The organism is Streptomyces sp. NPDC019937, from assembly GCF_040631655.1.
Classification (GTDB): domain Bacteria; phylum Actinomycetota; class Actinomycetes; order Streptomycetales; family Streptomycetaceae; genus Streptomyces.
Genome location: NZ_JBEYAL010000009.1, coordinates 92,991 through 148,302, shown reverse-complemented (window position 1 = coordinate 148,302; position 55,312 = coordinate 92,991). Strand labels below are relative to the sequence as shown.

Below are 55,312 nucleotides of genomic sequence, written 5' to 3'. Positions count from 1 at the left end.
GCCGTGCCCGCTGGTGGCCTTGTGCAGCGCGTCGGCCAGGCCCGCCTTGGTCATGGCGTACCGGGCGAGGCGGTCCATCCACTCCCGCAGCGCCCGGTCCGGTGGGCGGCTCCGCAACAGCTGGGCCGCGGCGTCGGCGACCTGCTGCACCTCGTAGCGGTAGACCTCCAGGACGAGCGCCTCGCGGCTGGGGAAGTTGCGGTAGAACGTCCCCTGCCCGACGCCCGCCTTCCGCGCGATCGTGCTCAGCGGCGCGCACGCCGAACGCGTCAGCTCCGCCAGGGCCACTTCCAGGATGCGTTCGCGATTCCGTTGCGCGTCCGAGCGCAGTGGGGCGTGGGGGGTGTCCTTCCGCTCCCGCACTCGTCCTCCTCTCCGGCATCGCGTTCCGGGAATAGCCGCCGGGCCGCCCTTGCTGACCGGACAACTGTCCACTAAGTTCAAACCTGCCGGACAGTTGTCCGCTTAGGGCTACGATAGCGGCAGAAGCTGCCGGTGCGAACGGCCGGCGCCGCTCGCCACCCTTCTGCCCCCTTCCGGGCCCCCGTACCGTCTGCCCGGATGAGCTCGCTCGACGCGCACCAGCTACGCGAAAGAAGGCTGACCATGGCCCCAGCCCCCTCCCCGACGTCCAGCGCCATCACGCTGAATATCAACGGCGAGAAGCACACGCTGCCCGTCGACCACCGCACCACCCTGCTCGACGCCCTGCGCGAGCGTCTCGACCTGACCGGCACGAAGAAGGGCTGCGACCAAGGCCAGTGCGGTGCCTGCACCGTGCTGATCGACGGACGCCGAGCCGTCTCCTGTCTGCAGTTGGCGGTGGCCGCCGAGGGGCGTGACATCACCACCATCGAAGGCGTGGCCGACGGCGAGGACCTGCACCCGGTGCAGCAGGCGTTCCTCGACCTCGACGGCTACCAGTGCGGCTACTGCACGCCCGGGCAGATCTGCTCGGCCATCGCCGTGATCGAGGAACACGCGGCGGGCTGGCCGAGCGCCGCGACCCAGGACGTGCGGCCCGAAGCGGGGGCGCAGCCGCTCACCGCGGAGGAGATCCGGGAGCGGATGAGCGGCAACCTGTGCCGCTGTGGCGCGTACGTGTCGATCGTCGAGGCGGTCGCGCGGGCGGCGGAGGCCGCGCAGCCGCCATCCGGCGGCTCGGGTGACGGCATGGGTACGACGGAAGCGGAGGCAGCGGTATGAGGGAATTCGGATACGAGCGCGTGCACGACGTCTCCGGGGCGGTGGCCCTGCTCGGCGCCGACCCCGACGCGCGCTACCTCGGCGGCGGCACCAACCTCGTCGACCTGATGAAGACCGGGGTGGAGCGGCCCGCGCGCCTCATCGACGTGCGCGAGCTGCCCCTGGACCGGATCGAGGCCACGCCGGACGGGGCCTTGCACATCGGCGCGACCGTCACCAACAGCGATCTCGCCGCCCACCCCGATGTGCGCTCCCGCTTCCCGGCACTGGCCCAGGCCGTGCTGGCCGGCGCCTCCGGACAGCTGCGCAACATGGCCACGGTCGGCGGAAACCTGCTGCAGCGCACCCGCTGCGGCTACTTCACCGACACGTCCAAGCCGTGCAACAAGCGCGTCCCGGGCAGCGGTTGTCCCGCCATCGAGGGCGAGCACCACAACCACGCCATCCTCGGCGCCTCCGAGCACTGTGTGGCCATCCACCCCTCGGACATGGGCGTGGCGCTGACCGCCTTCGACGCCGTGGTCCACTACGAAACGGCGGACGGGCCGGGCGAGTTGCCCATGTCCGCGTTCTATCTGCCGGTGGGGGACACCCCGCACCTGGAGACCGCCCTGCCGCCCGGCGCGCTGATCACCGGCGTCAGCCTGCCGCCCGCTCCGGTCGCCACCGTCTCGCGCTACCGGAAGGTGCGCGAGCGCGCCTCGTACGCGTTCGCGATCGGCTCGATCGCCGCCGCCCTCGACGTCCGGGACGGTGTCGTCCACGAAGTGCGCCTGGCCTTCGGCGCGGTGGCGTCCCGGCCGTGGCGCGCCCGCGAGGCCGAGCGGGTGCTGACCGGGGGACCGGTGAGCGGTGAGGCGTTCGCCGCCGCCGCGGACGCCGAACTGGCGGCCGCCGAGACGCTGCCCCACAACGGATACAAGGTGACGCTGATGCGCAACCTCGTCGTGGCCATGTTGACCGAACTCTCCGAGGAGGCCGTCCGATGACCACGACGACCGGAACCGCCGCCGTCACCCCGTCCGTCGGCGCCGCGCACACCCGCGTGGAGGGCCGCGAGAAGGTCACCGGAGCCGCCCGCTACGCCGGTGAGATCCCCTTCGCCGACCTGGCCCACGGCTGGCTGGTGGTGTCCACCATCGCCCGCGGCCGCATCCTCGCGGTGGAGACCGAACCCGTCGAGGCGATGCCCGGCGTCCTGACCGTCCTGCACCACGGGAACGCCCCGCAGGTCGACGGCAGTTACGTCGGCCTGCTGGGCAAGCCCGACCCGACCATCACCCTCTTCCAGACCGACCGGGTGCCCTTCGTGGGCTGGCCGGTGGCGCTGGTCGTCGCGGAGACGCCCGAGCAGGCCCGGGAGGCCGCCGAGGCCCTGGTCGTCCGGTACGACGAGGAGCCGCACGACATCGCGTTCTCCGCCGGGCGCCCCGGGACGTACGTCCCGGAGGGCTCGCAGGCGGAGACCGCGAAGGGCGACATCGAGGCCGGGCTCGCTGCGGCGGCCGTCGTCGTGGACTCGGAGTACACCACCCCGGAAGAGCACCACGCCATGATGGAGCCGCACGCGGCCACCGCCCGCTGGGAAGGCGGCCGGCTGGAGATCGTCGACTCCAACCAGGGCAGCATGTGGGTGGCCGACGAGCTGGCCAAGATGTTCTCCCTCGACCTCGGCTCGGTGCGGGTGCGCTCCGAGCACGTCGGCGGCGGCTTCGGCTCCAAGGGGGTCCGTCCGCACCAGGTGGCGGCCGTGATGGCCACGACCGTCCTGCACCGCCCGGTCCGGGTGGTCCTGACGCGCCGCCAGATGTTCTCCATCACCGGCTACCGCAGCCCCACGGTGCAGCACGTCAGGCTCGGCGCCGACGCGGACGGGCGGCTGCGCGCGTTCGACCACCAGGCCCAGAGCCTCACCTCGACCGTGCACGAATTCATCGAGCGCAGCGCCGACTACGGGCGCGCGATGTACGACGCCGACGCACACCACACCGTCAACCGCGTGGTGGCGCTCGACGTGCCGACGCCGACCTTCGTGCGCGCGCCGGGCGAGGCACCGGGCTCGTTCGCGCTGGAGTCCGCGCTCGACGAACTCGCCGAGAAGTGCGGCCTGGACCCGATCGCGCTGCGCGCGCGCAACGAACCCGAGGCGGGCCCGGTGTCCGGGCTGCCCTACAGCACCCGCCGGGTGATCGACTGTTTCGAGGAGGGCGCCCGCAGGTTCGGCTGGGCGGACCGCGACCCGCGCCCCGGGCTGCGCCGGGAGGGCCGCTGGCTGCTCGGGACGGGCACGGCGGCGGCCACGTTCCCCTCGAACGCCATGCCGTCCACGGCGGCCGTGACCGCCGAGCCGGACGGCACCTTCACGGTACGGATCACCGCGGCCGACATCGGGACCGGCGCCAGGACCGCGCTGACCCAGATCGCGGCGGACGCGCTGGAGGTGGAGCCGAGCCGTATCCACATGCGCATCGCGGACAGCGACTTCGGCCAAGCCATGATCGCGGGCGGCTCCATGGGCACCCGCTCCTGGGCCTGGGCGGTCACCTCCGCGGCCAAGGAGCTGCGCGAGCAGCTGGCCCTCGGCGGCGGCATCCCGGAGGAGGGCCTCACCGCGCGGTCGAACACCGCCGAGGCCATCGGCGCCCTCGCGCAAAAGGAACGCCACTCCTTCGGGGCGCAGTTCGCCGAGGTCGCGGTGGACGCCGCCACCGGCGAGGTCCGGGTGCGGCGCATGCTGGGCATCTTCGCGGCGGGCCGGATCGTCAACCCGCTGACCGCGCAGAGCCAGCTCCGCGGCGGCATGGTCTGGGGCCTGTCCATGGCGCTGCACGAGGAGGCGGTCAGGGACGGGGCCTTCGGCGGCCACGTCGGCCCCGACCTCGCGGGCTACCACGTCGCCGCGCACGCCGACGTGCCGCCCATCGAGGTGGGCTGGGTGGACGACCCGGACCCGGAGGACCCGGTCGGCATCAAGGGCATCGGCGAGGTCGGGATCGTCGGAGCGGCGGCGGCGGTCGCCAACGCCGTCTGGCACGCGACCGGCGTGCGCCACCGGCACCTGCCGATCCGCCCCGACCGCGTTCTGCTGGCGGGCACCGCGCCGGGTGGGGACGGGGATGCTTGACATAGCCGCCGAGTTGGACCGGTGGGTCGAGGAGGGCCGGGACTTCGCCGTCGCCACCGTCGTGGCCGTCGGTGGCAGCGCGCCACGGGGTCCCGGCGCCGCCCTCGCCGTCGACTCCGAGGGCACCGCCATCGGCTCGGTCTCCGGCGGCTGCGTGGAGGCGTCGGTGTACGACCGCTGCCTCCAGGCGCTGGAGGACGGCGAGACGGTGCTGGAGCGGTTCGGCTACAGCGACGAGGACGCCTTCGCGGTGGGGCTGACCTGCGGCGGTGTGCTGGAGGTCATGGTCACGCCGGTGCGGGCGGACGCGCCGGCCCGGGCGGTGTTCGCGGCGGCCCTGTCGGCCGCCGCCCGCGGGGAGACGGCCGCGGTCGCCCGGGTGTCCCGGGGCCCGGCCGAACTCCTCGGCCGGGGGCTGTTCGTCCGCCCCGACGGCTCGTACGAGGGCGGCCTGGGCGGCGATCCGGAGCTGGACCGTGCGGCGGCGGACGAGGCGGGCGCCCTGCTGGCGGCGGGCCGCACCGGCGCGTTCACCCTGCCTGGGCACCGAGAGGCCCCGTCCGGCCTGACGGTGTTCGTCGAGTCGAGCGTGCCGCCGCCCCGGATGATCGTCTTCGGTGCGGTGGACTTCGCCGCGGCACTGGCCCGCACGGGCAAGTTCCTCGGCTACCACGTGACGGTGTGCGACGCCCGTCCCGTCTTCGCCACCCGGGTCCGCTTCCCCGAGGCCGACGAGATCGTGGTCGACTGGCCGCACCGCTATCTGCGGCGGACGGCGACCGACGGCCGAACGGTGCTGTGCGTGCTCACCCATGACGCCAAGTTCGACGTCCCGCTGCTGGAGGAGGCCCTGCGGCTGCCGGTCGCGTTCGTCGGCGCCATGGGGTCGCGCCGCACCCACGAGGACCGCACCCGCAAGCTCCGTGAGGCGGGTCTCACCGACCGTGAACTGGCCCGGCTGCGCTCGCCGATCGGCCTCGACCTCGGCGCCCGTACGCCCGAGGAGACCGCCCTGTCCATCGCGGCGGAGATCGTCGCGGCGCGGCGGGGCGGCACGGGCGTGCCGCTGACCGGCTCGGGGACACCCATCCACCGCGACGGGGAGGCGGGGCCACACGTGGCCGCGTGACCCCAGGGCACCGGACGAAGATCATCTGTGGTGGACAGCGATCCGGCGTGACGGAAAGGCTCGTCACGTCGTGCGTCGCCCGCAATCCAAGGAGTGATCCTTCCCGGATGCCTTCGTACTACGTGGCTTCCGATATCGGTGGCACCTTCACCGACACCGTCGTGATCGATGACACGGGACGGGTGGGCCGGTACAAGTCCTCCACGGTTCCCGCCAACAGCTTCGACGTCGGGCTGGTGCTGGACGAGCGCCCGGTCATGTCGAACCCCACCCTCATCGGCCGCGACCGGCTCGCCCTGCCGTCCGTGGCGGTGCGCGCCATCGGCGCCGGGGCCGGTTCCATCGCCTCCGTAAGGGGCGGGTGCTCGTCGTCGGCCCCGGGAGCGCGGGCGCCCACCCGGGCCCTGCCTGTTACGGGCGCGGCGGCGAGCGCCCCACGGTCGCCGACGCGGACCTGGTGCTCGGCTACCTCAACCCCGACAACTTCCTCGGCGGGCGGCTCGCCCTCGACGTCGAGCGTGCCCGCGCCGCCATCGAGGAGCACATCGCCCGGCCGACCGGGCTGACCGTCGAGCAGGCCGCCGAGGGCATCAAGACCATCGTGGACGCCCGGATGGCCGACCTGGTGCGCCAGGTGACCGTGGAACACGGCTACGACCCGGCCGACTTCGCGGTCTTCTCCTACGGCGGCGCGGGCCCGCTGCACGCCTTCTCCTACGGCGCCGAGCTGGGCTGCCCGCGCATCGTCGTCCCGCTCACCGCCTCCGTCCACTCGGCGTTCGGCATCGGCAGCTCCGATCTGACCATGATCGAGGAGCGGTCCAAGCTCCTGCCTACGTCTGCCCGCACTGTGTGACGTCCCTGTGGGTCGACACCGAGCCGGCCGCGGGCAAGCCCTGGCGGGACTTCGCCCCGCGCCCCTGAGCGGCGCCCCTGAGAACGCCACGCGGCGTACGGCACGCCCGGTGCCCCGGCCGGGGCACCGGGCGTGCCGTCGGATACCTCAGTCCTGCGGGGCGCCCGCGGGAAGCTTGCGCCAGGTCACCGTGGTGCGGGTGTGGTACGCCCAGTCGAGCATCTTCTTCGCGTCCGGATACCGGTTGCTGTCGCCGAGGAGCACCCCGACGACCGTACGGCCGCTCCGCAGAGCGGCGAACACGATGCACTTGCCCGCCGCGGTGCCCGTACCGGTCTTGATCCCGATGGCGCCGTTGTACGAGCCCAGCAGCTTGTTGCTGTTGCTCCAGTAGTAGTACCTGGTCCGGCCGTTGGCCGCCGGGGCCTTCTGCTCGGTGTCGACGGTCTTGACCACCGTGCGCAGGGTGGCGTTGCCGAGCGCGTGCCGCGCCAGCTTCGCCAGGTCGCGGGCGGTCGTGTAGTTGGCGCCGTGCGTGGAGATGCCGTCGAAGGAGTCGTACCGGGTCCTGGTCATCCCCAGCGCGGCCGCCTTCTTGTTCATCTTGGCGACGAACGACTTCGTGCGCTTGGCGGTGGTGCTCCCGCTGCCGAAGGTGTCGGCGAGGGCCATGGCGGCGTCACAGCCGGACGGCAGCAGCATGCCGTACAGCAACTGCCTGACCGTGAGCTTGTCGCCCTTCTTCAGGTCCGCCGCGCTGCCGCCACTGGTCCTGATGTAGTCCAGGTACGCCTGCTTGACGGTGACCTTCTTGTTGAGGTTCACCCCGCGGGTGTCGAGCACCACGACCGCCGTCATCAGCTTGGTGATGCTCGCCATCTGGCGCTTGGTGTCCGGGCCCTTGCTCCACAGCTTCTTGTTCGCGCTGTTGTCGAGCAGATACGCGCCCTTGGCCCGGACGCCGGACGGACCGGCGGCGGTCTGTGCCGCCGGGGCGGCCGGTGCCGCCTGCGCGCTCGCGACCGGCGCGGCGACCGCCAGCGCCACCGTGGCCGCGATGACGGCCGCTCCCCGGCGGCGGCCCGCGTTACCCCGATGTAATCCCATACGCCCTCGCTCTCCTCCGTTGATGGGTGGGCGCCGGTATCGTCTCACCGGGGGGAAAATGACGATGTGTCGGGGTGTCAACCACCGGCCGTCACCCAGTCGTAGGCCACCCGCGCGTCGAACTCCCCCTGCCCGCCGCGGAAGATCAGCCCGGCGTGGTCGTACGCCGAGCCGTCCCCGGCGGCGCCCCCGGGATACGGCACGGCGATGCAGCGCATCCCGGCCCGCCGCGCCGCCTCCACCCCGGGCCCGGCGTCCTCGACCACCACACAGTCCGCCGGATCGGTGGCCAGCAGCCGCGCGGCGGCCAGGAAGACATCCGGTTCGGGCTTGCCGCGCCCGATGTCCTCCGCGGAGACGTACAGCGGCAGCAGCGCGTCCAGACCGGTGGCGGTCAGCGCGGCCTCGATCGCGGGCCGGGAGGAACCGGACGCCACGGCGATCGGATGCCCGGCGGCGTGCAGCCGCTCGGCGAACGCCCGCATCTCGCCGAACACGGTGGTGGAGGCACGGACCAGCTCCAGGTAATGGCCGTTCTTCACGGCCAGCAGCTCCTCCACCGGCGCGTCGATCGCGTACCGCGCGCGCAGGGTCTCCAGCGTCTCGCGGGTGCCGATCCCGATGAACCGGGTGTGCTCCTCCCACGTGAAGCCGGTGATGCCGTACCGGGCGAGGGTGCGCCGGCCCGCCTCGTAGTAGTTGGGCTCGCTGTCCACGAGCGTGCCGTCGAGGTCGAAGATCACAGAAGGGGTCCGCCGGATGCTCATACGGACAGCATGCCAAGGCCGTGATCAGGGCCGACGGCGGGCTCCCGCGGTCTGCCCCACGGCGTCGACCAGCGGCAGCATCCGATGCCGCACCCGCTCCCTGAGCACCATCTCGGTGCGGGTGCGGACCACCCCCGGCAGCCGGATCAGCCGCTGCACCACGTCCTCCAGATGCTCGTTGTCCCGCGCCACGACCCGCGTCAGCAGATCACCCGCGCCCGTGGTCGAGAACACCTCGATGATCTCCGGGACGGTGGCCAGCGCGTCGCCCACGTCGTCCAGATGGCCCTGGGTGACCTCGATGTGCACGAAGGCCAGCACCGGATGGCCGAGCGCGGCGGGGGAGAGCGACGGCCCGTAGCCGGTGATCACGCCCGCCCGCTCCAGCCGGTCCAGCCGCGCCTGCACGGTGCCGCGGGCGACGCCCAGGAGCCGGGCGTATTCGCGCACGCTGGTGCGCGGCTGCTCCAGCAGCAGCCGCAGGATCTTCGCGTCGAGCGCGTCCACCGCGTCCCCCGGTGCGGGCATGGGCCATCGGCTCCCTCGTGGTCGGAATCTTGGCCGGGTGACTGTACCAATGGCCCAGCCGAATAGTGATCGCTTGAGCCGATGGTGGTGGGGTGCTTCCCTTATGGGCAGATGGCGTTGCGCTGGGCTGCGCCGGACGGCAAGGAAGCCGCATCCGGGTCCCCGCAGCGCCTTTGTCGTACCCGGAGGGAAAGGAACAGGTCACAGCGGTGCTGCGGGATTTTCGGACGTGGGTGGGGATCGGCGCGACGATGTTCGCGGCTCCCGATCCGGGGCTGCGGCGGCTGCGGGTCTCGGCGCGGGCCGTGCTCGGCGTCGGCTCGGCGGTCGCCGCGGTCGCCTGGGCCGGGCTGCCCCTGCCGGCCGCGGTCGTGGCCGGGCTCGCGGCGCTCCTCACGCTCTTCACGGTGGCCGACCCGACCGTACGACGGCAGGCCCTCACCACCGCGCTGCTCCCGGCCGTCGGCCTGCCGGTGCTGGCGCTGGCCGCCGTACTGCACCGGGTGCCGCCCGGGCGCGACGCGGCCTTCCTCGTGGTGGTCTTCTGCGGCGTCGCCGCCCGGCGGTGGGGGCCGCGCGGCAACGCCCTCGGCATCTTCGCGTTCATGATGTTCTTCGCGGCCCAGTTCCTGGGCGCCGGGCCGGGTGAACTGCCCGTGCTGGCCGTGGCGGTGCCGATGGGCGTGGCGGTCGCCGCCCTCGTGCGGTTCGGCGTGTGGTGCCTCGAGCGGCACACCCCCGGGGCGCCCGCCGCCGCGCCCCCGCCGCCCGCCACCCGGCAGGCGTTCCAGGCGGCCGCCGCCTGCGGCTTCGCGCTCGCCGTCGGCCAGGCGCTCTCCGGGGAGCGGTGGTACTGGGCCGTCGGCACCGCCTGGTGGATCTTCGTCAATACCGCCTCACGCGGCGAGACGCTGGTACGCGGCTTCCGCCGGGTCATCGGCACCGCCGGCGGCATCGCGGCCGGGCTCGCCGTCGCCGTACCGCTGCACGGCGCGCCCGCGCCCACCGCCGTCCTCGTCGCCGCCTGCGTCTTCGGGATCTTCTACACCGCGCCGCTGTCGTACAGCTGGATGGTGTTCTTCGTGACGCTGATGGCCGGGCTGCTCTACGGCCTGCTCGGCGTGCTCCACCCCGGGCTGCTCGCGCTGCGCCTGGAGCAGACCGCAGTCGGCGCGGCCGGGGCGGGCCTGGCCGTGGCGCTGGTGCTCCCGGTGACCACCCACGCCGCGACGGACGCGTGGATCCGGCGCGCCCTGGAGTCCGTACGGCGTTGCGCCGCCGACGCCGCGCGGCGGCTCGCGGGCGACCCGGCGGCGGACCCCGCGCCGCACGTCGCCGAGCTGGAGTCGGCGCTGCGGGGTCTGCGGGGGTCGATCGCCCCGCTGCTGCACCCGCTCAGCCCGCTGCGCGCCCGCCGCGCCCGGGCGCGTCAGGTCATGCTGGCGCTCGACGACTGCGCCCGCCAGGCCCGCGGCCTCGCCGCGCTGGCCGCCGACCCGGTCGCGTCCCACGACGCCCGCCTGACCGCGGCGTGCGCCCGCGTCGAGGCGGCGGTGGGCCGCCTGACCGCCCCCGTCGGCCCGTCCCGCGCCGCCCCCGCCCCCGCCGGGCCACCGCCCCACCCGGCCACCGACCGGGCCCTGGCCCATCTGCACGACCTGGAGGCCGCCCTGACCGGCCTCGCCGACCCGCTGCGCGCACCGCTGCGGGCCTGAGAGGACCCGGGCCGGGGCTTCCGCCAACCGGAGTCCGCTGACGGCGCGTCAAGCACGGAATCGTCCATTCCAGAGTCCTGGTCCGGGCCGGGCTGTTAGCGTCGGCCGCAAGCGGAACCGCTGGAGAGGCAGCACGGTGAGCACGGAGCAACGGGCGTACAGGGCGTACATCGGGTCGTTCACCGAGGCGGGCGGAGCAGGGATCACCGTCGCGGACGTCGACCTCGCCACGGGGGAGCTGACGCCGCGCCACGCCACGGACGAGGTCGCCAACCCCTCGTATCTCGCGCTCTCACCCGGCGGGGACGTCCTCTACGCGGTGAGCGAGACCGGCGACGGCGCGGCCGCCGCCTTCCGGACCGGCGGCGACCCCGCCCGCCCGCTCACCCTCCTCGGCGACCCCGTCCCCGTCCACGGCGCGGCACCCACCCATCTCGCGCTCGCCGCCGGGCATCTGCTCACCGCCAACTACGGCTCCGGCAGCGTCAGCGCGCTGCCGGTCGGCGAGGACGGCGGGCTCGGCGAGCCGACGGCGGTGCTGCGGCACGAGGGCGGCGGCCCCGACCGCGAGCGGCAGAGCGGGCCGCACGCCCACCAGGTGCTGCCGGACCCGTCCGGCGGCTGGCTGCTGAGCGTCGACCTCGGCGCCGACGCCGTCTGGGTGTACGAGCCCGCCGGGCCGCGGGCGCACCGGACGGTCGGGCTGCGGGCCGGGAGCGGGCCGCGTCATGTGGCGTTCCATCCGCGCGGCGACCGCGCCTACGTCGTCAACGAGCTGGATCCGACGGTCACGGTGTGCCGTTGGGACGCGGCGTCCGGCACCCTCGAACCGCTCGCCGAGACCCGTGTCGTCCCGCCCGGCACGGAAACCGAAACCTTCCCCTCCGAGGCTGCGGTCTCCCCGGACGGCCGCTTCGTCTGGGTCGCCGCGCGCGGCCACGACAGCGTCACGACGCTCGCCCTCGACACCCCGGGCGACCGCATGGAGCTGGTCACCACCACGCCCTGCGGCGGCCACTGGCCGCGTGACCTGACCCTCGACCCCTCGGGCGGCCGTCTCTACGTCGCGAACGAGCGCTCGGGAGACGTCACCTGGTTCGGCCTCGACCCCACCACCGGGGTGCCGAGCCGCGGCGGTTCCCTCGAGGCGCCGGCCGCGTCCTGCGTGATCTTCGGCTGAACCGCGCGGACCCGGTGGGCCGCGGGGGCTCGTACGGGTCAGGGGGCGTACGGGGCGTCATGGGGCGGGCCGGGCGCGGGGCGTGATGCCCCGCGCCTCGCAGGCCCCTCGGTTGGGGGCTCGGTTCGCCTCCGGGACGCCTTGAGCCCCGGTCGACGGTCGACGGTGCTCGGCCCTTCGTTCCTCAGGGCCTGCGCGCGCTCTCCCTTTCGACCGCGGCGCGCCCCTTCGGCTCACTCGCCGTGCCGAGACGATTCAGCGCAGCCCGGCGGAGGCCGGGAGCGTGATGCCCAGCGCGGCCGCGTACTTCGACAGCACCAGCTTGCCCACGGCCGGGTAGGCGCCCAGCGCCTCGGCCGCGGCGCAGCCCGCCTCCTCGGCGGCCGCCTTGGTCAGCTCGGCGGACACCTCCGGGCCGATGAGGTACGGCGCGAGCGCGAGCCGGGCCGAACCGGCGGAGCGCAGCTGCTCGGCGACGCGGACCACGGCCCCGTCCTCGTCCAGCGCGGCGGCCATCACCGGCACGGCGAGGCGCGCGGAGAGCAGCATGCCGGTGATCCCGCCGGCGTCGGCGGCCTCGCCGCCGCCCACGGTGGCCAGGATGATGCCGTCAGCGGCGGTCGCCACCGTGAAGAGGCGGGCCCGGTCGGCGCGGGCGAGGCCCGCTTCCGACAGCCGGACGTGCAGGCCCTCCGCGAGCAGCGGGTGCGGGCCGAGGACATCGGTGAGTTCGGCGGCGGAGCCGCTGCTCATGACGGCCTGGCGTATCCGGCGCAGCAGCGCGTTGTCCGGGCCCGCGAGCAGCGGGACCACCACGGCCGACGGGCCGTCGGTCGGGACGGAGGGCGGCGGAGGCATCTCCGGGATCTCCTCGCCCGCGGCCTCGGCGGCGGCGATCGCCTCCGCGGTGGCCGCGGCGGTGGCCTTGGCGGCCTCCCGCGCCTGGCGCAGCCGCTCGGTGCGGTCCTGGGCGGCGCGCGCGAGCACGGACTCCAGCTGCGGGAATTCCGCGTTCTCGCCTTCCACGTCCACATAGCCGACCTGGGCGTCGAGGCCGGGCAGCTCGGAGCGGGCGATGCTCACGATCTCCTCGGCCAGGCTCCGGGTGGCGGCTTCCGGGGCCCCCGGAACGGCCAGCACCAGCGGCGGTGCGCCCACGGGTGCGGCCGCGGGCTCCGGGCGGCGGTGCCGTCCGGGCTGGCGGGGACGCGGCATTCGTACTGGCAGGCCGGACGCGGGCCCTGTGGGGGAGCTCATGGCGCCGCATGTTAGTCGCTCTATAGGGTTGGCTGTTCGGGAGGGGGGCGACTGGGCGTTTTCTGTCCCCTTTTGCCGAGCCTCGCTGTTCGATGCTGTGCGGGGGGCGAACAGAGCTGCTCGGACACCGGATAGGGTGTCCGTAATGCGGAACCCCCGTCCCGGTCAACGGCCGTTGTCGTCGTGCGTCACGTGGTGATGACGCTCAGTAGTCCCGCGTCCGGCGGCAGCCGCAGCTCCCCGGCGGCGAGCGCCGCCGCGAGGTACAGGGCGCCGTCCAGCGGGTCCCCGGCCGCCTCGGTGACCGGTACCCCCGGCAGCCGTGCGGCCAACTCGGCGCGCAGGGGCGTCAGCAGGGGCGCGCCCATGCGGAAGAGCCCGCCGGTCAGCGCGATGTCACCGGTCGTGATGTCACCGGTGGCGATGTCACCGGCCTCCGGCCGGGGACAGACCGCCGCGGCGGCCTCGGCGATGTGGCGGGCGGCGTCCCGCAGGACCGCCTCCGCGACCGGATCGCCCCCGGCGGCGCACCGGCCGACCTCCGGCGCGAAGGAGGCCAGTACGGCGGGCCGGTCGGGACGCGGGTACAGCTTCCCCGGCAGCTCACCGGCCGGGCCGAAGACCGCTTCCAGCCGGGCCAGCAGCGGCTCCGAGCCGCCCTCGCGCCCGTCGTACGCGCGCATCGCGGCCTCCAGACCGGCCCGCCCGATCCACGCCCCGCCGCCGCAGTCGCCCAGCAGATGCCCCCACCCGTCGGCCCGCCGCCACCCGGGCACGCGGCCGCCGGCCGAGGGGCCCGCGGTCGTACGGTTATTCGCCGCGCACCCGGCCAAGGGGTCCGGCAGCGGCACCGCGCCCAGCGCGATCAGGCCCGTGCCCGCGGCGACCACCGCGCCGGGCCGCTGGCCGAGCGCCCCGGCATAGCCGGTCACCGCGTCCGCCGCGAGCGCGAGGCGGCGCACCCCGAACTCCTCCGCGAGCGCGCCCGGCAGCGTCGCCCGCAGATCGTCGCCGAGCGAGGCCATCCCCGCGGCGCCCACGCAGACGGCGGCCGGTCGCCGCGCCCCGGCCCGGCGCAGCAGCTCCTGGGCGGCGGGCAGCACCCGCCCCAGCAGCCCGGCCGCGTCGATGCCCCGGTCGCCGACGTCGGCGGGGGTGGCTGAGGCCCAGGTCAGCGGCGTCTCCGCGGAGCCGCTGAGCAGGGCCTCGGCGTGCGCCACGGCCACCCGTACGCCCGATCCGCCCGAGTCGATCCCGAGCACATGCGTCGCGTCGCCCACCGGCTCAGCCGAACCCGCGCGCGTCCTGCTTGAGCGCGGTGTCCACGGTCAGCGCGGTGGCCACCACGAGGCTCAGCAGGGGATCGGGAAGCTGGCGGTGGATCTGCAGGACATAGTTGTCCGCGGTGGTGAACATGGTCTTCGCCAGACCTTCCCAGGTCTTGGTGATCCGGGCGATCTCGGTGTCGGTGTGGTCGACGATGGCGAAGTTCCAGGCGCGCCAGTTCTCCGCCTTGATGGCGCCGATCTGCTGGCCGTTGACCTGTATCCCGAAGTTGATCTTGCCGATGGCGTTCTGCTGGACGATCTCGCCGACCGGCTGCCCGTCCGGGCGCTCCACCAGCACCTTGGACTTGATGAACTTGGCGGGGCGGGTGAGCACCAGATGCGGCTGCCCGGATGCGTCCCGGATCTCCAGCTTGTGCGTCATGAACTGGTCGAGGCTCGACACGAACCGCGCGACCTTCTTCAGCGTGCTCTGACCGACCTGGACCACCGACCCGATGGTGCGGCCGTGCTGGTCGAAGACGCTGTACTCGTTGGTCAGCTCGATCAGCTTGGCCTTCTGGTTCACCACCAGCACCGGCTCGGTGAACAGCGTGCCGCCGCCACCCGCGGCCGGGGCGACGTGCGCCTGCTGCTGCACCTGGTGCTGGACCTTGGCCGGATTGGGGTGCGGCTGGGCGGCCTGCCCCGCGTACCCCGGCTGCCCGGCCTGCTGCGGCGCGAACTGGCCCGGCTGCTGAACCGGCTGCTGGCCGGGGTGGGTGTGCTCGGTCCACTGGGCGCCGTCCCACCAGCGCAGCTGGTTGGGGGTGCCCTGCGGGTCGGCGTACCAGCCCGCAGGGGTGTTCGGAGGTGTCGTCATGGCGGGCAGACTACCCCTCGCCCACCTGGAAAGAAGCGCTCAGGGAAGGCGCCAGTCGACGGGTTGCGCCCCCTGCCGCACCAGCAGCTCATTGGCCCGGCTGAACGGGCGCGAACCGAAGAAGCCCCGGTCGGCCGACATGGGGGAGGGGTGCGCGGACTCCACCGAGGGAAGCTGCCCCAGCAGCGGCCGTACGTTGCGCGCGTCGCGGCCCCAGAGGATGGACACCATCGGACGGCCGCGCGCGGCGAGCGCGCGGATGGCCTGCTCGGTGACCTCCTCCCAGCCCTTGCCCCGGTGCGCCGCGGGGCGGCGCGGCGCCGTGGTGAGCGCCTTGTTGAGCAGCAGCACGCCCTGCCGGGTCCAGGGCGTCAGATCGCCGTTGGACGGGCGCGGCAGACCGAGGTCGGTGTGCAGCTCGCGGTAGATGTTCTCCAGGCTGCCGGGCAGCGGCCGCACCTCGGGCGCCACCGAGAAGCTCAGCCCCACCGCGTGACCGGGCGTCGGATACGGGTCCTGGCCCACGATGAGGACCTTCACCTCGTCGAAGGGCTGCTGGAAGGCGCGCAGCACGTTCGCTCCGGCGGGCAGATAGGTGCGGCCCGCCGCGATCTCGGCCCGCAGGAAGTCACCCATCGCCGCGATGCGCTCTTCCACGGGCTCAAGTGCCTTGGCCCAGCCCGGTTCCACAATGTCTTTCAACGGTCGTGCAGCCACACCGCGTCACTCTAGTGGCTCAGCCCGTGGCCGCGTGCCGTCCCACCCGGTCACGGCTTCATCGGTCTCATCCGGTCACCGCCGCTCGCACACAGAGCACATCGGGAAGATACCGGGCGATCTGCCGCCAGCTCTCGCCCTCGTCCGCGCTCGCGTACACCTCGCCGTTGCGATTGCCGAAGTACACCCCGACCGGGTCCGCGTCGTCCGTGCGGAGCGCGTCGCGCAGCACCACCCCGTAGTGCGGCTCGCCCGGCAGCCCGGCGGACCGCTCCTCCCAGGACGCGCCCGCGTCCTGGGTGCGGAAGACCCGGCAGCGGTAGTCCGGCGGATAGCGGTCCGAGCCGTCGGACACCGGGAAGAGATAGGCGACTCCGCCGCGCCGCGGATGGGCGGCGATCGCGAACCCGAAATCGGCGGGCAGCCCCTTGCCGATCTCCGACCAGTGCGCCCCGCGGTCGTCACTGCGGTACACCCCGCCGTGGTTCTGCAGATACAGCCGGTCCGGATCGACGGCGTCCGGCGCGATCTTGTGCACGCACTGCCCGAACTCGGGATACGGATCGGGCATGAACTCCGCCTTGAGCCCGCTGTTCGACGGCGCCCAGCTCGCCCCGCCGTCCGCCGACCGGTACACCCCGCCCGACGAGACGGCCACCGTGACCGCGTCGGCGTCCCGCGGATCGGTGACCACCGTGTGCACCGCCTGGCCGCCGAACCCCGCGCCCCACTCGGGCCGCTGCGGGTGGTCCCACAGGCTCCGCACGAAGGTGAACGTCTCCCCGCCGTCCTCGGAGCGGAACAGCGCGCCCGGCTGGGTGCCCGCGTAGACCACCCCGGGCGCGGCGGGCCCGGCCGGGTGCAGCTGCCACACCCGCTCCAGCGAGGTGTCGGTCCCCTCCGGGAACCGCACCGCGGGCCGGGCGGGCTCGTGCCAGCTCTTCCCCAGGTCGTCGGAGCGGAAGACCGACGGGCCCCAGTGGGAGCTGTCCGCACCGGCCAGCAGCCGCGGCGCGCCGGAGCGGCGGGTGTCGATGCCGACGGAGTACACCGCCTGCATGGGGAAGTGCGGACCGGTGAAGTTCCAGTCCGGGCCGGTGCGGCGGCGGCCGAGGAAGAGACCCTTGCGGGTGCCGACGGCGAGCAGAACATCGTCCATGACGGACTCACTCCTAGGGACGTAGCGGGAGGGGGAGGGTGAAGAGGGCGATGAAGGATGTGTCCGACATCACCAGAGTCTGCACCCTGCCGCCGACAACGGCCCGGGGGAGCGTCTTCCCGCGGCTCGGCGCGGGTGTCTCAGGCCCGGGAGTACGGGGGCGGGACCGGCGCGTCCGAGCCCAGCTCGCGCGCCGCGCGCCGCGCCCAGTACGGGTCGCGCAGCAGCTCGCGGCCGAGCAGCACCGCGTCCGCCTCATCGTTCGCCACGATCTTCTCGGCCTGCTCCGGCTCGGTGATCAGCCCGACCGCGGCGACCGGCAGCCCGGTCTCGGCCCGGACGCGCGCCGCGAACGGCACCTGGTAGCCCGGGCCCGACGGGATCGGGACCCGCGGCGCGTTGCCGCCGCTGGAGACGTCCAGCAGGTCCACGCCCCGGGCCCGCAGCTCCGCGGCGAGCCGTACGGTCTCGTCGACCGTCCAGCCGTCCCGCTCGTCGGCGTCCGCGTTCCGGTCCCGGCGGGTCTCGGTGAGCCAGTCGGTGGCGGAGACGCGGAAGAACAGCGGCAGCTCGTCCGGCCACACCGCGCGCACCGCTTCCACGACCTGTAGCGCGAAGCGGGTCCGGTTCTCGAAGGATCCGCCGTACTCGTCGGTGCGGTGGTTGCTGTACGGAGAGAGGAACTCGCCGATCAGATAGCCGTGGGCGCCGTGGATCTCCGCGACCTCGAAGCCCGCCGCCAGCGCGCGCCGCGCCGCGTCGGCGAACTGTCCGACGATCTCCTCGATCTGCGCGGTGGTCAGCTCCTCCGGCACCGGGTGCCCGGCGTCGAACGGCACCGGGCTGGGCCCGAGCACCGGTCGCCAGCCCTGCTCGCCGACCCCGAGCGGCGCGCCGCCCCGCCACGGCCGGTCGGTCGAGGCCTTCCGGCCGGCATGGGCGAGCTGGATGCCGGGCGTCGTGCCGTGCTCCTTGAGGAACGCGGTGATCCGGCGGAACGCCCCGGCCTGGGTGTCGTTCCAGAGCCCCAGGTCGGCCGGGCTGATCCGGCCCTCCGGGCTCACCGCGGTGGCCTCGACGAGGATCAGCCCGGTGCCGCCGGCGGCGCGCGAGGTGTAGTGCGAGAAGTGCCAGTCGCCGGGCACGCCGGCGGCCGGTCCGGAGACCTCGGCGGAGTACTGGCACATCGGTGCCATCCAGATCCGGTTCGGGACGGTCAGCGACCGCAGGGAAAGGGGCGTGAAAAGGGCGCTCACGGCAGGCTCCGTCTCGTGTCTCCACCAGGAACGCTTAATACGATATGCATCGTAGTACGGTGGGTGTCAAACTACGAGAAGCTTCGTACAATGGGGGTTCCGGAACGACGCGACGAGGAGCGGAGGAGCGGCAGTCGTGCAGACGCGCAGCGCACCTGAGACGCAGCCGACGGGCCGTTCGCTGGAGCATCCGCGGCGCGCGGACATCCGCCTGGAGGACGTGCTGCACGCGCTGTCCGACCCCATGCGGCTGCGGGTGGTGCGGACCCTGGCCGAGGAGGACTGCGACCTGTCCTGTTCGGTGTTCGACCTGCCCGTCAGCAAGTCGACCACCACCCACCACTTCCGGGTGCTGCGCGAATGCGGCGTGATCCACCAGATCTACCGGGGCACCGCCAAGATGAACGCCCTGCGCCGCGCGGACCTGGACGCGCTGTTCCCCGGGCTGCTCGACAGCGTCCTGACCGCCATCACCCTCCAGGACGACCGGGCGGGCGACCACGGCTGAGGAGCGTCAGTCCTCCGCGCGGGCCGCGCCCATCAGCTCCGCCCAGTCCGGGATCTTCACTTTCGTACGCCCCAGCGCCTCCCCGAGCGTCGCCTCCGCCGCCTCGATCCGCAGCCAGCCGGTCCACTCCACCGGCTCCACGCCCGCCGCGCGCAGCGCGGCGAGGGGGTCCTCCGCCACCGGCCGCGCCGCCAGGACGTCCGCGTCGGCGAGCAGCGAGGCGACCGTCTCCTTGGCGCACGGACGGTTGGTGCCGATCACCCCGGTCGGCCCGCGCTTGATCCACCCCGCCACGTACTCGCCGGGCGCGGGCACACCGCCGCGCAGCACCCGCCCCGCCGCGTTCGGCACGGTGCCCCGCCCCTCGTCGAACGGCAGCCCCGGCAGCGGAACGCCCCGGTAGCCCACCGACCGCAGCACCAGCTGCGCGTCGATGTCCTCGAAGACGCCCGTGCCCGCCACCCCGCCCCGCCCGTCCGGCGCGGTCCGCTCGAACCGTACGGCGCGCACCGCGCGCTCGCCGAGCAGCGCCGCGGGCCGCAGGAAGAAGCGCAGCTGGATGCGGCGCGGACGGCCCATGGGCTCGCGCCGCGCCCAGTCGCGCAACACCTCGACGTTGCGCCGGCCGGCCGCGGGCAGCCCCGAGGGGTCGCGGTACGCCGGGTCCAGCGCCAGCTCATCGGCGCGCACCAGCACATCGGCACCGGTCAGCGAGCCCAGCTCGCGCAGCTCCTTGGTGGTGAACTTCGCCTGGGACGGGCCGCGACGGCCGACCATGTGCACATCGGTGACCCGGCTGTCGGCGAGCGCGCCGAGGGCGAGATGGGGGACGTCGGTGGGCCGCAGCTCCTCCGCCCCGCGCGCCAGGATGCGGGCCACGTCCACCGCGACATTGCCGACCCCGATGACGACGGCGGAGTGCGCGCCGAGCGCGAAGGCGTCGCCGGGGGCGTCCGGATGGGCGCTGTACCAGGAGACGAACTCGGTGGCGGAGTAGCTGCCCGGCAGCTCCTCGCCGGGCACGCCGAGCCGCCGGTCGGTCGCCGCGCCCACGCAGTAGACCACCGCGTGGTAGAGCCCGAGCAGCCGCTGCGGCACCAGCGGCGGTGGACCCACGTGCACGTTGCCGAGGAAGCTGACCCGGGGGTGCTCCAGGACCGCGCGCAGGGTGTTCTGCAGCGACTTGATCTTCTCGTGGTCGGGCGCGACGCCGTAGCGCACCAGCCCGTACGGGCAGGGCAGCCGGTCCAGCACATGCACCGACACCTCGGGTACGGCCTGCTGCTGGACGAGCGCCTGGGCGGCGTAGACGCCGCTCGGCCCGGATCCCACGACGGCGACGCGAAGCACGGAGGAGCTCCTTCCGCAGGCTGTCTCCAGCATCGCACCCGGCGGGCGACGGCGTCCGGCACCACGCGCCGCGCGACGGGGGCAAGTGGGGGAAGGGGCTCCCGGGGCACCTGAGCCGCCCGCGCGAGCCGCTTACGAGGCCCGCTCAGGCGCGCCCTCGCCTCAGGCCCTGTCCGGCGGACCTTCGCGGGCCCGCGACGCCTGGCGCGGCACCTCGCCGCGTTGCCGGGATCGCCCGAGTGCGACCCGGTACGAGGGTGATCCTCCGCCTTGCGATGCTCCCCCAGCTACCGCTGGGAGGTGCCCCCTGCACCAGACGCCGCGGGCTGACCCACGAAGATCCGCCGGACAGGACCTTGAGCCGCTCACCCCGGCCGCGTCACTCCAGCTTCCGCATCCGGTGGATCTCGCTGCTCTGCTGTGCGATCACATCGGTGGCCATCTCCTCCACCCGCACGTTGTTGCCGTGGCTGAGGACGTCCGTGGCCATGGAGACCGCGCCCCGGTGGTGGGCGATCATCAGCTTGAGGAAGAGCGCGTCGAAGTCGGCGCCCTTCGCGGCGCGCAGCGCGTCCAGCTGCTTCGGCGTGGCCATGCCGGGCATGGCGTCCGACCCGCCGTGGTGGTGCTCTACGTCCGCCGGGCCGCCGCTGGTCCGCTGCCACCCCCGCATCGCGTCGATCTCCGGCCCCTGCGCCGCCGCGATGCGCTCGGCGATCCGTCTGACCTTGGCCGATCTCGCGCGCTCGGGGGCGAGGCCGGTCATGACCAGGGCCTGCCGGTGGTGCTCGATCATCATGGTGACGTAACCGCGGTCGGCGGCGTTGGGGGAGTCGTCGTCGCCCGCCTTCGCCGCCTCATCGGCCGACAGGGTCTTCGCCGCCTCGCCCGGCCGCCCCGGGGCGATCACCGAGGGCTTCCCGCCCTGCGGACCCTTCCCGGTGTCCTGCCGGCCGCCCTCCGCCTCACATCCGGTGAGGGCGAGCGCCGCGGCGACGGCCGTCGCCGCGAACGCGAGGGATGCGGCGTGAAGCCTCGTACGCCGGTGCAACACCGTTTCCTCCAAGGAGAGTCGGTAATTTCCGCCATGACCATGATGCCGTCTGTTGTGGTGTACATGAGAGGCGCGATACTGCCCGAGTCCGTGCGCCGTTCAACTCCGAGCGGGCACAAGGGACGTAAGGGAGGACACAGTGAAGCCGTGGGAAAGATCCTCGCAGCGGCGCGGATACCTCGGTGCGGCCGTCGCAGCCTTCGGCCTGGTGGCCTCGTTGCTGGCGGCGGGCCCCGCGGCCGCGACACCGGACCCCGGTGACGCGCCGCACAGCAAGCGGGTGACGAAGGATCAGGCATCCGGCACCAGGGCCGCCATCGAGAACGGCGAGATACCCGGGGTGGACGAGATCGTTCACAGCGACAACGTCAGTCACCTCACCAACATCCCCAAGCAGGACCTCAAGGGAACCAATTCGGACCTCGCGTTCCAGGGCAGGTACGCCTTCGCGGGCAACTACGACGGCTTCGTCATCTACGACATCAGCCGGCCGGAACGCCCGAAGATCGTCAGTCAGGTGCTCTGCCCCGGTTCGCAGAACGACGTCTCGGTCTCGGGGAATCTGCTCTTCCTCTCCACCGACTCCTCGCGCAGCGACAACTCCTGCAACAGCACCACGCAGCCCGCGACCGAGAAGTCCTCCTGGGAGGGCATGAAGGTCTTCGACATCAGCGACAAGGCAAACCCGCGGTACGTCGCCGCCGTCGAGACCTCGTGCGGTTCGCACACCCACACCCTGGTGCCCGAGCGCCGGAACGTCTACATCTACGTGTCCTCGTACGCGCCCAGCGAGACCTTCCCGGACTGCCAGCCCCCGCACGACGGCATCTCCGTCATCAAGGTGCCCCGCCAGGCGCCCGAGAAGGCCGCGGTCATCGACTTCCCCGTCCTCTTCCCGGACGGCGGCAACCCCGGCGCCCCGGCCAACCCGGGCGTCAGCAAGACCACCGGCTGCCATGACCTCACCACGTTCCCCAAGCTGAAGCTGGCGGCGGGCGCGTGCATGGGCGACGGCATCCTCCTCGACATCGCCGACCCCGCGAAGCCACGGGTCATCGACCGGGTCGAGGACAACGTCAACTTCGCCTTCTGGCACTCGGCGACCTTCAACGAGCGCGGGAACAAGGTCGTGTTCACCGATGAGCTGGGCGGCGGTGGCGCCGCGACCTGCAACGACGCGACCGGCCCGAACCGTGGCGCCGACGGTATCTACGACATCGTCGGCAAGGGCAACAAGCGGAAGCTGGTGTTCCGCAGCTACTACAAGATCCCGCGCCAGCAGGCCGCCACCGAGAACTGCGTCGCCCACAACGCCTCGCTGATCCCCGCCAAGGGCCGCGACATCGCGGTCCAGGCGTGGTACCAGGGCGGCGTGTCCGTCTGGGACTTCACCGACTCCGACCACCCCGAGGAGATCGGCTACTTCGAGCGCGGCCCGATCTCGGCCGACACGCTGATCACCGGCGGCTCCTGGTCCGCGTACTACTACAACGGCTACATCTACTCGAACGACATCACCAAGGGCCTCGACGTCCTGAAGATCGACGACCGGCGCACGGACAGCGCCCGGTCGGTGCGTCTGCACGAGCTGAACGTGCAGACGCAGCCGGACTACCGCTGATCCGGGACCCCGCCGGGCGGCTCCCCGCCCGGCGGGACCCCCAGCTCCCAGGCCAGCCCGTAGCGCTGGAACAGCTCCGTCCGCAGCCGCTCCGGCTCCATCGGCGCCCCCGGCAGCAGCATCGCGACCACCGTGCCCATCAGCAGCGCGCGCAGCAGCCGGTAGTCGGCCTCGGGGTCCTGTGAGCCGTAGCGGGTCACCGTGTCGCGCAGCAGGGCGGCCAGCCGCTGCTGCTCCGGGCACTGGATGAACCCCTCCGCCGCGAGGAGCCCGGCCATGTGCGTGCGCATCAGCCGCGGTTGGTCCCGGGCGAGCCCCAGGATCGCGTCGATCGCGCGCGCCAGCAGCTCCCGACCGGCGTCCGGGCCCTCCGGGCGCGGCTCGCGCTCCAGCCCCCTGGCCAGTTCCCTGTGCATCAGCCGGTGCACGGCGGTCTGCAGCAGCTGGCGCTTGCCCGGGAAGTAGTACGAGACCAGACCGCGGGCGGCCCCCGCCCGGTCGGCGATATCGGCGAGCGTCGTCGCCTCGTAGCCGCGCTCACCGACCAGTTCGACCGTCGCCTGCAGCAGGCGGTCCTGGGATCGGCGGCGCAACTCCTCATTGACCGATGGGCTGCGGGGGGACATGCTGTAACTCCTGCGTTGGCTGGCTGCGAGCCAATATACTCAGCCGGCAGGCGGCTGTCCGGCGATCTTCGAGGATGGCTCGTTGTCTCCGCCGGTTCGGGCGACGCGGGGGATCGTCCGAACCGGCGGCTTCAGCCCCGTACGACCTGGTGGGCGAGGGCCACCAGGTCCGGGATGGCCGGATGCCCCACCCCCTCGCGCCACGCGAGGACGACGGGAACGGCCGGGGCGTCCGCGAGCGGCCGGAAGACCAGTGAGGGAAGCGCGTGGTGGCTCGGGGTCGCCGAGGTGGAGATCCCCACGGCGCGGCCCGCCGCGATGGCGATGAGCCATTCGTCGGTGTTGGCCACCTCGATGGTCGCGGCGGGGCGCGCCGTCGGCGGCCACAGGTCCATCGTCGTGTTGCCGGAGACGGTGTTGACGGCGATCGGATGGGCGGCGAGGTCCGCCAGGGTGATCCGGGGGAGAGCCGCCAGCGGGCTGTCCACCGGCATGACCACCAACCGCTCCTCCGACATCAGCACCTCCGTGCGGATCCCGGCCGCGGTGACCTCGCCGCGCAGCAGGGCCGCGTCGACCTTCCCCTGGGTGAGGCCCGCCGTGCGGTCGTCGACGCGGAGCAGTTCCAGCGGAGTGCCGGGGTGGGTCTCGTCCCAGCGGCGCAGCAGCGGGACGGTGTGGTCGCCGAGCGCCGCCCACGGGTGGCCCAGCCGGAGCGGCCAGCTCCGCAGGCCACCGGGGTCCAGCGCGGTCTCGACGGCGGCCAGGGCGGCGAGGGCCTTGTCGCGGAACGTACGGCCCCCGGAGGTCAGCTCCAGGTGGTGGGTGGAGCGGTCGACGAGACGGGCGCCGAAGTGATCCTCCAGCTGGCGCAGCGTACGGGACAGTGCGGGCTGGCTCAGATGGAGGCGGGCGGCGGCACGGGTGATGGTGCCCTCCTCGGCGATGGCGAGGAAGGCCCGCAGATGCCGCAGCTCGATGGTCATGTCCGAGAAGCATAACCGCAGGGAAACGCGCATTTCACGCGGCCTGGTCCGGGTTCCTAACGTGAGGGCATGACCTCCCCGGTGCCCGGCTCCTCCGCGACGACCGCGACGACCCCTCCCGCTCTCCTTCGCCACCCTCCCGGCCGCGGCACGCTCGGCGGCGTCGGCCTGGTGCTGACCGGCACCCTGTCCGTGCAGTTCGGGTCGGCGGTCGCCGCGCTGCTGTTCCCCCGCGCCGGGGCGCTCGGCACGGTCGCGCTGCGGATCACGATCGCCGCGGTGCTGCTGCTGGTCATCACCCGGCCCCGCCCGCGCGGCTACACGCGCGCCGACGGGGCGGTGGTCTGCGGGTTCGGCCTGGCCCTCGGCGGCATGAACATCCTCTTCTACCAGGCGATCGACCGCATTCCCCTGGGCACGGCGGTCACCCTCGAAGTGCTCGGGCCGCTGCTGCTGTCGGTCGTCGCCTCGCGCCGCGCCGCCAGCCTGCTGTGGGCCGGTCTCGCCCTGGCCGGGGTGTATCTGCTGGGCCACGACGGCTTCGGCCGGCTCAACGCCCCGGGCGTGGCCTTCGCGCTCGGCGCCGGGGTGATGTGGGCGGCGTACATCGTCCTCAACGCCCGCGCGGGCGCCCGCTTCCCCCGGCTGGACGGTCTGACGATCGCGATGTCCGTCGCCGCGCTGGTCAGCCTGCCGCTGGGCATCGGGGCCTCGGGCGGGGCGCTGCTGGACCCGGTGGCGCTCGGTCTGGGCCTCGCGATCGCGGTGATGAGCTCGGGCGTGCCCTACGCCCTGGAACTGCTCGCCCTGCGCCGGCTGCCCGCGGCGACGTTCGCGGTGCTGACGAGCCTGGCCCCGGCCGTGGCCGCGGCGGCGGGCTATCTGGTGCTGGACCAGGGGCTGTCGCTGTCGCAGTGCGCCGCCATCGCGATGGTGGTCGCGGCGAGCGCGGGTGCGGTGCGTACGGGCGGCCGCTGACGTAGGCGGAGCGCGCGGACGACAAGCGGCGACAAGCGGCGGCGAGTCGGCGCCACAAGGAAAGGCAAGGAGGTTGCCCACTCCTTGCCACTCTCAACGTATAGCGCACCGGGGGCCTTGCGGCAAGGTCCCGTTCGTGCCGCAGAATGACCGGCCCGGCCCGGAACCCGGGCATATGAGAGATGCGCGAAACGCGTACGGGGGTGGGGCTTTCATGATTGACGTGATCGTGGTCGGCGGGGGACCGACCGGCTTGATGCTGGCCTGCGAACTGCGGCTGCACGGTGTGCACGTGGTCGTGCTGGAGAGGTTGACCGAGCCGAGCGGGCAGCCCCGCGGGCGCGGCCTGCACGTGCGCAGCGTCGAACTGATGGACCAGCGCGGCCTGCTGGAGCGGTTCCTCGCGGTCGGTGTGACGTTCCAGGCCGGCGGCTACTTCGGCGGCATCCGCAAGCCGTGGCCGGACCGCATGGACACGGCGCATCCGTACGGCCTCACCGTCCCGCAGCCGGTCACCGAGCGGCTGCTGACCGAGCGTGCCCTCGAACTCGGCGCCGAGATCCGGCGCGGCCGCGAAGTGGCCGGGCTGAGCCAGGACGAGGACGGGGTGAGGGTCGAGCTTGTGGACGGCACGCACCTGCGCTCGCGCTACCTCGTCGGGTGCGACGGCGGCGGCAGTGTGGTGCGCAAGCGGCTCGGCGTCGGCTTCCCCGGAGAGCCCGCCAAGGTCGAGACGCTGCTGGGGGACATGGAGGTGACCGAGGACCCGGCGGCGATCGCGGCCGTCGTCGAGGAGGTCCGCAGGACCGAGCTGCGGTTCGGCGCCCTTCCCGACGTCGAGGGGAACCGGGGCGTGTACCGCGTCGTCGTGCCCGCCGACGGCGTGGCGGAGGACCGTACGACCCCACCGACCCTGGAGGAGTTCCGGCGGCAGCTGCGGGCGGTCGCGGGCACCGACTTCGGCGCCCACTCGCCGCGCTGGCTGTCCCGGTTCGGCGACGCCACCCGGCAGGCCGAGCGCTACCGGGTCGGCCGGGCGCTGCTGGCGGGCGACGCGGCGCACGTCCACCCGCCGACCGGCGGGCAGGGGCTCAACCTCGGCATCCAGGACGCGTTCAACCTCGGCTGGAAGCTGGCCGCGGAGGTCCGCGGCTGGGCGCCGGAGGGGCTGCTGGACACCTACCACGCCGAACGCCACCCGGTGGGCGCCGGTGTGCTGGGCAACACCCGCGCGCAGATCACGCTGATGGGCACCGATCCGGGAGCGACCGCGCTGCGGGAGCTGTTGTCGACGCTGATGGACTTCGAGGAGGTCAACCGGTACGTGACCGGCATGATCACCGCGGTCGACGTCCGCTACGACCTCGGCGAGGGCCACGAACTGCTCGGCCGGCGGCTGCGCGACCTGCCGCTGCGGCAGGGCCGCCTCTACGAGCGGATGCACGGCGGCCGCGGACTGCTGCTCGACGGGACGGGCCGCCTGTCGGTGGCGGGCTGGGCGGACCGGGTCGACCACGTCGTCGACGTCGGCGGGGAACTGGACGCGCCCGCGGCGCTGCTGCGGCCGGACGGCCATGTGGTCTGGGCCGGCGACGGCCAGCAGGACCTCCTCGGCCACCTGCCCCCGTGGTTCGGCGCCGCCGCCTGACCCAGGCGCACGCGGTACGGTCGGCCGCCGCTGTGGTCGGACGTCGCGCCCATCATCGTGACGGTACTGAGCGCGCCCGGGTGTTCCCCGGCGTCCAGCGCGGCGCCGGGGGTCTCCTCGCCCGCTCGCCCGATCGCGCCGATCGAGTCGGCGAGGGTGAGCAGTTCCGACAGGGTGGTGAGGAACACCGTGAGCTGAGCCTGGTACATCATCTGCGCCAGCCCGGGTCTTCGCCCAGGTGGTTCGGTGTGCCGACCAGCGTCAGCGCCGCCCGGTGACGCTCCATCACCTCCCGGGGGTCGCTGTAGTAGACGTAGGCCGCATCGCGTACGCCGCTTCTCCGAGCTCCGCCGCGGTCTGCCGGGTGTCACCGAGAAGATGCTGACGCAGCACCTGCGCGAGATGGAGAAGGACGGCCTCGTGCACCGGGATGTCCACGCCGAGGTGCCGCCCGAGGTGGAGCACTCCCTGACCCAGCACGGGCACACCCTCATCGAAGCCCTCGGGCCGCTCGGCGCCTGGGGCGCCCAGCGGATCCGGCGCGAAGGGCACGAGATGGTCGACCTGGCCGAGTCCGCGCCCTGACCGGCGCCCGGCCGCGCCCGGTCGACCACCTCCCCGCCTCAGACGAGAACGGGGAGAGCCGTCAGGCCGCGAACCAGGCGCGTCGGACGCCAGACCAGTTGTTCCGGGGGCACCGCCGGCCGGAGGCCGGGAAAGCGGGTCAGGACCTTCCGGAGGGCGACTTCCGCCTCGGCTCTGGCCAGCGGAGCGCCGAGGCACCGGTGGATACCGTGGCCGAAGCCGAGGTGTCCGGTGGCGTCCCGTCCGAGGTCGAGCCGTTCGGGTTCGGCGAAGCGGGCGGGATCGCGGTTGGCGGCTCCGATGGCCACCTGCACCGGAGTGCCGGCGGGGATCTCGGTGCCCCCGAGGGGGACGGGCTCGGTGGTGTACCGGAACGTGGCCGTGCTGACGGGGGAGCTGTGGCGGAGCAACTCGTCCAGCGCGCCCGGTACGAGGTCCGGTGCGTGGCGCAACCGTTCCAGATCTGTGGGCCGTTGCAGGAGCGCGAGGAGTGCGCTGCCGATGAAGTGGGTGGTGGTCTCGTGCCCGGCGACGAGGAGGAGGACGGCGAGGGACACCAGTTCCTCCTCGCCGAGCCGGTCTCCGTCGTCGCGGACCCGGATGAGGCGGTCCAGAAGGGCGTCGCCGGGCCGGTCTCGTCTCTCGGCGATGAGGCCCGCCATGTACTCGGCCATCGCATGGGAAGCCGCGTCGATCCGTTGGGGCTGTCCCGCCGCGAACAGGTCGGCGGACCAGCGCCTGACGTCCGGCCGGTCGTCTTCGGGTACTCCGAGCAGTTCGCAGATCACGGTGACGGGAAGGGGCATGGCGAGGTCGGCGACGACGTCGACCTCGCCATGCCTGGGCCACTCGGCGAGGAGGGCGTCGGTCACCCGCTCGATGAACGGGCGCAGCGCGGCGACGGCTCCCGTGGTGAACGCCTTGGTCACCAGCTTGCGCAGCCGTGTGTGCCGCGGAGGGTCGCTGGCCAGCATGTTCCGCGTCACGGCGGGGTGCGGTCGGCGTGTGGAGCCCTTGCCGGCGAAGAAGGCGGAGGTGTTCTTCGACAGGCGCGGGTCGCCGAGTGCCTGCCTGGCTTCCGCGTATCCGGTCACGAGGTAACCGGTGTGCCCGGAGGAGCCGCTCTCCACGAGCCGGACGGGGCACGCGGGTCGCGGCTCCTGGTGATCCCGTGGGGATTGCTTCATGGTGTCGGGCTCCCATCCGTTCGGCCCTGGGACTCGGGGTGGATCCGCTCGACGCGGTCGCGCTCGGCGCGCAGGTCCCAGTAAAGGCCGGTGAGGTCGCCCGGGTCGACGCCTGATGCGATGTGCTTTCCGGCGTGCGCCCACGCCCTCGCCGGATGTCAGGGTTCGAGGACGACGACTTCCCGAACGTCGCCGCCCGGGGCATCCAGGCGTACGGCCCCGACGCCCCGCGGACCTTCACCCGGCCTCTGCTCGACTGGCTCGAGGCCACCGGCTGCTCACGCGTCGCCGTCCACGTCGACGTCGACACCGCCTACAGCGACGAGATCGGGCTCGGCCTCGGGTTCGTCCCCTGGGGACTCGCCAGGGGTGAGGTGCGGCGCGTCATGCGCCTTCGGCAGATCGTGAGCGGCTTCCCTCTGCTCCGGGGCGAGTGACCGGGGGTGCTCACGCGAGCAGGGTGGTTTCCCGCAGCTTCTCGACGGCCTGGACGAGGGGGGCGAGCTCCGCTTCGGTGGAGGCCTGGTCGAGGGCTTCGCGCAGCGCGGTGTTGTGGGTGGGGCGGGCCTCTTCCAGCAGGCGCGCCCCCTTGTCGGTGACGTCGACGTAGATGCCGCGGCGGTCGGTGGGGCACAGGTAGCGCGAGAGCAGGCCGCGGTCCTCCAGCCGGGTCACCAGCCGCGTGGTCGCGCTCTGGCTCAGCACGACGGAGTCGGCGACCTGGCGCATCTGCAGGTGCCCGCCCTCCCCGTCGTGCTGGCGGCTGAGGACGTCCAGCAGGGAGTACTCGCGTGCGCTGAGGTCGTGGGAGGCCTGCAGGGCACGCTCGACGCGCCCTTCGATGCGGCCGTGCAGCAGCGACAGGGCCGACCAGCTGTGCGCCAGGGCGGTCATCGCCGGATCGGTGGCAGTCATGATCAGCGCTCTCTTTCCGGTGTCGGCCGGGCTCACCGCTCTCGTCTCCGCACCCACTATACCCGCGCTTGCATTAGTAGGCGTGTGCAATTATTGTCCGAGCGTGTATTCGCCTTGCGCGTGACTTTCGCCGCGCACGCCCCTCCAGTACGTCAAAGGACCCCCTCATGCCGCTCGCACTGCTGGCCCTGGCCATCGGAGCCTTCGGAATCGGCACCACCGAGTTCGTGATCATGGGCCTGTTGCCCCAGGTCGGCGCGGACCTCGATGTGTCCGTGCCGACGGCCGGCTACCTGGTCACCGGATACGCCCTCGGTGTCATGGCCGGCGCCCCCGTCATGACCGCCCTCGGCACCAAGATCTCCCGTAAGAACATGCTCATGCTGCTCATGGGCCTGTTCATCCTCGGCAACCTCATCTCGGCCCTCGCGCCCGTCTTCGCCGTCATGCTGATCGGGCGGGTGGTGGCCTCGCTGGCCCACGGCGCGTTCTTCGGCATCGGCGCGGTCGTGGCCGCCGAACTGGTGGCCCCCGAGAAGAAGGCCGGCGCGATCTCGATGATGTTCACCGGCCTCACCGTGGCCAACGTCATCGGCGTTCCCCTGGGCACCTTCGTGGGCCAGAGCGCCGGCTGGCGCGTCACCTTCCTCATCGTCGCCGCCCTCGGGGTGCTCGGCCTGGCCGGCGTCGCCAAGCTGGTCCCCGACCTCCCCAAGCCGGAGGGCGTACGGCTGCGGCACGAGGTGGCCGCCTTCAAGGACGCTCAGGTCGTCCTGGCCATGGCCATGACCGTGCTCGGCTTCGGCGGCGTGTTCGCCGCGATCACCTACATCGCCCCGATGGCCACCGAGGTCGGCGGCTTCGCCGAGTCCTCCCTCACCTGGCTCATGGTCGTCTTCGGCGTCGGCATGGTGGGCGGCAACCTCATCGGCGGGCGGTTCGCGGACCGCAAGCTCATGCCGATGCTGCTCACCGCGCTCGGCGGGCTGTCGGTGGTCCTGTTCCTGTTCACCTTCCTCGCCTCGGGCAAGGCGACGACGGTCGCTGCGGTCTTCCTGATCGGCGCGCTCGGGTTCGCCACCGTCCCGCCGCTGCAGAAGCGGGTCCTGGACCACGCCCACGGCGCGCCGACGCTGGCCTCGGCCCTCAACATCGGCGCGTTCAACCTGGGCAACGCCCTGTCCGCCTGGCTCGGCGGCCTCGTGATCTCCGCCGGTCTCGGCTACACCGCGCCGAACGTCGTGGGCGCCGCCCTGGCCGCCGCCGCGCTGCTGCTGGCCCTCGTCTCCCGCCGCCTGGAACTGCGCCCCGCCGCCTCCCGCGTCGCCGCCTCCGGACACCCCGCGCAGGACCACGCCCCCGCCCCAACCGCCCTGCGGTGACCGTGCGGACGGCCACGCGCCGGGATCCCGGCAGGTGGTCGCCCGGCCGCCGAGCGAGCAGGTCGTCACCGAGTACGGGGCGTGTCGCCCGGGCCCCGAGCCTCGTTGAACACCCGGGCGGGGCCGGCGTCATGGCCCGGAGGGCGCGGCAGATGGCCTCCCGGTCACTCACCCTGTCCGCAGGGACGGGGATGAAGCCGGTGATCACCGGGCACCCGTCCGGGCCGAAGGACACACCGAGCGGATACGAGCGAGGAGAACATGAGCGAGCACACCATGCGGGCCGTGACGATCGGGGAGTTCGGCGGGCCGGAGGTGCTGACGGCCGGACAGGTGGCGCGTCCCGAGCCGCTGCCGACCGAGGTGCTGGTGCGCGTGCACGCCGCCGGGATCAACCCCGTGGACTGGAAGACCCGTTCGGGGCAGGGCATGGCCGGATTGCAGAGGCTGCCGCTGATCCTGGGCTGGGATGTCTCCGGTGTCGTCGAGGAGGTCGGCTTCGGGGTCACCACGCTCGCGCCCGGCGACGAGGTGTACGCGATGCCCTGGTTCCCGCGTCCGGCCGGTGGTTACGCCGAGTTCGTCACCGCGCCGTCCCGTCAGTTCGCGCGCAAGCCGTCCACCGTCGGGCACACCGAGGCCGCGGCCCTGCCGCTCGCGGCGCTCACCGCGTGGCAGGCCCTGGTGGACACGGCCCACGTCACCGCCGGGCAGCGGGTCCTGGTGCACGCCGCGGCCGGTGGGGTCGGGCATCTGGCGGTGCAGTTCGCCAAGCACCTCGGCGCCGAGGTGGTCGCGACCGCTCGTGAATCCCGGCACGCCTGGCTCAAGGAACTGGGCGCCGACGAAACGATCGACTACACGCGGCGGCGGTTCGAGGACGTGGCCGGCCCGGTCGATGTCGTGATCGACCTGATCGGCGCCGGGGACGCCACCGATGTGCGGTCGGTGGCGGTGACCCGGCGCGACGGCCTGATCATCTCCATTCCGGGCGGCGTCTCCGACGACCTGGCCACCGCTGCCGGGCAGGCCGGAGTGCGCACCAGCCCGCTCCTGGTCGAGCCGGACGCCGCCGCCCTGACGGCCATCGCCGGTCTGGTGGACTCCGGCGCGGTCCGGGTCGAGGTCGAGCGCGCCTTCGCCCTGGAGGAGGCCGCCGAGGCCCACCGCCTGGGCGGGACCAACCACACGCGCGGCAAGCTGGTGCTGGAGGTGGCGCGGTAGCGGAGACGCCCGGGCTTCCGTTCCGGCACCGCGCCGCGGGCACGAAATAATGTGCCAAGCAGACGATTGCCCGTCGGCCCCCTGCGGTCAGCCGCGGCAGTCGCACCCCGGGCGGCAGCCGCAGGCGTCCGTCTCCTGCCGCTGGGCGGGGATCGCGGCGGCAGGAGCCGCGCAGCATCCCTCGCCCCGCCAGGCGTCGCGGCCTTCCTTGACGGCGATGGCGGCGATGACCAGCGCGGCGATGGGGTCGGCCCAGGACCGGCCCACGGTGGCGTTGAGGATCAGCCCGGCCAGGAGGACGGCGGACAGGTAGGTGCACAGCAGGGTCTGCCGGGAGTCGGCGACCGCGGAGGCGGAGCCGAGTTCGCGGCCCGCGCGGCGCTGGGCGGCGGACAGGAAGGGCATCACCGCGAGGGAGAGGGCCGCGATGACGATGCCGGGGAGGGAGCGTTCGGCCTCGCCGGTGCCGGTCAGCGCGCGGACGGCGTCGGCGGCGACGTACGCGGCGAGTGCGAAGAAGGAAACGGCGATGATCCGCAGGGTCGTCTTCTCACGGGCCGCACGCGCGTGGTGGTCGCGGGCGGAGAACTGCCACGCGACGGCGGCGGCGGAGGACACCTCGATGACGGAGTCCAGGCCGAAGCCGATCAGGGCGGTGGACGAGGCGAGCGTACCGGCGGTGACGGCGGCGATCGCCTCGATGACGTTGTAGGTGATGGTCGCGGCGACCAGGAGCCGTATCCGGCGGGTGAGGGCGTCGCGGCGGGCCGGGGAGGGCCCGAGGGATATCGGGATCTCGGCGGTCATCAGCAGCAGCCCTTCTCCTCGGCGTCCGGGCAGGTGCGGCCGGCGGCGACGGCCACCACGGCGGCGCGCAGGTCGTCCAGTGCGTGACCGAGGCGTTCGTCTGCCAGCTCGTACCGGGTGCGGCGGCCGTCCGGGACGGTGACCACCAGCCCGCAATCGCGCAGACAGGCCAGGTGGTTCGACAGCCGGGTCCGCGAGACGCCGAGCGCGTCGGCGAGGTCGGCGGGGTAGGCCGGGGCCTGGCGGAGGGCGAGCAGGATACGGCAGCGGATCGGGTCGGCGAGCGCGCGGCCGAACCGGGCCAGCACCTCGATGTCGGAAGCGACAGTCAGCATCGCTCGACGGTACATGGAAACCTGAATTCAGAAAAGCGTGAACTCAGTCGTCCGCGCCGGGGAAACGCCGCCCCGGCCGGCCGGCGTGCGCCGTGGCGGCGGCGTTCCCATCATGGGACGAGGAGATGAGCGCCCCATGCCGGAATGGACCTGGGAGTACCGCGGCTACGACCCGGCCGCCGAACGGCTGCGGGAGGTGCTGTGCACCCTCGGCAACGGCTATACGGCGACCCGCGGCGCGGCGCCGGAGAGCCGTGCCGGGCCGGTGCACTACCCCGGCACGTACGTGGCGGGGTGTTACGACCGGTCGCGCTCCGACCTCGCGGGACGCGAGGTGGAGAACGAGGACCTGGTCAATCTGCCGAACTGGCTGCCGCTGCGGCTGCGGACGCTGTCCGAGGACGGCACTCCCGGAGTGTGGCTGTCCCCGGACACCCGCGTGCCGCTCGACTACCGGCAGGTGCTGGACATGCGCGCGGGGATCCTCACCCGGACGGTCGGCTACCGCGACCGCGACGGGCACCGGCTCGGGGTGGAGCAGCACCGGCTGGTCCATATGGGTGACCCGCACCTCGCCGCGCTGCGGACCGTCCTCACGGCGGAGGGCCGACCGCGCCGCGTCGAGGTCGAGTCGGCCCTGGAGGGGGACGTGCGCAACGCCAATGTGCGGCGTTACGCGGGCCTGGACGAGCGTCACCTGACGGGGTTCGGTACCGGTGAGGCGGACGCCGGTACCGCGTGGCTGCGCTGCCGCACCCGGACGTCGGACATCCGTATCGCCCTCGCCGCGCGGACCCGGGTCAGGGGGACCGAGCCGGTGTCGTCGCGTCCGCGCGTCGGACGGCGGCGGGCCGGGCACACGCTGACGCTGCTGGTCGAACCCGGCCGTCCGGTCGTCGTCGACAAGATCGTGGCACTGCACACCTCCCGGGATCTGGCGATCGCCGATCCGCTGCGGGCGGCGGTGGAACGCGCGACGACGGCCGGGGACTTCCCCGGCCTGCGCGCCTCGCACACCGGGGCCTGGGCCGGGCTGTGGCGGCGCGCCGAACTCGACGTACCGGGGGAGCCCGGCCGCATCCTGCGGCTCCACCTCTTCCACGTGCTCCAGACCCTCTCGCCGCACACCGCCGACCTGGACGTGGGCGTCCCGGCACGTGGTCTGCACGGCGAGGCGTACCGGGGACATGTGTTCTGGGACGAGCTGTTCGTCCTGCCCTATCTGAACCTGCACTTCCCCGAGGTCTCCCGGAGTCTGCTCGCCTACCGCCACCGGCGTCTGCCGCAGGCGTGCCGGGCCGCCCGCGAGGCGGGACACCGAGGAGCGATGTACCCCTGGCAGAGCGGCAGCGACGGCCGTGAGGAGACGCCCCGGCTGCACCTCAACCCCCTCTCGGGCCACTGGCTGCCGGACCACTCCTGGCTCCAGCACCATGTGAACTCCGCGGTGGCGTACGACGTGTGGCAGTACTGCGAGGCCGGCGGGGACACCGAGTTCCTGCACACCAAGGGCGCCGAGATGATCCTGCAGATCGCCCGTTTCTGGGGCAGCCTGGCGGATCTGGACACCGCGCTCGGCCGCTACCGGATCCGCGGTGTGGTCGGCCCGGACGAATACCACGACGCGTACCCGGGCAGCTCCCGGCCGGGGCTGGACGACAACGCCTACACCAACGTCACCGCCGCCTGGGTGCTCGGCCGGGCACTCGACCTCGCCCGCGGCCTGCCGGTGTGGCGGCGGCAGGAGCTGCTGGAGCGGCTGGCCCTGGACGACGCCGAACTCGCCCGCTGGGAGGAGATCTCGCGGCGGCTGTACGTGCCCTTCCACGCCGGGGTCATCAGCCAGTTCGACCGCTACGGGGAACTGGCCGAGCTGGACTGGGACGCCTACCGCGCCGCATACGGGGACATCCGCCGCCTGGATCGCATCCTCGAAGCCGAGGGCGACTCGGTCAACCGCTACCGGGCGTCGAAGCAGGCCGATGTCCTCATGCTCGGCTACCTCTTCGCACCGCAGGAACTGGCCGCGCTCTTCCGGGCGCTCGGCTACACCGTGGACGACGCGGTCTGGCGCCGCACCGTGGACTACTACCTGAGCCGTACCAGCCACGGCTCCACCCTCAGCGGTCTGGTGCACGGCTGGGTGCTCGCCCGGACCAAGCGCTCGGCGGCCTGGGAATACTGCCTGCAGGCGCTGGAATCCGATGTCGCCGACATCCAGGGCGGCACCACGCCCGAAGGCATCCACCTCGGCGCCATGGGCGGCACCCTGGACCTGGTCCAGCGCGGACTGACCGGGCTGCGCACCCACGACGGGGCACTGCACCTGGACCCGGCCCCGCTGCCGGAAATGCCCGCCTTCCGCTTCTCCCTCCGCTACCGCGGCCACTGGGGCGTGAGCCTGCGCATGGACCATGGCCGACTGCGGATCGCCGTTCCCGAATCCGATCACGAACCGATCCGGGTGGTACTCCCCGACCGGACCCTGTCCCTGGCTCCCGGTCAGAGCCACGCCGTGCGGCTGCCGCGCGGTTGACACGGCCAGTCCTCACGTCGGGACATCGTCACGTCAGGACGGGATGAGCAGGTGCGAGGGGTGCCGCGCCCCGCTGTGCAGACGGCATCGCCCGGTGGTGATGGTGTCCCACTGCCGGGTTTCACCGCCCTCGAACGCGCCCGGCACCGACCAGGACTGGACGACCAGCCGCGGCGTCTCCCCGGCCAGGAACGTGGTGCCGGACGGCATGAGGGGGATGTGGGTCTCGACCGTACGTCCCGCGGGCAGCGGCGTGTGGTTCGTCCGGGAGGGCACGGGGCGCCATGTGCCCGACCACGTCGGTGTCCTCGGTGAACCGGTGGTCGAACACGGCGCGGTTGGCCGGGTCGGCCGCGGGTGCGGGGGAGATCGTCGCGGTGGCGGGTTCCGGCGGCCGTCCGGCCGTCAGCGCGGCGGCGTCCGCGTCCAGGTACAGCGTGTCGTACCGGGTCCCCCCGACCGGCCAGGTGTCCGCGTGCACGACCTTGTGGGAGAAGCGGTCGGAGTTGACTTCGAGGCGGACCGGCGGCACCCCGTCCATGGCGTGCTCGTCCCCCTTGAGGAAGCGGTCGAGGAAGCGCCGCTGCAGGTCCCGTTCCGCCGCTCCGTAGTACGTACGCGGCCCACTTCTGGCGGCGGTGGCTGTACAACCACTTGTGCGGGCCGCGGACGCGGGTGAACGCGTCGAAGGTGTCCCAGGTGTGGAGTTCCTGGTCGGAGAAGCTGGCACAGACCAGCGCCGGGACGCCGATGGCCGAGGTGTCGAACGCCCAGTCCGCGATGTAGGGCTCGGGACCGGCGGCGTCCGGATTGAGGTTCGGCTGGTGCCACCGCGTTTCCAGCCAGGGGCCGAACGCCGTCTCCGGGATGCCGCCGTAGCCGCCTCCCGGCCCGGTCTCGTTGATGCCCTCCCACGCGACGATGGCCTTGAGCTGGGGCGGGGCCTGGTCCTTGGCAGCGATCCACTGGGTCGCGCACAACGCCGAAACCCCGCTCATGCCGACCTCGCCGGTGCACCACGGCTGCCGCTCCAGCCAGTCCATGACGTCCCACCAGCGGGCCTCCGGGCCCGGGGTGCCCGAGGGGTTCGACCCGGACCGGCCGCGTCCCGGAAGGTCCACGAGCACGACGGCGTAACCGTGCGGCACCCAGAACCCCGGATCGGGCGCCTCGAAGGCGGTGTGGTCGGAGAACTCCAGCCGTCCGAGGTAGAAACCGCCACCGCCGGGGACGGAGCCCTCGGGAGCGTCCCGGAAGTAGCCCCACTGGTCCGTCCGGTCCTTGCCGTACGGCGTCGCCGTGGTGATCACCGGGACGGGTGGCCCGGCGTCCGGCCGGAAGACGGTCGCCGCCAGGCGGACGCCGTCCCGCAGCGGGATCCCGGCCTGCTCGACCAGGACGCCACGGGGCAGCGGATGGACCGTGATGTCGAAGGGATGGCCGGTCAGGAAGTCCCGCTCGCCCTCCGGTACCGGCGCCGTACGCACCGGGCCGTGCGCGGTTCGGGGTCGGTCGGCCATGCCGCGTCACCTCACCGGGGGGCGTCCGCGAACTCGGGGCGGCCGAGCCAGGACACGAAGCGCCCGTCCGGGTCGTACTGTGCGCGGATCTCGTCGAGACGGCGGAGATGGTCGTCGCTGACGAAGCGCCGGGGGCGGTTGACGGGGACGATCCCGTCGCGCAGATGGGACCCGGACCAGCTGTGCCCGCCCGAGCACGCGGCCATCTGCCGCCCCTCGTCCCGGGCCAGTCGTACGGCGGCCACCACATCGTCCTCGTCGCGGGCCCGCACCAGCACCTCCGGAAACCGGTCCGGTGTCCCCGCGTGCCACGTCGTCGCCCGGCGCGCATCCTCGTATCCCGCCTCGCCCCGCCGGAGCACCTGGTCATCGACGCGCATCGGCATTGGCCGCTTTTTCCACCGACGGGGTCCGGTCCACCGGAACCGCTTTTCACGTCCTGGTGGAAGGTCTCCCGAATGTCATGGCCGCGCGGCGGGAGTACACCAATTCTACGACCGGCTTCCGGGCGTCGCGACGGCGGAACGCGAAAGCGTGACCTACGGTGCCGCCTCTTTGACATTGATGATCACCGCGAATTCACTGGCACGGGTATGGCGGTCGGTCGGAATTCCGCTGCTGAGGAGGCAGGGATATGGAGGAACCAAAGCGCCGGACCCGTACCGCGAGGACGGTCGGGAACCGCGCTGTGGGGGTGTGCGCGCTCGCCCTGGTGTGTGTCGTCGCGAACGGCGCTTTCGCCACCGCGACCCCGCCGCCGGACCCGCCCGCGTGCGCGACGGAACCCGCGCCCGCCTCCGGGAGGTCCGCCGGTTCGAGCACGTCGACCCCGGTCACCTCTGGCCGCGACGTGTGGAGCTTCGTGTCCGCACCGGAGCTGCACCCCATGCGGGTCAGCGTGACCACGCGCCGGAAGGGCACCGCCCCCGGCCACATCTTCGTCGCCCCGTACAGCACGGGCACGATGATCGGCCAGACCGGCTCGCTGATCGTGCGGAACTCCGGCGATCCCGTCTGGTTCCGCCCCCTGCCCTCCACCCGGCTGCAGAACGCCGACTTCAAGGTGCAGACGTACCACGACCCCCGGACCGGTGCGGAGCAGCCGGTGCTGACGTGGTGGCAGGGAAGCATCGCCATCCCGCCGGCGTACACCAACCTCCCGGCCGGATCACCCGAACCGGGCGGGTGCTACTACATCTACGACCGTCACTACCGTCTCCTGAAGACCGTCTTCGCGCGCCACGGCTTCTCCCCGGACGAACACGAATTCCTGTTGACCCGCAGGGGGACCGCGCTCTTCATCGCCTCCAAACCGGTTCCCATGGACCTTCGGCCCTATGGCGGGCCGAAGAACGGCGCCATCGAGGACAGCGAGATCCAGGAAATCGACCTGGCCACCGGGAAACTCGTTTTCACCTGGAACATGCTGGACCACGTGAATCCCGCGGATTCCGAGGTCTCGGCCTCGGACTTGTCCTCATCCGGCGGAGTGTGGGACGCCTACCATCTGAATTCGATCGACGAGGGTCCGGACGGCCAATTGCTGATCTCGGCCCGGAACATGTGGGCGGTCTACGGCATTTCCCGCAAGACCGGGAAGATCCGCTGGCAACTCGGCGGCAAGAAGAGTGACTTCACCTTCGGCCGGAACGCGAACTTCTACTGGCAGCACGATGCCCGGTTCCGGCCGGGAAACCGGATCAGCATGTTCGACGACGGCTGCTGCGACCAGCCGGACGGCACCCCCGAGCAGCAGTCACACGGCCTGATCCTCAAACTGGACTTCCACCGTCACCGGGCGACCGCCGACCGGACCTACTACCACGAGCCGGCGCTGTTCTCCCCGTCGCAGGGGAACACCCAGGCGCTTCCGGGCGGCAACGAGTTCATCGGATGGGGGCAGAACCAGTACTACTCGGAGTACGCGGCCGCCGGGAACTCCAAGAACCACGGCTCACGGAACCTGCTCTACGACGCGAAGATGCCGGGCGCCAACATCTCCTACCGGACGTTCCGCGACCGATGGGTGGGCGACCCGTACTACCCGCCGAGCGCGGCGGCCCGGGGCAGCGGCCGGCACGCCGTCGTCTACGCCTCGTGGAACGGTTCCACCCGGACGCGAGCGTGGCAGGTGCTCGCCGGACCGGACCCGCGCTCCCTGTCCGTCGTCCTCGGACACACCCGGCGGACCGGATTCGAAACCGCGATCCCGGTGCACCACCCGGGACCGTACTTCCGGGTGAGGGCGCTGAACGCGGCGGGCAAGGCGATCGGTACCTCGGAGGTCGTGAAACGCCACCGGGGCCATCACGGGAGCTGATGCCGTCCCGGGACCGGCCACCGCTCTCGGTGGCCGCGGGGCACCCGCCCGCCGGACACTGGAAGGGGAAACGGCGAGAGGAGGGGCTCGTGCCTCGGACTCCGCACATCGTGGACGATGTGATGACGCGAACGGTCGTCGCCGTCGGGCGGGACGCGCCGTTCAAGGAAGTGGTGCAGACCCTGGGCCAGTGGCGGGTGAGCGCCGTGCCGGTCCTGGAGGGCGAGGGGCGGGTGATCGGAGTCGTCTCCGAGGCGGATCTGCTGCCCAAGGAGGAGCTGCGGGACAGCGATCCGGCCCGCTTCGAGCGGATGCGCCGCCTGCCCGACCTCGCGAAGGCGCGGGCGGTGACGGCGGAGGAGCTGATGAGCACCCCGGCGGTGACCGTGCACACGGACGCGACGCTGGCCGAAGCGGCCCGGATCATGGCGGTCAGGCGGGTCAAGCGGCTTCCCGTGGTCGACGCCGAGGGGACGTTGCAGGGCATCGTCAGCCGGGGCGATCTGCTGAAGGTCTTCCTCCGGGCGGACGAGGACATCGCGGAGGAGGTCCGCCGCACGGTGGTGTCCGACGTGTTCCCCGGCCTCGGGCACACCATCCACGTACGGGTGGACGAGGGCGTGGTCACGCTCAGCGGGCAGTTGGGCGACACCACGCTGATTCCCGTGGCCGCGCGCCTCGCCCGGACCGTGGAGGGCGTCGTCGATGTCGAATGCCACTTCAGGGCCCCCGGACGCGCCGGGGCGCGGAGCCCGTCCTGACGGCGAGGGTTACGGCTTGATGTCCAGCACGTCCTGGACCGGCCGGCGAGGGGTCCGCGCGCCCGGCCGCCCGTAGCCCGGCCGCAGCATCATCTGCGGCGGTCGGCCGGCCGGGAACCGGTTCGCCGCCCGCGAAGTCCCGCAGGGGAGGTCGGCGAGATTGCGGGCTTCGGCCTCCAGCGCCAGGTCCGGCACGGCCCGCAGATGCCAGCCCGAGGCGAAGGACAGCCGGACGTGCTCCCCGCTCGCGGCATCGGGTCCGCGGGAACGGGAAGCAACCGGGTCGTCGGCTGCCAGCCGACGTGGCGGGGTGCGCTGTTCCGGGTCGGACGTCGGACGGTGGTCGTGGCGCCCGGCGCACACCTGGATGCTGCCGGCGCGGACGGCGCGCACCGCCCAGGCTCCCGAGATGCGCAAACTCTGGGCGCAGGAGGCGCTGGCAGGGGGCGAAGGCACGCATCGAGGACCGCCACCCGCAGGTGCGGGGCTCGGTCGAACTCATCCCGCGGACGGCCGTCGAGGTCCTGGTGGCACACAGCGCCACCGCGGCGGCGCGGGGGACCGCGTGTCAGACCCGCTGCGGGACGACGGCCACCGGGCATGCCGCGCGGTGCAGCATGGCGTGGCTGACCCGGCCGAGCTGCAGCCCGGATCGGTCGCGACGGTGCAGGGAGCCGACGACCAGCAGGTCGGCCTGCTCCGACACGTCCTGCAGGACCCGGTGCGCCGGGCCCTCGATCACCTCGCGGTGGCACACGGTCTTGTCGCCCTCCTCGCGCTCGACCTCGTCCAGCACCTCATTGAGCACGGTCACCGCCTGCTCCTCGTAGAGCAGGGTGCTCGCCTCGTGCATGAGCAGCGACTGGCTGCCGTGTGGGTGCGCCGGGCGCCGCCAGGTGCGTACGGCGTGCAGTTCGGCGTCCCGCGCCCGCGCCTCGCGGAAGGCGAACCGGATGGCGGCCGCCCCCTCCGCGACATCGCCGACCGCGACGACCACGCGCCCGAAGCCCCCTCGACGGTTGCGCTCCGCGCCGCGGACCACGATCACGGGGGAGACGGAGCGGGCCGCCACCGCCAGACTGACCGAGCCCAGAAGCGTGTCCGCCAGCTCACTCCTGCCACGGGAACCGGTGACCACGGCGAACGCTTCGCGGCCCTCGTGCAGCAGCGCCGACACGGTGTCCTCGGCCAGGGCCTCGGCGGACACCTTCACCTCCGGGTTGCGCGCTGTCGCGCGCCGGGTGCAGGAGGCGACGATGTTCTCGGCCACGATCTCCCCGGAGGAGCGGCCGGTGGAGAACGAGGGCAGACCACCCTCGTACTGCTCCCATCGGGAGGCATGGACCAGGCGCAAGGGCAGCTCGTGGCGGGCCGCCTCGTCCACGGCCCAGTCCACCGCCTCAAGACTGGAATCCGACCCGTCAACACCCACGACCAGCGGGAGCGCCATCATCCCCACCGCCTTTCCTGTGGACGACTCGTCCGCCCTGGGTACCCCCGCGACCACGCTCGCACCGCCGGCGGTTCCGGCCCCCGGCAGCGGCCACCGGATGCGGCCCGGGAAGACCGGTCGCAGGATGAAGGCATGCCGGCCGACACGGTCACCCCATGCCCCGAGTACAAGGTCACGGCGGTACGAGTGACCGCGGTGGACGGCCCGGGGTGACGGCTGGGCTGTCGCGGGAGGAGGCGGCGCGGCGACTGGGGGAGTACGGGGCCAACGCCGTCGCCCGGGAGAGACCCACGCCCGCGTGGCGCCGCGTGGCACAGCAACTGCGCGACCCGCTGATCGTGGTGCTGCTCGTGGCCGCCGCCCTCACCCTCGCCACCAGGGACCTCCCCGACACCGCGGTGATCCTGCTCGTCATCACGGTGAACACCGTGGCCGGTGTCGCCCAGGAGGTCCGGGCGGAACGGGCCGTGGCCGCACTGACGGCCCTGAGCGCCCCCACCGCCCGGGTGGTACGCGACGGCGCCGAGTCCTCCGTACCGGCCGCCGACGTGGTGCCGGGGGATCTGGTCCTGCTCGGTGAGGGGGACATCGTGCCCGCGGACGGTGACGTCCTCGACGCGGCGCTGCTCCTGGTCGACGAGTCGGCGCTGACGGGGGAGTCCGTTCCGGTGGAGAAGACCGCCGGCGCGGACGCGGTGCTCGGCACGGTGTCGGCCGGCACGGTGGTCGTCCGCGGGCGGGGACGCGTACGGGTCACCGCGACCGGGCCGGACAGCGCGCTCGGCCGGATCGCCGCGCTGATGGGGACCGCGCCCGACCTGACCCCGTTGCAGCGACGGCTGGCCCGGTTCGGCCGGGTGCTGGCGGCCGTCATCGTCGCGCTGTGCGCGGTGGTGCTCGCCCTGGGGCTGGTCCGCGGGCAGCCGGTCGAGCTGATGGTCGTGGCCGCGATCAGCCTCGCCGTCGCGGCCGTGCCCGAGTCCCTGCCCGCCGTGGTCACCCTCGCCCTGGCCCTGGGGGCACGGCGGATGGCCGACCGGCACGCCATCGTCCGGCGGCTTCCCGCGGTGGAGACGCTGGGCTCGGTCACGGTGTTCGCCACCGACAAGACCGGCACGCTGACCGAGGGCCGGATGGCCGCCGAGAGGCTGTGGACGCCCCGGGGCACGGCCACCGTCAGCGGTATCGGCTACGGCCCCGAGGGGCGCGTGGCGCGCGACGGTCACCCGGTGACCGCGGGCGACGCCCCCGACCTGGCCGCGCTGCTGAGCGCCGCGATGCTGTGCAACGACGCCGCGCTGGAACCCTCGCAGGACGGCGGGGCCGGGTGGCGCCCGATGGGTGACCCCACCGAGGCCGCCCTGCTCACCGCCGGGGCCAGGCTGGGCCTGGACCGCGCGACCCTGGAACGCGACCTGCCACGGTTCGACGAGATCCCCTTCGACAGCGCGCGCAAGCGCATGACGACCGTGCACCGCCGGTGCGGCGGCGGGCTGCGGGTCGTCTCCAAGGGAGCGCCCGAGGTCATGCTCCGGCCCCCGGTCCTCGCCGACCCACCGGACACGCTCTCCCGGGCCGCCGCCCGGGCCGAGGAACTGGCCCGCGGCGGCTACCGGGTCCTCGCCGTCGCCTCGGCCGACCACGACAAGACGCCGCCCGCGCACCACGGCACCTGGGAGTCGGGCCTGTCACTGCTCGGCCTCGTCGGCATCCTCGACCCGCCCCGCGACACCTCCCGTACGACCATCGCCGCATGCGAACGGGCCGGCATCACCCCCGTCCTCATCACCGGCGACCACCCCCTCACCGCACGTGCCGTGGCGGCCCGTTCGGGCATCGCCGCCCGGCAGGACGAGGTCACCACGGGGACACGCATCCGCACGGGCACCGCGGGTGAGCTGACCGCCCTGCGCGTCTACGCCCGGACCACGCCCGACCAGAAGCTGGACATCGTCCAGGCGTGGCGCGCGGCGGGCCATGTGGTGGCGATGACCGGCGACGGCGTCAACGACGGGCCCGCGCTGCGCCGGGCGGACATCGGCGTGGCCATGGGGCGGCGCGGCACCGAAGTGGCCCGCCAGGCGGCCGACCTCGTGCTCGCCGACGACAACCTGGCCACCGTCGTCGCCGCCGTCGAGGAGGGCCGCCGCGTGTACGCCAATGTGCGCCGGTTCCTGCTCTACGCCCTCGCCGGAGGAACGGCGGAGATCCTGGTCATGCTCCTCGGCCCGTTCCTCGGCATGCCCCTGCCCCTGCTCCCCGCCCAGATCCTGTGGATCAACCTGCTCACCCACGGCCTCCCCGGAGTGGCGCTCGGAGCCGAACCCGTGGCCCCGGACGTGATGCGCCACCCGCCGCGCCCGCCGGAGGAGAGCGTCCTCGGCGCCGGGCTGTGGCCCCGCATCCTGGCCATGGGCGCCTTCGTCGCCTGCGTCACCCTGGCCGCCGGGGTGTGGGCGCGGGAGGCAGGCCGCCCCTGGCAGTCCATGATGTTCCTGGTCCTCGGCGCCACCCAGCTCGGCATCGCGCTGGGCTCCCGCGCCCGCCCGGGCAGCCTCACCAACCCGTTCCTGCTGGTCGCCGTGGGCACGGCCCTGGCCCTGCAGGCGGCCGGTGTCTATCTGCCGCCCCTGCGCGCCCTGTTGGGCACCGAACCACTGCCGCCCGCCGACCTCGCGATCGCCTGCGTGCTCTCCGGCCTCGGACACGTCGTCATGCGCGCCCAGCGGTGGCTCTTCCCGGAGCGCCCACCCCGTGCCCGGCCGGCGCACGGCCCGGTCCGTGGCTGAGCCGGTCGGTCAGCCCTCGTCCCCGTCGCCGCCGCCCGACGAGGTCGTGGAGAAGGCGTCGTGCCACGCCGCCTTCGCCCCGGAGTCGCCGATGCGGTAGACGTCCACGACGGCTCCCGCGGCCACGAGGACCGACAGAACCGCGGCCGCGACGCGCACCGCGGTGCCGGACCCGCGGGCGCTGCCGGGCGTGCCGGAGCCGGATGCGGCGGCCCGGCGGGCCGTCCACCAGACGACGGCCGCCAGCACGAAGAGACCGCCGGCCCAGGGGAGCAGCCCGTCGCCGAGTTCGGTGTGACGGCGTACCAGGGCGTTGCTGTCGACGTGCCGCTCCAGCCACTCCCCGGCATTCGTGGTGAGGGGCACGAGCGCGAGCGTGACCAGGGCGAGCAGGGGCAGCACCACGCCGAGCCGTCGTGCCGCCGTCGGCCGGACGGCGCAGACCACCAGTGCCAGCGCTGTCAGGGGAACGAGTACGACGACGAAGTGCACGAGCAGAACGTGCGCGGGCAGGCCGTTGATCAAGCTCACGATGGCTCCTCCGGGCGGATCGGGCATGAGGGCTGCGGTCAGGCGCGTCAGCGTGGCACGCGAAGTTCTCAGTTTCCTCTGAGAACGTCACGGCCGCCTACGTGCACCGCCCATGTCCGGTCGCTCGCGGATGCGAGGGAGCGGTGGTGCGATAGGGTTTCGCGGTAGTCCTACTACCGTGAATTCCTCCCTACGCATCCTGGAGAGGTCCATGACCCCCACGCCCACTCCCTCGCAGGCCGACGCGGCGGCGAGCCCGGCCACGACGGCATCCGGGGCGTCCGCGTCCGAGCGGTCCATGGAGATGCTGCGCCTGCTGTCCGGTTTCCAGCAGTCCCAGGCGCTCTACGCACTGGTCAAGCTCGGTGTGGCCGCGGCGCTGCACGGTGGTCCGATGACGGTCGGGGAGCTGGCGAAGACCACGGAGACGGACACCGACGCGCTGGGGCGGCTGCTGCACATCCTCTCCGGCGTCGGGGTGGTGGCCCGGCGCGGTGAGGACGCCTTCGCGCTCACCCCGCTCGGCTCCACGCTGGTGGCCGATGCACCCGGCTCGGTGCGCGACGTGGCGCTCATGTGGATGGAGACGCACTACGTGCCCTTCTCCGAACTGGTCACCACCATCCGTACGGGCGTCCCGGCGGCCACGGCACACTTCGGGCAGCCTTTCGCGGAGTGGCTGGGGGCCCACCCGGAACACTTGCCGGTGATGGCGTCGGCGATGGCGAACATGACGTACGGCCCCAAGGACGCCGTACTGGCCGGCTACCGGCTCCCGGCCGGTGAGGTGGTCGCCGACATCGGCGGCGCCGACGGCTCCGTGCTGGCCCGGCTGCTGGCCGATGATCCCGGCCGACGCGGCATCGTCCTCGACATGGAGCACGTGGTGCCCACCGCACACGCGCGGCTGGCCGGCCAGGGGCTGGCCGACCGCGTGGAGGTACGGGCCGGTGACTTCTTCGAGAGTGTGCCGACCGCGGACGTCTACCTGCTGTCCACCGTGCTGCACGACTGGGACGACGTCTCGTGTGCGCGCATCCTGGCCCGGATCGCGGAGGCGGCGCCCCACGGCGCCCGGCTGGTGGTGGTGGAGACGGTGCTCTCGGAGGGCGACGGACCGCATTCGAGCAAGCTGTTCGACTTGACCATGCTCGGCATGGTGCCGGGCCACGAGCGCCGGGAGGCGGAGTTCGCGGCGCTGTTCGCCGGTGCCGGGTTCACCCTCGACCGGCGTGTCCCAGGGCCGGCGGACAGCCCGTTCGCGATCTTGGAGGCCACGCTCACCCGGTGAGCAGGGCGGCCACGGCTTGGTCCCGCAGCCACCGCTCGGCGGTGTCCCAGTCCCAGCCGTTCTCCCGCACCAGCACGCGCCAGGAGGACAGGCCGAGGTAGTACCAGAGCACATCCGTCGCGCCCGCCGCGTCGAGCCCCTCCCGCAGGGCGCCCAGCGCGGCGAGCCGGTCGGTGGTGGCCCGCAGCGCGTCACGGAAGCGCTCCTGGGCGAAGCGCAGCATCTCGGCGGCGTGCGGGTCGACCGAGGCCGCGTCGAGGAGGATCTCGACGACCTCCGCGTGTTTCTCGCTGTCGCGGCGGATGCCCTCGACGGCGAACACGACGACGTCGTAGGCGTTGTCGGCCGCCGCGATCCGCGCGAGGGTTTGTTCGGCGATGGGGTCCTCCACGCCCTCGGTGACCAGGGCGCGCAGGATCTGCGGCTTGCCGCCGGTGTTGGTGTAGACGGTGTTGGTGCCGACCCGGGCGGCGGCGGCGATCCGGGTGATGGTGGTGGCCACGTAGCCGTGGGCGGCGAACAGCTCCTTGGCGGCATCCAGAATCGACTGCCTGGTCGCGGCAGCGGCCTCCGCGCGGCGGGGCGAGTGGTAGCGGCGGCCTGGCATGCGCCGACCGTATCAAGGGGGCGGGTGGTCAGCCGCGGGAGCCGCTTGCGCCGTGATAGCCGAGTTCGAGGTAGCCGGATGCCGGCGCGCTGGTGCATGGCGATGAAGCCGGCCACGCCCTCCTCGCGCTCGCCGCCGCTCCAGGGTCAGCGTCTTGTTGCGGCCCATGAAGCCGGGCTCGCTGAAGACCGTGACGTGAAGGCACGGGAGCCTCCGTCATGCGCCACCGACAGCTAGTTGATTCACCGTCAGTTCCGGTGCGCCGTGTGACCCCTCATCCGGGCCGGAGAAGGGCGCGAGCCGCGTCGGCTCGCGGCGGGGCCGGACCCGGCGGGGCCGTCACGCGGGATCGGTGGCCGTGGCTGTGCCGACGAGCTTCTCGAACAGGAACTCGTGCTTGAGGAAGGACACGTCGTACTCGTGGCCCGGGTAGGGCGGGATGAGCTGCGACGCCTGGAACAGCCGCCAGCCATCGAGCAGTGCCGCCACGCCGGTGGCGTACGGCGGCTCGTCCGCGTCCCCGGCGGTGGGTGACGTGGCGCCCGTGCCGTCGTAGCGCGCCCAGCCGATGACGCCGCTGTCGAGGGAGGAGTTGTTCAGGTAGAGGACGAGCACCTGCTGCCGGACGGTGCCGGCGAGGGCGGGCTCGGCGGTCGCGGGCTGTGTGGTCATGGCGGACAGCTCCTGGTGTGAGGCGAAGGCGGCGATCGGGACGGCGCTCAGGCGTCGAGGGTGGCCCTGCCGGGCCGGTTGGTCACCCGGGTCACCCAGTGGTCCAGATCGAAGGACGGGTCCCCGGTCAGCGCCCGCCACAGCCTGACCCGGTTGTGGAACTCCAGCCGCCCGGTCGCCTGCTCGTACCACGGGAACCGGGTCCGCAGCTCCTCGGCCACCGCCGGGTCGCCGAGGTCGTCGGTGTTCCACAGGCGCACCTGCGGGACGGTCGGATTGAAGCGGATCTTGAACATGTAGCGCGGGACACCGCTGTCGTTGCGCCGGCCGCCGTGCCAGATGCCGTGGTGCAGGATCAGCACCGTGCCCGCCGGACACACCAACCGCTGCTGGCCGAGCAGGTTCTGGTACCGGCCGGTGTCGCTCTCGTTGGTGCGCCGCAGATGGCTGCCCGGCACGATCAGGGTCCCGCCGGCCTCCAGCGTCACCTCGCGCGGGTAGTACATGAGCTGGACGTCGAAGGCGTCCGGCCGGACGTCGATGATGGCGTCACCGTGCAGCGGCTGGGCCTGGCCCTCCCGGGGCTGCCGGATGTGCACGGCGTGGTGGTCGATGGTGGGGTCCGGGCCGACCAGGCTGTGGAGCGCACCGGCCACGGCCGGGAGGTCGAGCAGGCTGCGCGCGAAGGACCCCTCGGGGAACGCCTCGGCGACCGGGGTGCCGTACGGGACGGCCGGCACGCCCGCGGCGAGCACACCGAGGGCTCGGTCGTTGAGGGAGTCGGGGACGACGGAGTCGAGGCGCAGAAAGCCGTGGGCCACGAACCGGGCCATGCGCGCCGAGGTCAGGAGCTGTTCGCGAGCGGGTCGGGCGGCCATGTTCTCCTCCGGTGCGGGAGAGCGGGAGCGGGTGGTTCCGCGTGGTTCGTCGCCACGACGCTAGAACGCGGCCACCTGAGGACGCGTGGGCCTTGCTCACTACTCCTGGTAATTTTTCACCATGACGGGCATGACGGGAGCGGCTCCCGAGCCCCAGCCACAGCGGGTCCCGGTGCGGCTCGACTCGCCCCCGCACATCGAGGGGCTCGGCGTCGGTGTCCACGGCACGCGGCGCCTCCGCGACGTCTTCCGCCTGCCCGACCTGTGGCAGCTGCACCTCTACCGCTACACCGCCGAGCTCACGGTCGACGGCGTCGCGTACACCGTACGGCCCGGCTACGTCAGCCTCGTCCCGCCCGGTGTCCTGGTGCGCTACCGCTACCGCGGGCGCTCCGAGCACCTGTACGCCCATCTGCGGCTACCCGACCGCGGGACGGCCCGTACGGTGCCGGTGGTACAGAACGCGGGGGCCCAGACGGCCCTGCTCTCCAGCCTCCTGCTCCAGGCCATCGCGGCCGTCCCCAGAGCCCCGGCGCAGGCGGTAGCCGAGGTGTGGTCGGTGCTGTGGCGCGTGGCGCAGCTGTCCGTCCCCACCGGCACCGGCGGCGGCCACCCCGCCGTCGCCGCCGCGATCGCGTACGTCGAGTCGCGTCTCGCCGAGCCGCTCACCGTGCCGGACGTGGCGCGCGGGGCGGGCGTCTCGCACAACCACCTCACCCGGCTCTTCCGGGCCGAGACCGGGGACACGGTGGTGGCCCACATCCGGCGCCGCCGCATGGAGCGGGCCAGGCACCTGCTGCGCGAGACGACACTGCCGATCGCGACGATCGCGGGGTCGGTGGGGATCGCGGACCTCCAGGCGTTCAACAAGGCCTGCCGTCGCGAACTCGGCGCCTCGCCACGGGCGATCCGCGACGGAGCGCCCGGCCCCGGCGTCTGACGCAGAGGTGGATCACCAGGGCATCTCACCGTGGCGGTCACGGAAGGTTCCGGTCGGTCCGTCCGCCCCGATGGTGGCGAGTTCGACGATCGCGTCGGTCCCCTCGGTCACGGTCTGCGGGCCGCTGTGCCCGTTGAAGTCCGTCGCGGTGTACCCCGGGTCGGCCGCGTTCACCTTCACGTCCGGCCAGGACTTCGCGTACTGCGTGGTCAGCATGGTCACGGCAGCCTTCGACGATGTGTAGAGCGGCGCGATGGCCCGGCCCTCGACGCGCTCGGCGTCGTGGGTGGCCGCGAAGGACCCCATACCGCTCGACACATTGACGATGACCGGGCTCGCGGACTTGCGCAGCAGTGGCAGGAACGCGTGCGTCACCCGGACGATCCCCACGACGTTGACCTCGAACACCGCGCTCGCGTCAGCGGCCGTGATTTGGTCGGCGGGGTTGTGTGTCCCGAGGACACCGGCGTTGTTGATCAGGACGTCGATACCACCCTCGCGAGCCCCGACGTCGGCGGCGGCCGCGGCCACCGACGCGTCGTCGGTCACGTCGATCTGGACGAAACGGGCGCCGAGCGCGTCGGCGGCCGCCCGGCCGCGCTCTGGATCGCGAGCGCCGACGAGGACGGTGTGGCCGGCCTCGATCAATCGGCGGGCGGTCTCGTACCCGAGGGATTTGTTGGCTCCTGTGATGAATGTGGTCGTCATGTGTTCACCCTCGGCCATGGGTGAGAGGAGAACCAGTGCCCTCCGCGACGGTAGGACGGCCAGTACCAGGCAGAAGGAGCCCGCTCGGCGGCGGAACGGCCCGGGTCGTCGGCCCGGGCCGTCTTGTGGTTCAGGGCCCTGAGGTCCCTCGCGATCTCTCGAGGTCCCGTCAGCCCTCGGGGATGGACCCGTCCTGGTCGATGACGTTGTCGCCGGGGCCGCCGTCGATGCCGTCCTGGCCGGGGCCGCCGAAGAGGTAGTCGTTGCCCGGTCCGCCCTTGATGGTGTCGTCGCCCTGTCCGCCGTCGATCGAGTCATCGTTGCCGGCGCCGTCGAGATAGTCGTCGCCGGGGCCGCCGTAGATCTCGTTGGCCACGTCATCGCCGATGACGGTGTCGTCGCCGTCCCCGGCCCACACCGCGAAGGAGTCGTTGATGGTGTCGTCGCCGGCGTTGCCGTTCGCGTTCGTGGCGTGGCTGATGGTGTCGTCGCCGTCGCCGCCCACCGCGACGGAAGCGCCGGTGATGGTGTCGTTCCCGGCCCCGCCGTCGACGTTCACGTCGCCGCCGGAGACCTTGGCGCTGTCATTGCCGTCGCCGAGTCGGACGTTGCCCTGGTCGCCGCCGTGGTCCGGGTCGGGGACGGGCACGGTGCAGGTCACATAGGTCAGGTCGGTGGCAGTGGGGTGGGTGCAGCCGGTGCCGGCGGTGATCTTGACAACGTCGTCGACGCCGAAGGTCAGCTTGGTTCCGGTCTCACTGACCCGCTTGATGACGAGCTTGTTGGTCTGGCCGTCGGCCGCGGTGTAGGCCATCACTCCGTCGGTGACGGTCACGGTGGCCGACGACGCGGGTGAGGTGGCGGCCTGGGCGTTCCAGGCGAAGAGTCCGGTGCTGGCCGCGGCGGCCAGTAAGGCGGCGACGCCGACCGGGCGGACGCGGCGGGAGCGCGGGCCGAGGGTGGACACGAAAAACCTCCGTGGGGAGTGGATCTGATTTCCGATCACCCGTTTCGACGTGGAAATTGCGCGCGGGGTTGTGCCACTCCCATGCCCTGTTCGCCGATCTCCGTGAATTCCGATGTGCGTTCAGCTCCACGACACCGGGAATTCTCTCCGCGTTGTCGCAATGTGCGTTCCAGAGGGGATCGCCGATTCCAGCGGGCCCGGGCGCGCCTGCTCGCCCCCGGCCACGGGAGAGGTATCAGCCCTTGACCCGGGCCACGACCGTGTTCGCGAGGTCCGCGAAGTCGTCCACGACCAGGGTCGGCGGGTAGTACTCGTTGCCGAAGGGGCGCTTGCGGCGGTCGACGAACGCCGTGTGCATACCGGCGGCCTTCGCCCCTACGCAGTCGAAGGCGTGGTTCGCCACGAACAGCACCTCGGACGGCTCGAGGCCGACGGCCTTGGCGCCGGTCGCGTAGGTGCTGAAGTGCGGCTTGAAAGCGCCGGCCTCCGCCACCGAGACCACCCGGGTCCACAGGTGCTCGGTACGGGAGAACTCCACCCCGGCCTCGAGCATGTCCGGGTCACCGTTGGACAGGATGACCAGCTGGAATCCGGCGTCCTTCAGGTGCGTCAGGGCCTCGATCACGTCCGGGAAGGGCTCGAGCCGCTCGATCTCCGAGACCAGGGCACGGACCTCGTCCATCGTGTGCGGGATGCCCGCACGCGTCAGGATGTAGTCGACGGTCTGCCGGCCGATCTCCCGGTAGGGGATGTGCGCGCGGCCGAGCAGGCCGTCGATCATCGAGTTCTCGAAGTGCGTACGGCGCCACCAGGTCACGACCCGGTTCGCCGGCTGCGCGGTGTAGTTCTTCGCCTCCAGGTACGGAGTGATCGCCTTGACCAGGCTGCCTTGCATGTCGACGACCGTGCCGTAGAAGTCGAACATCAACGCCTTGACGCCGGTCAAGGGTTCGGACTGCTCAGTCACGTCGCGCCCTCCCATGGGACGAGTGGAATCGGACGCGTTGAACGCTAGGCAGGCCCGACCCTGTCGGCATCGGAGGAAAGCCCGAGGCCAGGCAGCCGTGATTGGTGAGTTCCACCTCGCCCGGACGGGGCGCCTGAGGAAGGGTGACGGCCGTGTCCCCTCACATCGCCACGCCGGACCCTGATCACCCCTCTGTCGACTGGACGCTTCGCGCGCTGGCTCTCGCCCGGTCGACGGGCGCCCCCGTCCTGGCATGTCTGGCCGGACTCCGTGCCATGCCGGCGACGCCCGGAGCTTTCGCGTTGGGCTTCGCCGACCGCCCGGCGCCGCAACGGCTGGGACTGGTGGAAATGGCGATGCTGGCCGACCTGACGTTGGGCGGGGCCCTCCGTCAGGAAGTCGGCCGCACCCGGCCGCTGCCGACGCTGAGTCTCACACTCGACCTCGCCGCACCGCACGACGCCGACAGCGCGTCCGTGACCGCCGAGGCGCGCGAGATCGCCGTCGGGGACGGCATTGCCACCGCCGCCGGTTCGCTCCGGGGGCCGCGAGCCGTCTTCGGACACTGCGCCGCGACGTTCGCGATACCCTCGCGAGGCCGACAGGACGAACTGCCCTGGGACGATCCGGAGGGTGTCCACCGGCCCGGCTCCTCGATCCCGCTCGACCCGGGCAGCCTGAGCGACGCTGATCAGTCCCTCCTGCGTTCCGTGCCGGCGGCGGAGGCCACCGGGCTGTCGTGGGGTGACCACCTGGTCACCGAGGCGACGGTCGCCGGCCCGGACGGGGTGGTGCTGACCCCGACCGCGGCGATGACCAATCGTGCGGGCGCCGTACAGGGCGGAGTGCTGTTCGCCTTGGCCGCCCACTGCGGCGCCCCTCAAGACGACAGCCTCCCTCCCCGGCTGGTCTCCGGGACGATGCGCTTCCTGGCCGGCACCGGCGCCACGGCCCCGGTGCGGGCGGAGCCGCTGGTCGAGCATGTCACCCGCCGATCGGTGTTCACTCAGGTGCGACTCCTCCAGGACGAGGGCGTCCGCGCCGTTGCCGGGCTCCTCTACCGCCGCTGACCAGCACGGATGCATGATGTGTGCAGCCAGGTCGGGCCGTCACACAGCAGGCCGGCAGCCGAGCAGCGGGACAGGAGAACGCCGTGAATCTGTGCGATCTGTTGGAAGCAGCGGGAGCGGGCCCGTTGCGAACGGTCCACCTCGTGAACGGAGGACTGGCCCGGATCCATGATGTCGTCATCGTCGATTCCGCGTGTCCTCCCGCCGCCGGCCAGGTCATTCTGGCCGTCGGAGTCCAGCTCGAGACGTCCTCGGGGCGTGAGTTGATCGCCGAAGCGGAGAGGGCGGGAGCCGCCGCCGTCGTCTTCCGCGCCGCGGGGGCCGTCGGCGTCGTGCCGAGCGGCACCCGGACGTCCGTCCTTCTCGCCGACGCCCACATCGGCTGGGCGCAGCTCCTGCTGCTGCTCCGCACCCTGGCCTCCGCCGCGCAGGACGAGACGAGTACGGATTCCCCCGACCAGCCCACCCCGAGTTCCATGCACGGCCTCGCGGACGCGATCGCGACGATGGTCGGCGGCTCGGTCGTGCTGTACGACCGGGCCCACCGGGTGATCGCCTACGCGGTGCAGGGCCACGAGATCGACAACGTGCGCCGGGACGCGATCCTGGGAAAGCGGACTCCCGAACGGTGGATCAAACGGTTCACCATCGACAAGTCGGCTTATCAGACCTTCCGCAACGTGGGCGAGGTCGTCAGAGTCGACAGCTATGAGGAGATGCGGCCCCGGTTACGGATCGCGATCCACGCCGGCGGCGAGATCCTCGGCGAAATCTCCGTGGCCGAGGGGCGGCAGCCGCTCACCGCCGACGCCGAGGAAGCACTCAAGCGCGCGGCCGGCCTCGTGGCGCCGTTCATGCTGCGTCACCGTGTCGCGGAGGACACCGGCCGTACCGCCCGCGAACAGATGCTCCGGGGTCTCCTTGAGGGGAATCCCACCCTGGAAGCCCAGACGATCAGCTCTGGGCTGGACCCCAGCCGTGGGCTCACCGTCGTCGGATTCGCCCTGCACGCGGAGGACCGGACCGACGCGACATCGGCCGAGGTCTTCGCCGAACGCCTGGTACATCTGCTCTCCCTGCAGGTGCACAGCCTTGATCCCGCAGCGGGCGTGGTGTCGGTGGACGGCGCCTACTACGCCCTGATCCCCACGCTGAGCCAGGCAGCCCACGAGTTGCTCGTCAGCCGCCTCAGGCCCGCGCTCGCCCAGCTTCAACGCCTCGATATCGAAGCGTGCGCCGCCATCGGGAGGCGGGCCACCGGTCTGCGGGAGGTCCCCGTCTCGCGGAGCGATGTCGATGACCAACTCCTGGTGCTCGGGCGGCGGGAAAGCTCGGGGGTCATCGGCACGAAGCAGGCTTTGTGGGCGGACATGACACTGCTGCCGGCCGAACGAGCGGTGGCGGCGGGAGATCCGGAACTGACTGAGCATCTGTGCCGGCTTGCCGCGCACGACGCCCGGCACGGCACGGAATTCGTCAAGACATTGAACACCTACCTGGAGGTGTTCGGGTCGACGTCCGCCGCGGCGGAGCAGCTCGTCCTCCACCCCAACACCCTGCGGCACCGTCTGGGGCGACTCGCCGAGATCTCAGGGGTCGACCTGGAGGATCCGTCCCAGCGGCTGGCACTGGCCCTCCAACTGCGTGCGCGCGCGTTGCCGGACTGCTCGCAGCCGTAGGCCGTCTCCGCGGCAGGCTGTCTCTCCGGCGGGATCCGCGGGCCTGCCGGGACTGGTGGGGGCTCCCGCTCGACTCAGGCGTGCTGACCGGTTGTCGTCCCGTCCGCCACGTCGCGGTCCTTCGTCTCGGGAAGGGTGCGGACGCACACCAGGCTGACCAAGGCGGTGGCTGCGAGCATGCCCCCCACCGCCATGCCGCCGAACGACGTGGAGAGCACGGGGGCCACTAGCGGAACGACGCCGCCGCCGAGAACGCCACCGAGGCTGA

General features: G+C 72.7%; 52 protein-coding genes and 3 pseudogenes (2 of these 55 only partly in view). 23 read left to right on the top strand and 32 right to left on the bottom strand.

Going from position 1 to position 55,312, the window contains the following annotated elements; genetic code table 11:
• Positions 1 to 363, bottom strand: partial view of a TetR/AcrR family transcriptional regulator gene (locus ABZ562_RS11580; protein WP_361476715.1) — the 5' portion only. Its footprint begins 225 nt before the window's first position; only the first 363 of its 588 coding nucleotides appear in the window; it begins with the start codon at positions 361 to 363; the stop codon falls past the left edge of the window.
• Positions 364 to 606: 243 nt separating this feature from the next.
• Here ABZ562_RS11580 and ABZ562_RS11575 point away from each other — a divergent pair, with 243 nt between their 5' ends.
• The 5 genes from ABZ562_RS11575 (at position 607) to ABZ562_RS11555 (ending at position 6,315) form a co-directional block, all read left to right on the top strand.
• Entirely contained in the window at positions 607 to 1,206 is a 600-nt protein-coding gene (locus tag ABZ562_RS11575) for a 2Fe-2S iron-sulfur cluster-binding protein (protein ID WP_361476713.1), read from the top strand.
• Positions 1,203 to 2,195: a xanthine dehydrogenase family protein subunit M gene (locus ABZ562_RS11570; protein WP_361476711.1), complete on the top strand. Its 993-nt coding sequence runs from the start codon at positions 1,203 to 1,205 to the stop codon at positions 2,193 to 2,195. Before ABZ562_RS11575 ends, ABZ562_RS11570 begins: the two co-directional genes overlap by 4 nt.
• Complete coding sequence (locus tag ABZ562_RS11565) at positions 2,192 to 4,330, top strand: xanthine dehydrogenase family protein molybdopterin-binding subunit (RefSeq protein ID WP_361476709.1); 2,139 nt, start codon at positions 2,192 to 2,194, stop codon at positions 4,328 to 4,330. Before ABZ562_RS11570 ends, ABZ562_RS11565 begins: the two co-directional genes overlap by 4 nt.
• Positions 4,323 to 5,459, top strand: a complete 1,137-nt coding sequence (locus tag ABZ562_RS11560; RefSeq protein WP_361476707.1) for an XdhC/CoxI family protein — start codon at positions 4,323 to 4,325, stop codon at positions 5,457 to 5,459. The genes ABZ562_RS11565 and ABZ562_RS11560 overlap by 8 nt, the downstream gene beginning before the upstream one ends.
• A 361-nt stretch (positions 5,460 to 5,820) precedes the next feature.
• Positions 5,821 to 6,315: a hydantoinase/oxoprolinase family protein gene (locus ABZ562_RS11555; protein ID WP_361476705.1), complete on the top strand. Its 495-nt coding sequence runs from the start codon at positions 5,821 to 5,823 to the stop codon at positions 6,313 to 6,315.
• A gap of 147 nt (positions 6,316 to 6,462) precedes the next feature.
• Here the strand turns inward: ABZ562_RS11555 and ABZ562_RS11550 are convergent, their stop codons facing one another.
• From ABZ562_RS11550 to ABZ562_RS11540, 3 genes are all read right to left on the bottom strand, one after another.
• The gene (locus ABZ562_RS11550) at positions 6,463 to 7,422 is read right to left on the bottom strand and encodes a serine hydrolase (RefSeq protein WP_361476703.1); all 960 of its coding nucleotides are present in this window, start codon (positions 7,420 to 7,422) and stop codon (positions 6,463 to 6,465) included.
• A 77-nt stretch (positions 7,423 to 7,499) separates the two neighbouring features.
• On the bottom strand, positions 7,500 to 8,189 hold the full coding sequence (locus ABZ562_RS11545) for an HAD family phosphatase (protein ID WP_361476701.1): 690 nt from the start codon (positions 8,187 to 8,189) through the stop codon (positions 7,500 to 7,502).
• 24 nt (positions 8,190 to 8,213) lie between these two features.
• Positions 8,214 to 8,717 (bottom strand): Lrp/AsnC family transcriptional regulator, encoded by a 504-nt coding sequence (locus ABZ562_RS11540; RefSeq protein WP_361476700.1) that lies wholly within the window; start codon positions 8,715 to 8,717, stop codon positions 8,214 to 8,216.
• A 251-nt stretch (positions 8,718 to 8,968) separates the two neighbouring features.
• Between ABZ562_RS11540 and ABZ562_RS11535 the strand changes: the two genes are divergently transcribed.
• Together ABZ562_RS11535 and ABZ562_RS11530 are read left to right on the top strand one after the other, a co-directional pair.
• Positions 8,969 to 10,432, top strand: coding sequence for an FUSC family protein (locus tag ABZ562_RS11535; protein ID WP_361476877.1), 1,464 nt, complete (start codon positions 8,969 to 8,971; stop codon positions 10,430 to 10,432).
• A 136-nt stretch (positions 10,433 to 10,568) separates the two neighbouring features.
• The gene (locus tag ABZ562_RS11530; RefSeq protein WP_361476698.1) at positions 10,569 to 11,612 is read left to right on the top strand and encodes a lactonase family protein; all 1,044 of its coding nucleotides are present in this window, start codon (positions 10,569 to 10,571) and stop codon (positions 11,610 to 11,612) included.
• Between the two features lie 255 nt (positions 11,613 to 11,867).
• Here the strand turns inward: ABZ562_RS11530 and ABZ562_RS11525 are convergent, their stop codons facing one another.
• The 6 genes from ABZ562_RS11525 to ABZ562_RS11500 all read right to left on the bottom strand — a co-directional run bounded on the left by ABZ562_RS11525 (position 11,868) and on the right by ABZ562_RS11500 (position 18,149).
• Entirely contained in the window at positions 11,868 to 12,869 is a 1,002-nt protein-coding gene (locus ABZ562_RS11525) for a hypothetical protein (RefSeq protein ID WP_361476696.1), read from the bottom strand.
• Between the two features lie 188 nt (positions 12,870 to 13,057).
• A complete protein-coding gene (locus ABZ562_RS11520; RefSeq protein ID WP_361476875.1) occupies positions 13,058 to 14,131 on the bottom strand; it encodes a BadF/BadG/BcrA/BcrD ATPase family protein in 1,074 nt (357 codons plus the stop codon).
• 22 nt (positions 14,132 to 14,153) lie between these two features.
• The gene (locus ABZ562_RS11515) at positions 14,154 to 15,017 is read right to left on the bottom strand and encodes a phospholipid scramblase-related protein (RefSeq protein WP_361476694.1); all 864 of its coding nucleotides are present in this window, start codon (positions 15,015 to 15,017) and stop codon (positions 14,154 to 14,156) included.
• Between the two features lie 39 nt (positions 15,018 to 15,056).
• Positions 15,057 to 15,734 carry a uracil-DNA glycosylase gene (locus ABZ562_RS11510; protein ID WP_361476692.1) on the bottom strand — a complete coding sequence of 226 codons (678 nt, stop codon included), beginning with the start codon at positions 15,732 to 15,734 and terminating at the stop codon, positions 15,057 to 15,059.
• 67 nt (positions 15,735 to 15,801) lie between these two features.
• Positions 15,802 to 16,893 carry a sialidase family protein gene (locus ABZ562_RS11505; RefSeq protein ID WP_361476690.1) on the bottom strand — a complete coding sequence of 364 codons (1,092 nt, stop codon included), beginning with the start codon at positions 16,891 to 16,893 and terminating at the stop codon, positions 15,802 to 15,804.
• A 140-nt stretch (positions 16,894 to 17,033) separates the two neighbouring features.
• Complete coding sequence (locus ABZ562_RS11500) at positions 17,034 to 18,149, bottom strand: NADH:flavin oxidoreductase/NADH oxidase (RefSeq protein WP_361476688.1); 1,116 nt, start codon at positions 18,147 to 18,149, stop codon at positions 17,034 to 17,036.
• A gap of 136 nt (positions 18,150 to 18,285) precedes the next feature.
• Here ABZ562_RS11500 and ABZ562_RS11495 point away from each other — a divergent pair, with 136 nt between their 5' ends.
• Entirely contained in the window at positions 18,286 to 18,657 is a 372-nt protein-coding gene (locus ABZ562_RS11495) for an ArsR family transcriptional regulator (RefSeq protein WP_361476686.1), read from the top strand.
• 6 nt (positions 18,658 to 18,663) lie between these two features.
• Here the strand turns inward: ABZ562_RS11495 and ABZ562_RS11490 are convergent, their stop codons facing one another.
• Positions 18,664 to 20,007, bottom strand: a complete 1,344-nt coding sequence (locus ABZ562_RS11490; RefSeq protein WP_361476684.1) for an FAD-dependent oxidoreductase — start codon at positions 20,005 to 20,007, stop codon at positions 18,664 to 18,666.
• 379 nt (positions 20,008 to 20,386) lie between these two features.
• Positions 20,387 to 21,061, bottom strand: coding sequence for a DUF305 domain-containing protein (locus tag ABZ562_RS11485; protein ID WP_361476873.1), 675 nt, complete (start codon positions 21,059 to 21,061; stop codon positions 20,387 to 20,389).
• Between the two features lie 139 nt (positions 21,062 to 21,200).
• On the opposite strand from ABZ562_RS11485, the gene ABZ562_RS11480 reads away from it, so the two are divergent.
• Positions 21,201 to 22,682: a hypothetical protein gene (locus ABZ562_RS11480; protein WP_361476682.1), complete on the top strand. Its 1,482-nt coding sequence runs from the start codon at positions 21,201 to 21,203 to the stop codon at positions 22,680 to 22,682.
• Here the strand turns inward: ABZ562_RS11480 and ABZ562_RS11475 are convergent.
• Together ABZ562_RS11475 and ABZ562_RS11470 are read right to left on the bottom strand one after the other, a co-directional pair.
• On the bottom strand, positions 22,673 to 23,308 hold the full coding sequence (locus ABZ562_RS11475) for a helix-turn-helix domain-containing protein (RefSeq protein ID WP_361476680.1): 636 nt from the start codon (positions 23,306 to 23,308) through the stop codon (positions 22,673 to 22,675). The genes ABZ562_RS11480 and ABZ562_RS11475 overlap by 10 nt on opposite strands.
• Positions 23,309 to 23,439: 131 nt before the next feature.
• Positions 23,440 to 24,294, bottom strand: coding sequence for a LysR substrate-binding domain-containing protein (locus ABZ562_RS11470; protein ID WP_361476678.1), 855 nt, complete (start codon positions 24,292 to 24,294; stop codon positions 23,440 to 23,442).
• 69 nt (positions 24,295 to 24,363) lie between these two features.
• On the opposite strand from ABZ562_RS11470, the gene ABZ562_RS11465 reads away from it, so the two are divergent.
• Positions 24,364 to 25,272: an EamA family transporter gene (locus ABZ562_RS11465; protein ID WP_361476676.1), complete on the top strand. Its 909-nt coding sequence runs from the start codon at positions 24,364 to 24,366 to the stop codon at positions 25,270 to 25,272.
• A gap of 214 nt (positions 25,273 to 25,486) precedes the next feature.
• The gene (gene rox, locus ABZ562_RS11460; RefSeq protein WP_361476674.1) at positions 25,487 to 26,920 is read left to right on the top strand and encodes a rifampin monooxygenase; all 1,434 of its coding nucleotides are present in this window, start codon (positions 25,487 to 25,489) and stop codon (positions 26,918 to 26,920) included.
• A gap of 32 nt (positions 26,921 to 26,952) precedes the next feature.
• Here rox and ABZ562_RS11455 read toward each other — a convergent pair.
• A pseudogene (locus ABZ562_RS11455) lies at positions 26,953 to 27,245 on the bottom strand (NAD(P)-dependent oxidoreductase); the annotation flags it as partial.
• Between the two features lie 2 nt (positions 27,246 to 27,247).
• Between ABZ562_RS11455 and ABZ562_RS11450 the strand changes: the two are divergent.
• Positions 27,248 to 27,505: pseudogene (locus ABZ562_RS11450) on the top strand (winged helix-turn-helix transcriptional regulator); the annotation flags it as partial.
• 38 nt (positions 27,506 to 27,543) lie between these two features.
• On the opposite strand, the gene ABZ562_RS11445 reads toward ABZ562_RS11450, so the two are convergent.
• Complete coding sequence (locus ABZ562_RS11445; protein WP_361476672.1) at positions 27,544 to 28,692, bottom strand: cytochrome P450; 1,149 nt, start codon at positions 28,690 to 28,692, stop codon at positions 27,544 to 27,546.
• Between the two features lie 155 nt (positions 28,693 to 28,847).
• Here ABZ562_RS11445 and ABZ562_RS11440 point away from each other — a divergent pair, with 155 nt between their 5' ends.
• The gene (locus ABZ562_RS11440) at positions 28,848 to 29,129 is read left to right on the top strand and encodes a hypothetical protein (protein ID WP_361476670.1); all 282 of its coding nucleotides are present in this window, start codon (positions 28,848 to 28,850) and stop codon (positions 29,127 to 29,129) included.
• A gap of 10 nt (positions 29,130 to 29,139) precedes the next feature.
• On the opposite strand, the gene ABZ562_RS11435 is transcribed toward ABZ562_RS11440, so the two are convergent.
• Positions 29,140 to 29,607 (bottom strand): MarR family transcriptional regulator, encoded by a 468-nt coding sequence (locus ABZ562_RS11435; protein WP_361476668.1) that lies wholly within the window; start codon positions 29,605 to 29,607, stop codon positions 29,140 to 29,142.
• A gap of 167 nt (positions 29,608 to 29,774) precedes the next feature.
• On the opposite strand from ABZ562_RS11435, the gene ABZ562_RS11430 reads away from it, so the two are divergent.
• A complete protein-coding gene (locus ABZ562_RS11430) occupies positions 29,775 to 30,989 on the top strand; it encodes an MFS transporter (protein ID WP_361476666.1) in 1,215 nt (404 codons plus the stop codon).
• A gap of 261 nt (positions 30,990 to 31,250) precedes the next feature.
• Complete coding sequence (locus tag ABZ562_RS11425; protein ID WP_361476664.1) at positions 31,251 to 32,213, top strand: NADP-dependent oxidoreductase; 963 nt, start codon at positions 31,251 to 31,253, stop codon at positions 32,211 to 32,213.
• Positions 32,214 to 32,300: 87 nt separating this feature from the next.
• Here the strand turns inward: ABZ562_RS11425 and ABZ562_RS11420 are convergent, their stop codons facing one another.
• Complete coding sequence (locus ABZ562_RS11420) at positions 32,301 to 33,020, bottom strand: cation transporter (RefSeq protein WP_361476662.1); 720 nt, start codon at positions 33,018 to 33,020, stop codon at positions 32,301 to 32,303.
• Entirely contained in the window at positions 33,020 to 33,355 is a 336-nt protein-coding gene (locus tag ABZ562_RS11415) for a metalloregulator ArsR/SmtB family transcription factor (RefSeq protein ID WP_361476660.1), read from the bottom strand. Before ABZ562_RS11415 ends, ABZ562_RS11420 begins: the two co-directional genes overlap by 1 nt.
• A gap of 136 nt (positions 33,356 to 33,491) precedes the next feature.
• Between ABZ562_RS11415 and ABZ562_RS11410 the strand changes: the two genes are divergently transcribed.
• Positions 33,492 to 35,891 carry a glycosyl hydrolase family 65 protein gene (locus ABZ562_RS11410; RefSeq protein WP_361476658.1) on the top strand — a complete coding sequence of 800 codons (2,400 nt, stop codon included), beginning with the start codon at positions 33,492 to 33,494 and terminating at the stop codon, positions 35,889 to 35,891.
• A gap of 33 nt (positions 35,892 to 35,924) precedes the next feature.
• Here the strand turns inward: ABZ562_RS11410 and ABZ562_RS11405 are convergent, their stop codons facing one another.
• The 3 genes and pseudogenes from ABZ562_RS11405 to ABZ562_RS11395 form a co-directional block, all read right to left on the bottom strand.
• On the bottom strand, positions 35,925 to 36,167 hold the full coding sequence (locus ABZ562_RS11405) for a CocE/NonD family hydrolase C-terminal non-catalytic domain-containing protein (RefSeq protein ID WP_361476656.1): 243 nt from the start codon (positions 36,165 to 36,167) through the stop codon (positions 35,925 to 35,927).
• 683 nt (positions 36,168 to 36,850) lie between these two features.
• Positions 36,851 to 37,411: pseudogene (locus ABZ562_RS11400) on the bottom strand (CocE/NonD family hydrolase); the annotation flags it as partial.
• 11 nt (positions 37,412 to 37,422) lie between these two features.
• A complete protein-coding gene (locus tag ABZ562_RS11395; RefSeq protein ID WP_361476654.1) occupies positions 37,423 to 37,797 on the bottom strand; it encodes an FAD-binding protein in 375 nt (124 codons plus the stop codon).
• 248 nt (positions 37,798 to 38,045) lie between these two features.
• Between ABZ562_RS11395 and ABZ562_RS11390 the strand changes: the two genes are divergently transcribed.
• Together ABZ562_RS11390 and ABZ562_RS11385 are read left to right on the top strand one after the other, a co-directional pair.
• Positions 38,046 to 39,731 (top strand): arylsulfotransferase family protein, encoded by a 1,686-nt coding sequence (locus tag ABZ562_RS11390; RefSeq protein WP_361476652.1) that lies wholly within the window; start codon positions 38,046 to 38,048, stop codon positions 39,729 to 39,731.
• A gap of 89 nt (positions 39,732 to 39,820) precedes the next feature.
• Positions 39,821 to 40,492, top strand: coding sequence for a CBS domain-containing protein (locus tag ABZ562_RS11385; protein WP_361476650.1), 672 nt, complete (start codon positions 39,821 to 39,823; stop codon positions 40,490 to 40,492).
• Positions 40,493 to 40,501: 9 nt separating this feature from the next.
• Here ABZ562_RS11385 and ABZ562_RS11380 read toward each other — a convergent pair whose 3' ends face one another.
• Together ABZ562_RS11380 and ABZ562_RS11375 are read right to left on the bottom strand one after the other, a co-directional pair.
• On the bottom strand, positions 40,502 to 40,885 hold the full coding sequence (locus ABZ562_RS11380; RefSeq protein ID WP_361476648.1) for a hypothetical protein: 384 nt from the start codon (positions 40,883 to 40,885) through the stop codon (positions 40,502 to 40,504).
• 175 nt (positions 40,886 to 41,060) lie between these two features.
• A complete protein-coding gene (locus tag ABZ562_RS11375) occupies positions 41,061 to 41,942 on the bottom strand; it encodes a universal stress protein (RefSeq protein ID WP_361476871.1) in 882 nt (293 codons plus the stop codon).
• Between the two features lie 212 nt (positions 41,943 to 42,154).
• Here ABZ562_RS11375 and ABZ562_RS11370 point away from each other — a divergent pair, with 212 nt between their 5' ends.
• Positions 42,155 to 44,734: a cation-translocating P-type ATPase gene (locus ABZ562_RS11370; protein ID WP_361476646.1), complete on the top strand. Its 2,580-nt coding sequence runs from the start codon at positions 42,155 to 42,157 to the stop codon at positions 44,732 to 44,734.
• Between the two features lie 9 nt (positions 44,735 to 44,743).
• Here ABZ562_RS11370 and ABZ562_RS11365 read toward each other — a convergent pair whose 3' ends face one another.
• On the bottom strand, positions 44,744 to 45,265 hold the full coding sequence (locus ABZ562_RS11365; protein ID WP_361476644.1) for a DUF2231 domain-containing protein: 522 nt from the start codon (positions 45,263 to 45,265) through the stop codon (positions 44,744 to 44,746).
• Positions 45,266 to 45,476: 211 nt separating this feature from the next.
• Here ABZ562_RS11365 and ABZ562_RS11360 point away from each other — a divergent pair, with 211 nt between their 5' ends.
• Positions 45,477 to 46,556 (top strand): methyltransferase, encoded by a 1,080-nt coding sequence (locus ABZ562_RS11360; protein WP_361476642.1) that lies wholly within the window; start codon positions 45,477 to 45,479, stop codon positions 46,554 to 46,556.
• Here ABZ562_RS11360 and ABZ562_RS11355 read toward each other — a convergent pair.
• From ABZ562_RS11355 to ABZ562_RS11345, 3 genes are all read right to left on the bottom strand, one after another.
• Positions 46,546 to 47,163, bottom strand: coding sequence for a TetR/AcrR family transcriptional regulator (locus ABZ562_RS11355; protein WP_361476640.1), 618 nt, complete (start codon positions 47,161 to 47,163; stop codon positions 46,546 to 46,548). The genes ABZ562_RS11360 and ABZ562_RS11355 overlap by 11 nt on opposite strands.
• 339 nt (positions 47,164 to 47,502) lie before the next feature.
• Entirely contained in the window at positions 47,503 to 47,835 is a 333-nt protein-coding gene (locus tag ABZ562_RS11350; protein WP_361476638.1) for a hypothetical protein, read from the bottom strand.
• Between the two features lie 47 nt (positions 47,836 to 47,882).
• Positions 47,883 to 48,713: a phytanoyl-CoA dioxygenase family protein gene (locus ABZ562_RS11345; RefSeq protein WP_361476636.1), complete on the bottom strand. Its 831-nt coding sequence runs from the start codon at positions 48,711 to 48,713 to the stop codon at positions 47,883 to 47,885.
• 130 nt (positions 48,714 to 48,843) lie between these two features.
• Between ABZ562_RS11345 and ABZ562_RS11340 the strand changes: the two genes are divergently transcribed.
• Positions 48,844 to 49,653 (top strand): helix-turn-helix domain-containing protein, encoded by an 810-nt coding sequence (locus ABZ562_RS11340; RefSeq protein WP_361476634.1) that lies wholly within the window; start codon positions 48,844 to 48,846, stop codon positions 49,651 to 49,653.
• A gap of 12 nt (positions 49,654 to 49,665) precedes the next feature.
• Here ABZ562_RS11340 and ABZ562_RS11335 read toward each other — a convergent pair whose 3' ends face one another.
• The 3 genes from ABZ562_RS11335 to ABZ562_RS11325 all read right to left on the bottom strand — a co-directional run bounded on the left by ABZ562_RS11335 (position 49,666) and on the right by ABZ562_RS11325 (position 52,295).
• Positions 49,666 to 50,361, bottom strand: coding sequence for an SDR family NAD(P)-dependent oxidoreductase (locus tag ABZ562_RS11335; RefSeq protein WP_361476632.1), 696 nt, complete (start codon positions 50,359 to 50,361; stop codon positions 49,666 to 49,668).
• Positions 50,362 to 50,530: 169 nt separating this feature from the next.
• Entirely contained in the window at positions 50,531 to 51,328 is a 798-nt protein-coding gene (locus ABZ562_RS11330; protein ID WP_361476630.1) for a calcium-binding protein, read from the bottom strand.
• 235 nt (positions 51,329 to 51,563) lie between these two features.
• The gene (locus ABZ562_RS11325; RefSeq protein WP_361476628.1) at positions 51,564 to 52,295 is read right to left on the bottom strand and encodes a haloacid dehalogenase type II; all 732 of its coding nucleotides are present in this window, start codon (positions 52,293 to 52,295) and stop codon (positions 51,564 to 51,566) included.
• A gap of 275 nt (positions 52,296 to 52,570) precedes the next feature.
• Here ABZ562_RS11325 and ABZ562_RS11320 point away from each other — a divergent pair, with 275 nt between their 5' ends.
• Both ABZ562_RS11320 and ABZ562_RS11315 read left to right on the top strand, forming a co-directional pair.
• Entirely contained in the window at positions 52,571 to 53,365 is a 795-nt protein-coding gene (locus ABZ562_RS11320) for a hypothetical protein (RefSeq protein WP_361476626.1), read from the top strand.
• A gap of 143 nt (positions 53,366 to 53,508) precedes the next feature.
• Positions 53,509 to 55,044 carry a helix-turn-helix domain-containing protein gene (locus tag ABZ562_RS11315; protein ID WP_361476624.1) on the top strand — a complete coding sequence of 512 codons (1,536 nt, stop codon included), beginning with the start codon at positions 53,509 to 53,511 and terminating at the stop codon, positions 55,042 to 55,044.
• Between the two features lie 74 nt (positions 55,045 to 55,118).
• On the opposite strand, the gene ABZ562_RS11310 is transcribed toward ABZ562_RS11315, so the two are convergent.
• On the bottom strand, positions 55,119 to 55,312 hold the 3' portion of the coding sequence (locus ABZ562_RS11310; RefSeq protein ID WP_361476622.1) for an MFS transporter. Its footprint extends 1,168 nt past the window's final position; 194 of the gene's 1,362 nt are visible here — the last part of the coding sequence; its start codon lies off the right edge, out of view — the gene reads right to left on this strand; the stop codon is at positions 55,119 to 55,121.

What these genes read in the sequence shown, in the direction of transcription:
- ABZ562_RS11515 (WP_361476694.1), bottom strand. Translation starts at nt 15,017, where the DNA reads ATGACGACACCTCCGAACACCCCTGCGGGCTGGTACGCCGACCCGCAG.
- ABZ562_RS11560 (WP_361476707.1), top strand. Translation starts at nt 4,323, where the DNA reads ATGCTTGACATAGCCGCCGAGTTGGACCGGTGGGTCGAGGAGGGCCGG.
- ABZ562_RS11570 (WP_361476711.1), top strand. Translation starts at nt 1,203, where the DNA reads ATGAGGGAATTCGGATACGAGCGCGTGCACGACGTCTCCGGGGCGGTG.
- ABZ562_RS11505 (WP_361476690.1), bottom strand. Translation starts at nt 16,893, where the DNA reads ATGGACGATGTTCTGCTCGCCGTCGGCACCCGCAAGGGTCTCTTCCTC.
- ABZ562_RS11335 (WP_361476632.1), bottom strand. Translation starts at nt 50,361, where the DNA reads ATGACGACCACATTCATCACAGGAGCCAACAAATCCCTCGGGTACGAG.
- ABZ562_RS11550 (WP_361476703.1), bottom strand. Translation starts at nt 7,422, where the DNA reads ATGGGATTACATCGGGGTAACGCGGGCCGCCGCCGGGGAGCGGCCGTC.
- ABZ562_RS11445 (WP_361476672.1), bottom strand. Translation starts at nt 28,692, where the DNA reads ATGAAGCAATCCCCACGGGATCACCAGGAGCCGCGACCCGCGTGCCCC.
- ABZ562_RS11465 (WP_361476676.1), top strand. Translation starts at nt 24,364, where the DNA reads ATGACCTCCCCGGTGCCCGGCTCCTCCGCGACGACCGCGACGACCCCT.
- ABZ562_RS11470 (WP_361476678.1), bottom strand. Translation starts at nt 24,294, where the DNA reads ATGACCATCGAGCTGCGGCATCTGCGGGCCTTCCTCGCCATCGCCGAG.
- ABZ562_RS11375 (WP_361476871.1), bottom strand. Translation starts at nt 41,942, where the DNA reads ATGGCGCTCCCGCTGGTCGTGGGTGTTGACGGGTCGGATTCCAGTCTT.
- ABZ562_RS11395 (WP_361476654.1), bottom strand. Translation starts at nt 37,797, where the DNA reads ATGCCGATGCGCGTCGATGACCAGGTGCTCCGGCGGGGCGAGGCGGGA.
- ABZ562_RS11435 (WP_361476668.1), bottom strand. Translation starts at nt 29,607, where the DNA reads ATGACTGCCACCGATCCGGCGATGACCGCCCTGGCGCACAGCTGGTCG.
- ABZ562_RS11475 (WP_361476680.1), bottom strand. Translation starts at nt 23,308, where the DNA reads ATGTCCCCCCGCAGCCCATCGGTCAATGAGGAGTTGCGCCGCCGATCC.
- ABZ562_RS11345 (WP_361476636.1), bottom strand. Translation starts at nt 48,713, where the DNA reads ATGGCCGCCCGACCCGCTCGCGAACAGCTCCTGACCTCGGCGCGCATG.
- ABZ562_RS11340 (WP_361476634.1), top strand. Translation starts at nt 48,844, where the DNA reads ATGACGGGAGCGGCTCCCGAGCCCCAGCCACAGCGGGTCCCGGTGCGG.
- ABZ562_RS11410 (WP_361476658.1), top strand. Translation starts at nt 33,492, where the DNA reads ATGCCGGAATGGACCTGGGAGTACCGCGGCTACGACCCGGCCGCCGAA.
- ABZ562_RS11320 (WP_361476626.1), top strand. Translation starts at nt 52,571, where the DNA reads ATGCCGGCGACGCCCGGAGCTTTCGCGTTGGGCTTCGCCGACCGCCCG.
- ABZ562_RS11540 (WP_361476700.1), bottom strand. Translation starts at nt 8,717, where the DNA reads ATGCCCGCACCGGGGGACGCGGTGGACGCGCTCGACGCGAAGATCCTG.
- ABZ562_RS11525 (WP_361476696.1), bottom strand. Translation starts at nt 12,869, where the DNA reads ATGAGCTCCCCCACAGGGCCCGCGTCCGGCCTGCCAGTACGAATGCCG.
- ABZ562_RS11575 (WP_361476713.1), top strand. Translation starts at nt 607, where the DNA reads ATGGCCCCAGCCCCCTCCCCGACGTCCAGCGCCATCACGCTGAATATC.
- ABZ562_RS11420 (WP_361476662.1), bottom strand. Translation starts at nt 33,020, where the DNA reads ATGACCGCCGAGATCCCGATATCCCTCGGGCCCTCCCCGGCCCGCCGC.
- ABZ562_RS11440 (WP_361476670.1), top strand. Translation starts at nt 28,848, where the DNA reads ATGTCAGGGTTCGAGGACGACGACTTCCCGAACGTCGCCGCCCGGGGC.
- ABZ562_RS11430 (WP_361476666.1), top strand. Translation starts at nt 29,775, where the DNA reads ATGCCGCTCGCACTGCTGGCCCTGGCCATCGGAGCCTTCGGAATCGGC.
- ABZ562_RS11425 (WP_361476664.1), top strand. Translation starts at nt 31,251, where the DNA reads ATGAGCGAGCACACCATGCGGGCCGTGACGATCGGGGAGTTCGGCGGG.
- ABZ562_RS11350 (WP_361476638.1), bottom strand. Translation starts at nt 47,835, where the DNA reads ATGACCACACAGCCCGCGACCGCCGAGCCCGCCCTCGCCGGCACCGTC.
- rox (WP_361476674.1), top strand. Translation starts at nt 25,487, where the DNA reads ATGATTGACGTGATCGTGGTCGGCGGGGGACCGACCGGCTTGATGCTG.
- ABZ562_RS11545 (WP_361476701.1), bottom strand. Translation starts at nt 8,189, where the DNA reads ATGAGCATCCGGCGGACCCCTTCTGTGATCTTCGACCTCGACGGCACG.
- ABZ562_RS11565 (WP_361476709.1), top strand. Translation starts at nt 2,192, where the DNA reads ATGACCACGACGACCGGAACCGCCGCCGTCACCCCGTCCGTCGGCGCC.
- ABZ562_RS11390 (WP_361476652.1), top strand. Translation starts at nt 38,046, where the DNA reads ATGGAGGAACCAAAGCGCCGGACCCGTACCGCGAGGACGGTCGGGAAC.
- ABZ562_RS11355 (WP_361476640.1), bottom strand. Translation starts at nt 47,163, where the DNA reads ATGCCAGGCCGCCGCTACCACTCGCCCCGCCGCGCGGAGGCCGCTGCC.
- ABZ562_RS11535 (WP_361476877.1), top strand. Translation starts at nt 8,969, where the DNA reads ATGTTCGCGGCTCCCGATCCGGGGCTGCGGCGGCTGCGGGTCTCGGCG.
- ABZ562_RS11360 (WP_361476642.1), top strand. Translation starts at nt 45,477, where the DNA reads ATGACCCCCACGCCCACTCCCTCGCAGGCCGACGCGGCGGCGAGCCCG.
- ABZ562_RS11415 (WP_361476660.1), bottom strand. Translation starts at nt 33,355, where the DNA reads ATGCTGACTGTCGCTTCCGACATCGAGGTGCTGGCCCGGTTCGGCCGC.